Annotated in this window: 54 protein-coding genes and 4 tRNA genes (1 of these 58 running past the window's edge); 18 read left to right on the plus strand and 40 right to left on the minus strand. The window is 69.3% G+C overall.

The window, feature by feature from the left end:
• Positions 1-1223 (plus strand): YibE/F family protein (locus D0C15_RS22215; protein WP_245976117.1); only part of this gene is annotated, 1223 nt, incomplete at its 5' end.
• A 27-nt stretch (positions 1224-1250) separates the two neighbouring features.
• Here D0C15_RS22215 and D0C15_RS22220 read toward each other — a convergent pair.
• Both D0C15_RS22220 and D0C15_RS22225 read right to left on the minus strand, forming a co-directional pair.
• Positions 1251-1922, minus strand: a complete 672-nt coding sequence (locus D0C15_RS22220) for a hypothetical protein (protein ID WP_116048959.1) — start codon at positions 1920-1922, stop codon at positions 1251-1253.
• A gap of 88 nt (positions 1923-2010) precedes the next feature.
• Positions 2011-2679 carry an MBL fold metallo-hydrolase gene (locus D0C15_RS22225; protein WP_116048813.1) on the minus strand — a complete coding sequence of 223 codons (669 nt, stop codon included), beginning with the start codon at positions 2677-2679 and terminating at the stop codon, positions 2011-2013.
• 295 nt (positions 2680-2974) lie between these two features.
• Between D0C15_RS22225 and D0C15_RS22230 the strand changes: the two genes are divergently transcribed.
• Together D0C15_RS22230 and D0C15_RS22235 are read left to right on the plus strand one after the other, a co-directional pair.
• Entirely contained in the window at positions 2975-3835 is an 861-nt protein-coding gene (locus D0C15_RS22230) for a peptidylprolyl isomerase (RefSeq protein WP_116048816.1), read from the plus strand.
• 29 nt (positions 3836-3864) lie between these two features.
• The gene (locus D0C15_RS22235) at positions 3865-4656 is read left to right on the plus strand and encodes an aminotransferase class IV family protein (RefSeq protein ID WP_116048819.1); all 792 of its coding nucleotides are present in this window, start codon (positions 3865-3867) and stop codon (positions 4654-4656) included.
• A 30-nt stretch (positions 4657-4686) separates the two neighbouring features.
• On the opposite strand, the gene D0C15_RS22240 is transcribed toward D0C15_RS22235, so the two are convergent.
• From D0C15_RS22240 to D0C15_RS22300, 13 genes are all read right to left on the minus strand, one after another.
• Positions 4687-5466, minus strand: coding sequence for an enoyl-CoA hydratase/isomerase family protein (locus D0C15_RS22240; RefSeq protein WP_116048822.1), 780 nt, complete (start codon positions 5464-5466; stop codon positions 4687-4689).
• 30 nt (positions 5467-5496) lie between these two features.
• Entirely contained in the window at positions 5497-7854 is a 2358-nt protein-coding gene (locus D0C15_RS22245) for a RelA/SpoT family protein (RefSeq protein ID WP_116048824.1), read from the minus strand.
• Between the two features lie 189 nt (positions 7855-8043).
• A complete protein-coding gene (locus tag D0C15_RS22250; RefSeq protein ID WP_116048962.1) occupies positions 8044-8562 on the minus strand; it encodes an adenine phosphoribosyltransferase in 519 nt (172 codons plus the stop codon).
• A 45-nt stretch (positions 8563-8607) separates the two neighbouring features.
• Entirely contained in the window at positions 8608-9864 is a 1257-nt protein-coding gene (gene secF / locus D0C15_RS22255; RefSeq protein ID WP_245976119.1) for a protein translocase subunit SecF, read from the minus strand.
• 1 nt (position 9865) lies between these two features.
• Positions 9866-11611, minus strand: a complete 1746-nt coding sequence (secD, locus tag D0C15_RS22260; RefSeq protein ID WP_116048827.1) for a protein translocase subunit SecD — start codon at positions 11609-11611, stop codon at positions 9866-9868.
• A 168-nt stretch (positions 11612-11779) separates the two neighbouring features.
• Positions 11780-12205: a preprotein translocase subunit YajC gene (yajC, locus tag D0C15_RS22265; RefSeq protein ID WP_116048830.1), complete on the minus strand. Its 426-nt coding sequence runs from the start codon at positions 12203-12205 to the stop codon at positions 11780-11782.
• 164 nt (positions 12206-12369) lie between these two features.
• Positions 12370-13458 carry a Holliday junction branch migration DNA helicase RuvB gene (gene ruvB, locus D0C15_RS22270; protein WP_116048833.1) on the minus strand — a complete coding sequence of 363 codons (1089 nt, stop codon included), beginning with the start codon at positions 13456-13458 and terminating at the stop codon, positions 12370-12372.
• Between the two features lie 24 nt (positions 13459-13482).
• Complete coding sequence (gene ruvA / locus D0C15_RS22275) at positions 13483-14103, minus strand: Holliday junction branch migration protein RuvA (RefSeq protein WP_116048836.1); 621 nt, start codon at positions 14101-14103, stop codon at positions 13483-13485.
• Positions 14100-14726 carry a crossover junction endodeoxyribonuclease RuvC gene (gene ruvC / locus D0C15_RS22280; RefSeq protein WP_116048838.1) on the minus strand — a complete coding sequence of 209 codons (627 nt, stop codon included), beginning with the start codon at positions 14724-14726 and terminating at the stop codon, positions 14100-14102. The genes ruvA and ruvC overlap by 4 nt, the downstream gene beginning before the upstream one ends.
• Positions 14727-15001: 275 nt before the next feature.
• Positions 15002-15526: a DUF4262 domain-containing protein gene (locus tag D0C15_RS22285; RefSeq protein ID WP_116048841.1), complete on the minus strand. Its 525-nt coding sequence runs from the start codon at positions 15524-15526 to the stop codon at positions 15002-15004.
• A gap of 123 nt (positions 15527-15649) precedes the next feature.
• A complete protein-coding gene (locus tag D0C15_RS22290) occupies positions 15650-16399 on the minus strand; it encodes a YebC/PmpR family DNA-binding transcriptional regulator (protein WP_116048843.1) in 750 nt (249 codons plus the stop codon).
• Positions 16400-16458: 59 nt separating this feature from the next.
• Positions 16459-17079, minus strand: a complete 621-nt coding sequence (gene pdxT / locus D0C15_RS22295; protein WP_211323298.1) for a pyridoxal 5'-phosphate synthase glutaminase subunit PdxT — start codon at positions 17077-17079, stop codon at positions 16459-16461.
• 78 nt (positions 17080-17157) lie between these two features.
• Positions 17158-18315, minus strand: a complete 1158-nt coding sequence (locus D0C15_RS22300) for a trans-sulfuration enzyme family protein (RefSeq protein WP_116048970.1) — start codon at positions 18313-18315, stop codon at positions 17158-17160.
• Between the two features lie 115 nt (positions 18316-18430).
• Here D0C15_RS22300 and D0C15_RS22305 point away from each other — a divergent pair, with 115 nt between their 5' ends.
• Complete coding sequence (locus D0C15_RS22305) at positions 18431-18907, plus strand: Lrp/AsnC family transcriptional regulator (protein ID WP_116048845.1); 477 nt, start codon at positions 18431-18433, stop codon at positions 18905-18907.
• Between the two features lie 47 nt (positions 18908-18954).
• Here the strand turns inward: D0C15_RS22305 and D0C15_RS22310 are convergent, their stop codons facing one another.
• Positions 18955-19281 carry an AzlD domain-containing protein gene (locus tag D0C15_RS22310; protein WP_116048847.1) on the minus strand — a complete coding sequence of 109 codons (327 nt, stop codon included), beginning with the start codon at positions 19279-19281 and terminating at the stop codon, positions 18955-18957.
• Positions 19278-19982 (minus strand): AzlC family ABC transporter permease, encoded by a 705-nt coding sequence (locus D0C15_RS22315; RefSeq protein WP_116048850.1) that lies wholly within the window; start codon positions 19980-19982, stop codon positions 19278-19280. Before D0C15_RS22315 ends, D0C15_RS22310 begins: the two co-directional genes overlap by 4 nt.
• Positions 19983-20049: 67 nt before the next feature.
• On the opposite strand from D0C15_RS22315, the gene D0C15_RS22320 reads away from it, so the two are divergent.
• On the plus strand, positions 20050-20616 hold the full coding sequence (locus tag D0C15_RS22320; protein WP_116048853.1) for a helix-turn-helix domain-containing protein: 567 nt from the start codon (positions 20050-20052) through the stop codon (positions 20614-20616).
• Between the two features lie 65 nt (positions 20617-20681).
• On the opposite strand, the gene pdxS is transcribed toward D0C15_RS22320, so the two are convergent.
• Positions 20682-21596, minus strand: coding sequence for a pyridoxal 5'-phosphate synthase lyase subunit PdxS (gene pdxS / locus D0C15_RS22325; protein WP_116048858.1), 915 nt, complete (start codon positions 21594-21596; stop codon positions 20682-20684).
• 268 nt (positions 21597-21864) lie between these two features.
• Entirely contained in the window at positions 21865-22296 is a 432-nt protein-coding gene (locus D0C15_RS35140; protein ID WP_245976121.1) for a hypothetical protein, read from the minus strand.
• 337 nt (positions 22297-22633) lie between these two features.
• On the opposite strand from D0C15_RS35140, the gene D0C15_RS22335 reads away from it, so the two are divergent.
• Positions 22634-24754 (plus strand): elongation factor G-like protein EF-G2, encoded by a 2121-nt coding sequence (locus tag D0C15_RS22335; protein ID WP_116048861.1) that lies wholly within the window; start codon positions 22634-22636, stop codon positions 24752-24754.
• A gap of 185 nt (positions 24755-24939) precedes the next feature.
• On the opposite strand, the gene D0C15_RS22340 is transcribed toward D0C15_RS22335, so the two are convergent.
• The 5 genes from D0C15_RS22340 to D0C15_RS22360 form a co-directional block, all read right to left on the minus strand.
• On the minus strand, positions 24940-25455 hold the full coding sequence (locus tag D0C15_RS22340) for an NUDIX hydrolase (protein ID WP_116048864.1): 516 nt from the start codon (positions 25453-25455) through the stop codon (positions 24940-24942).
• Entirely contained in the window at positions 25452-26606 is a 1155-nt protein-coding gene (locus D0C15_RS22345; protein ID WP_116048973.1) for a glycosyltransferase family 4 protein, read from the minus strand. The genes D0C15_RS22340 and D0C15_RS22345 overlap by 4 nt, the downstream gene beginning before the upstream one ends.
• Before the next feature lie 77 nt (positions 26607-26683).
• Positions 26684-27601, minus strand: coding sequence for a phosphatidylinositol mannoside acyltransferase (locus D0C15_RS22350; RefSeq protein ID WP_116048867.1), 918 nt, complete (start codon positions 27599-27601; stop codon positions 26684-26686).
• The gene (gene pgsA / locus D0C15_RS22355; protein ID WP_116048870.1) at positions 27598-28209 is read right to left on the minus strand and encodes a phosphatidylinositol phosphate synthase; all 612 of its coding nucleotides are present in this window, start codon (positions 28207-28209) and stop codon (positions 27598-27600) included. The genes D0C15_RS22350 and pgsA overlap by 4 nt, the downstream gene beginning before the upstream one ends.
• Positions 28210-28325: 116 nt before the next feature.
• Positions 28326-28826, minus strand: a complete 501-nt coding sequence (locus tag D0C15_RS22360; RefSeq protein ID WP_116048873.1) for a MarR family winged helix-turn-helix transcriptional regulator — start codon at positions 28824-28826, stop codon at positions 28326-28328.
• Positions 28827-28936: 110 nt separating this feature from the next.
• On the opposite strand from D0C15_RS22360, the gene D0C15_RS22365 reads away from it, so the two are divergent.
• Entirely contained in the window at positions 28937-29485 is a 549-nt protein-coding gene (locus tag D0C15_RS22365; RefSeq protein WP_116048876.1) for a YceI family protein, read from the plus strand.
• 70 nt (positions 29486-29555) lie between these two features.
• On the opposite strand, the gene D0C15_RS22370 is transcribed toward D0C15_RS22365, so the two are convergent.
• The 4 genes from D0C15_RS22370 to D0C15_RS22385 all read right to left on the minus strand — a co-directional run bounded on the left by D0C15_RS22370 (position 29556) and on the right by D0C15_RS22385 (position 34547).
• Positions 29556-30107 carry an HIT family protein gene (locus D0C15_RS22370; protein WP_116048975.1) on the minus strand — a complete coding sequence of 184 codons (552 nt, stop codon included), beginning with the start codon at positions 30105-30107 and terminating at the stop codon, positions 29556-29558.
• Between the two features lie 150 nt (positions 30108-30257).
• Positions 30258-32291, minus strand: coding sequence for a threonine--tRNA ligase (gene thrS, locus D0C15_RS22375; protein ID WP_116048878.1), 2034 nt, complete (start codon positions 32289-32291; stop codon positions 30258-30260).
• Between the two features lie 103 nt (positions 32292-32394).
• Positions 32395-33978, minus strand: a complete 1584-nt coding sequence (locus tag D0C15_RS22380; RefSeq protein ID WP_245976123.1) for a sugar transferase — start codon at positions 33976-33978, stop codon at positions 32395-32397.
• A 497-nt stretch (positions 33979-34475) separates the two neighbouring features.
• Positions 34476-34547, minus strand: a tRNA-Val gene (locus D0C15_RS22385).
• A 417-nt stretch (positions 34548-34964) separates the two neighbouring features.
• Here D0C15_RS22385 and D0C15_RS22390 point away from each other — a divergent pair.
• The 9 genes from D0C15_RS22390 (at position 34965) to D0C15_RS22430 (ending at position 41636) form a co-directional block, all read left to right on the plus strand.
• The gene (locus tag D0C15_RS22390) at positions 34965-35390 is read left to right on the plus strand and encodes an SsgA family sporulation/cell division regulator (RefSeq protein ID WP_091673111.1); all 426 of its coding nucleotides are present in this window, start codon (positions 34965-34967) and stop codon (positions 35388-35390) included.
• Between the two features lie 113 nt (positions 35391-35503).
• Positions 35504-35576: transfer RNA gene (locus tag D0C15_RS22395), tRNA-Gly, on the plus strand.
• Positions 35577-35648: 72 nt separating this feature from the next.
• Positions 35649-35720: transfer RNA gene (locus D0C15_RS22400), tRNA-Cys, on the plus strand.
• Position 35721: 1 nt separating this feature from the next.
• Positions 35722-35796: transfer RNA gene (locus D0C15_RS22405), tRNA-Val, on the plus strand.
• A 233-nt stretch (positions 35797-36029) separates the two neighbouring features.
• Positions 36030-37541 (plus strand): flavin-containing monooxygenase, encoded by a 1512-nt coding sequence (locus tag D0C15_RS22410; RefSeq protein ID WP_116048881.1) that lies wholly within the window; start codon positions 36030-36032, stop codon positions 37539-37541.
• Positions 37538-38422, plus strand: a complete 885-nt coding sequence (locus D0C15_RS22415; protein WP_116048883.1) for a metal-dependent hydrolase — start codon at positions 37538-37540, stop codon at positions 38420-38422. The genes D0C15_RS22410 and D0C15_RS22415 overlap by 4 nt, the downstream gene beginning before the upstream one ends.
• Positions 38419-39495, plus strand: coding sequence for a PDR/VanB family oxidoreductase (locus D0C15_RS22420; protein WP_116048886.1), 1077 nt, complete (start codon positions 38419-38421; stop codon positions 39493-39495). The genes D0C15_RS22415 and D0C15_RS22420 overlap by 4 nt, the downstream gene beginning before the upstream one ends.
• A gap of 113 nt (positions 39496-39608) precedes the next feature.
• A complete protein-coding gene (locus D0C15_RS22425; protein WP_116048889.1) occupies positions 39609-40946 on the plus strand; it encodes an ROK family protein in 1338 nt (445 codons plus the stop codon).
• A gap of 51 nt (positions 40947-40997) precedes the next feature.
• Complete coding sequence (locus D0C15_RS22430) at positions 40998-41636, plus strand: TetR/AcrR family transcriptional regulator (protein WP_116048892.1); 639 nt, start codon at positions 40998-41000, stop codon at positions 41634-41636.
• Between the two features lie 12 nt (positions 41637-41648).
• On the opposite strand, the gene D0C15_RS22435 is transcribed toward D0C15_RS22430, so the two are convergent.
• The 12 genes from D0C15_RS22435 to mbhE all read right to left on the minus strand — a co-directional run bounded on the left by D0C15_RS22435 (position 41649) and on the right by mbhE (position 56277).
• On the minus strand, positions 41649-42986 hold the full coding sequence (locus D0C15_RS22435) for a M1 family metallopeptidase (protein ID WP_116048894.1): 1338 nt from the start codon (positions 42984-42986) through the stop codon (positions 41649-41651).
• Positions 42983-46897 (minus strand): Pls/PosA family non-ribosomal peptide synthetase, encoded by a 3915-nt coding sequence (locus D0C15_RS22440; protein WP_116048897.1) that lies wholly within the window; start codon positions 46895-46897, stop codon positions 42983-42985. Before D0C15_RS22440 ends, D0C15_RS22435 begins: the two co-directional genes overlap by 4 nt.
• 362 nt (positions 46898-47259) lie before the next feature.
• Positions 47260-48675: a ribosome biogenesis GTPase Der gene (gene der, locus D0C15_RS22445; RefSeq protein ID WP_116048899.1), complete on the minus strand. Its 1416-nt coding sequence runs from the start codon at positions 48673-48675 to the stop codon at positions 47260-47262.
• On the minus strand, positions 48662-49366 hold the full coding sequence (locus tag D0C15_RS22450) for a lysophospholipid acyltransferase family protein (RefSeq protein ID WP_425455412.1): 705 nt from the start codon (positions 49364-49366) through the stop codon (positions 48662-48664). The genes der and D0C15_RS22450 overlap by 14 nt, the downstream gene beginning before the upstream one ends.
• Before the next feature lie 2 nt (positions 49367-49368).
• Positions 49369-50070 (minus strand): (d)CMP kinase, encoded by a 702-nt coding sequence (gene cmk, locus D0C15_RS22455; protein ID WP_116048901.1) that lies wholly within the window; start codon positions 50068-50070, stop codon positions 49369-49371.
• 135 nt (positions 50071-50205) lie between these two features.
• Complete coding sequence (mnhG, locus tag D0C15_RS22460; RefSeq protein WP_211323299.1) at positions 50206-50562, minus strand: monovalent cation/H(+) antiporter subunit G; 357 nt, start codon at positions 50560-50562, stop codon at positions 50206-50208.
• Entirely contained in the window at positions 50559-50825 is a 267-nt protein-coding gene (locus D0C15_RS22465; RefSeq protein ID WP_116048904.1) for an MrpF/PhaF family protein, read from the minus strand. The genes mnhG and D0C15_RS22465 overlap by 4 nt, the downstream gene beginning before the upstream one ends.
• Positions 50822-51403, minus strand: coding sequence for a Na+/H+ antiporter subunit E (locus D0C15_RS22470; RefSeq protein WP_116048907.1), 582 nt, complete (start codon positions 51401-51403; stop codon positions 50822-50824). Before D0C15_RS22470 ends, D0C15_RS22465 begins: the two co-directional genes overlap by 4 nt.
• Positions 51400-52935 (minus strand): Na+/H+ antiporter subunit D, encoded by a 1536-nt coding sequence (locus tag D0C15_RS22475; RefSeq protein WP_116048909.1) that lies wholly within the window; start codon positions 52933-52935, stop codon positions 51400-51402. The genes D0C15_RS22470 and D0C15_RS22475 overlap by 4 nt, the downstream gene beginning before the upstream one ends.
• Positions 52932-53369 (minus strand): Na(+)/H(+) antiporter subunit C, encoded by a 438-nt coding sequence (locus D0C15_RS22480; RefSeq protein WP_116048912.1) that lies wholly within the window; start codon positions 53367-53369, stop codon positions 52932-52934. Before D0C15_RS22480 ends, D0C15_RS22475 begins: the two co-directional genes overlap by 4 nt.
• The gene (locus tag D0C15_RS22485; RefSeq protein ID WP_116048914.1) at positions 53366-53944 is read right to left on the minus strand and encodes an MnhB domain-containing protein; all 579 of its coding nucleotides are present in this window, start codon (positions 53942-53944) and stop codon (positions 53366-53368) included. The genes D0C15_RS22480 and D0C15_RS22485 overlap by 4 nt, the downstream gene beginning before the upstream one ends.
• Positions 53941-56277, minus strand: coding sequence for a hydrogen gas-evolving membrane-bound hydrogenase subunit E (gene mbhE, locus D0C15_RS22490; protein WP_116048916.1), 2337 nt, complete (start codon positions 56275-56277; stop codon positions 53941-53943). The genes D0C15_RS22485 and mbhE overlap by 4 nt, the downstream gene beginning before the upstream one ends.
• A 189-nt stretch (positions 56278-56466) precedes the next feature.
• Here mbhE and D0C15_RS22495 point away from each other — a divergent pair, with 189 nt between their 5' ends.
• Both D0C15_RS22495 and D0C15_RS22500 read left to right on the plus strand, forming a co-directional pair.
• Positions 56467-56949, plus strand: coding sequence for a cation:proton antiporter regulatory subunit (locus tag D0C15_RS22495; RefSeq protein ID WP_162830199.1), 483 nt, complete (start codon positions 56467-56469; stop codon positions 56947-56949).
• Between the two features lie 6 nt (positions 56950-56955).
• Positions 56956-57671, plus strand: the 5' portion of a protein-coding gene (locus tag D0C15_RS22500; protein ID WP_116048922.1) for a cation:proton antiporter. The gene runs 466 nt beyond the window's last position; only the first 716 of its 1182 coding nucleotides appear in the window; the start codon lies at positions 56956-56958; the stop codon falls past the right edge of the window.

Genomic DNA, 57671 nt, shown 5'->3' on the forward strand with positions numbered 1-57671 from the left:
CCCCCGAGACGGGCCACGGCCACGGGCACGGACACGGGCACGGGCCCGCCCATCCCGTCTCCCGGCGCGTGCGGAACCTGCTGATCGCACTGCTCGTCCCGGTCGCGATCGCGACCGTCGCGGGCGTGGCCCTGCTCTACCCATGGGGCGCTCCGGAGCCGGAAAGCGCGGTGACCTCCGGTGTGCCGGTCTCTGGCGAGGTCACCGCCACCGCGGGCGGCGGTTGTCTCGCGCCCGGTCAGGTGCAGGTCGGCGAGCCGCCCGCCGGAGAGGCCGACCAATGCCTCACCGTCGACGTCCGGATGACCGAGGGGGCCGCCGCCGGGCAGGTCATCCGCAAGGTCATGCCGATCGAGCCGAGCACGCCGCAGTTCGCGGTGGGCGACGAGGTGGTGTTGTCCTTCTTCGGCGAGGACCCCACCGACCCCGAGTCCTATCAGCTACGCGACTTCCAGCGCGGGCTTCCGCTCGCGCTGCTGGCAGCGCTGTTCGCCGCCGCGGTGATCGCACTCGGCCGGTGGCGTGGCCTCGCCGCGCTCGTCGCCCTCGGCCTCAGCTTCCTGGTGATCGTCTTCTTCATCCTGCCCGCCGTGCTCGCGGGCGAGAATCCCCTGCTTGTCGCGATCGCCGGCGCCGGCCTGATCATGTTCGTCGCGCTCTACCTGACCCACGGGCTCTCGGCGCGCACGTCGGTGGCCGTACTGGGCACGATGGTCAGCCTCGCGCTCATCGGCGCGATCTCGGCCATCTTCTCCGCGGCCGCGAAACTCACCGGCCTCGACGAGGACACCTCCGTGCTGATCGCCTCGCTCGGGCACGGAATCGACGCGCGCGGCCTGTTGCTGGCCGGGGTCGTCATCGGTGCGCTCGGTGTACTGGACGACGTCACCGTCACGCAGACCAGCGCCGTATGGGAACTGCGCAGGGCCAACCCGGCACTGACCGCGCGCGAACTCTACGGCGCGGGGCTGCGAATCGGGCGGGACCACGTGGGTTCCGCGGTCAACACGCTGGTGATGGCATACGCGGGGGCCGCACTGCCGGTGCTGCTTGTGTCCGCACTGTCCGGTGTCGGCCTGGCACCGGTGCTTGGCGCACAGGACATCGCCCAGGAGATCGTTCGTACCCTCGCCGGCAGCATCGGCATCATCGCCGCGGTACCGATCACCACGATGCTGGCCGCGCTGATCGCGACCAGGGAGAAGATGCCCGCGCCGAACTAGGCGGCGAACCGGCGGCCTCGACCCGGCCTACAGACTGGCCACGAACCGGCTGACGGCCTCCATGGTGAAGCGTTGCGCGAGTTTGCCCGAGGGAGCTGCCGAAGCCAGCCGGTAGAGGGGCCGATCGGGGGCGCCGTCCCCGCGCGCCTCCGAACGCAGTTGCGCGATCAGCAGTTCGGCGAACACCATCCCGTTGGCCTCCACGTTGTTGGCCAGCGCGTCGGCCAGCCTGCGCAGCACGAGCACACCGAGTTCCCGGCCACCCGTGCCGGAGTACACCGCGAGATCGATCTTCACGACCTTGCCCCGCTGCCCCGCGTTGACCAGCAGCGCCACCGTCCGGGTGCCTCGGACGTCGGTGACCAGCAGGTCGAGCCGCTGTGCCGCGACGAGATCGATCCGCCGGACACGCCAGGTCCGGACGAGCACGGATTTGCCCTCCAGCCAGACCTGCCTGCGAAGGTTGAACAGCACGACGTACAGCAGCGGGAGCGCGATCACGGTCGCGGCGACGAGCCCCGCCACCTGGCCACCGATCAGTCCCACGATGCCGCCCGAAGCCGCGGCGAAGATCACCACGCCGACCAGCCCCGAGTAGCCGCGGCGGCGCCGTGCCTGCGCGTTGTCGCCGTGCAGCGGGAGCCGCTCGGGTTCCGCGGGGGGCGTCGGCCCCGACGGCTCGCTCGTGGATTCGTTCATCTGTTGCTGGACCTGCCTCACTTCGCCCGGAAGTCCGGGTGAGTCGACCTTCACCTGTCGCGGGAACAACGGGATTCCTCGCGTTCGGTCACCCCGCCCGCGTTCCGGTGAGAAACGGGTTGCCTGCCCGTTCCCGGCCGATCGTGGTGCTCGGACCGTGTCCCGGCAGGACGACGGTCTCGTCGTCCAGCTGGAGAATCCGGTTGCGCAGCGAGGCCTCAAGCGCGGTCTGGTCCCCGCCGGGCAGATCCGTCCGCCCGACACCACTCGCGAACAGGGTGTCCCCCGTGAACGCCAGCTTGCCGCCCTCCGGTGTCACCAGCCGGAACAGGACTGATCCCCGCGTGTGCCCCGGGCAGTGGTCGACATCGATGTGCAGGCCGGCGAGTTCCACCTGCGCGGCACCGAGTTCGGCGACCCGCTCGGGCTCGGCCGACGGCACGGAGTCACCGAAAACCTGGGCCAGTTCCGGACCTATCCCGGCGAGCGGGTCGGCGAGCAGCCCCCGGTCTGCGGGGTGAATCCAGACCGCGACTTCATGGGCGTCAGCCACCTCCGCCGCGGACCAGACGTGATCGAGGTGCCCGTGTGTGGCCAGAACTCCGGCCGGCGTCAAACTGTGCTCCCGCAAGGCCTCCTGGATCGCCGGAACGGCCCCCTCGCCCGGATCCACGATCACGCACTGCCCACCCGCGCCGAGGGCGACCAGGTAGCAATTGGCCTGGAAGGCACCGGACGGGAATCCGATGACGAGCACCAGCAAGCCTCCTCGAGTAGTCGCCCAGCGTCGGCCGCTTCACCCTAGCGGGCATCCTGGCGCACCATGCGCACCCGTCGGACGCCGGTGAGCAGGACGACACCGCCCCTGTACCGAGTCCTAACAGGGGGTGCCAATAGACTGCCCGCACCCCAGCCGGGTGACACCGCGATCGGCTCGCCGGCCCAGTGGCCACGTGCGACGACGGACCGATGCGGTGCGGCCCGTCGGCGAGTGAGGCCATGGCGTCGAGGACGCCGAGGACGAGGACATCGAGGGAATCCGGGAGGGCACGGTGGCGACCAACCAGCAGCGCCGTGAGGCTGCGAAGCGCAAGCTCGACCGACAGCTGGCTCGGCGCGCGGAGCGAGCGAAGCGACGCAAGATCGTCGGTGTCGGCGTCACCGTCGGCGCCGTGGTGATCGTCGCCGGGCTCGTCTTCTACCTGGCGACCAGGAACAGCGACGACGCCGCCGCACAGCCACCCGAAAGCTCCGCCAACGAGGAACCGGCTGTCGAGATCCCGACAGAGCGGGCGCCGATGCCGGAGCGGCCGAAGCCGCTCGCCGACCCGGTGACCTGTGACTTCCCCAAGGACTCCCAGCCCGCCGCCAAGGACGCGAAGGTGCCCTCCGGCGAGGACGTCTCCGCCAGCGGCAAGGTCGAGGCCACGATCAAGACGACCGCGGGCGACATCCCGCTGACCCTGGACCGCGCGCTCGCGCCGTGCACCGTGCACAGCTTCGTCAGCCTGGCCGAGCAGGACTACTACGCGGGCACCTCGTGCCACCGGCTCGGGACGCAGGGCCTGCAGATGCTGCAGTGCGGCGACCCCAACGGCGACGGCTCCGGCGGTCCCGGCTACACCATCCCCGACGAGGCCTTCCCTGAGCTGAGCTACGGCCGGGGAGTGCTCGCCATGGCCAAGAAGCAGACACCGAACAGCGGCGGCAGCCAGTTCTTCATGGTCTACGGTGACGCGGCCGGCCTGCCGCCGGACTACACTGTGTTCGGCAGCATCTCCGACGCCGGTCTCGAAGTACTCGACAAGGTCGCCAGGGACGGAATCGACGACTCCCAGGGGTCGGCGCTCGGCGACGGTACGGGCCCGCCGAAGACCCCCGTGGAGTTCACCGACGTGACCATCGGTTCCTGACCGAGCCTGGCGGCGGCAGCAGGTAGCCCATGTATCGCACCGAGGTCAACGGCCGTCCCGCGAATGCGGAACAGCTCGCGATCCCGGCCGTGGTGAACTACGGCCACTTCACCTCGATGCAGGTACGCGATGGGGCGGTACGCGGACTGGCCGAGCACCTGCAGCGGCTCGCGGACAGCACACCGAAGCTGTTCGGCACCGAACTCGACACCACGCTGGTACGGGAGTATCTGCGCCACGCGGTAGCGGGCGAGGCTGCGGTGACGGCCAGGGTCAGTGTCGTCTCGCCCGCCCCGTGGCCCGATCCCACCGTGCCTGTCGAGCCGGACATCCTGATCACACTGCGGGCCCCGAGCGAGTACGGCGGCAACGCCCTGCGGCTGCGCTCGGCCCGGTACGAGCGGGACTCACCCGAGGTCAAGCACGTCGGCACATTCGGGCTGATCCACCACGCCCGGGCCGCCAAGCTAGCCGGTTTCGACGACGCCCTGTTCGTCAGCCACGAGGGGCTCGTCTCGGAAGCCTCGATCTGGAACGTGGGCTTCTTCGACGGCAGCGGGGTGCTCTGGCCACAGGCACCGATGCTGGACGGCATCACCCAGCAACTGCTGCGCCGCGGGCTGGACCGGCTCGGAGTGCCCTCGCGGACCCATCCGGTCCCGCTGGCCGACGCACTCGATCAGCGCTCGGCGTTTCTCTGCAACTCGGGCACCCCCGGCAGGCCGATCGCCGGGATCGACGACACCGTTCTGACGGTGGACCCCGGCCTCACCGGGCTACTGGTGCAGGCCTACGAGACGAACCCGTTGGACGTGATCTGAGCGGACGGCTGGGAACGGTGACCTCCGAGCTCAGCGATAGGTGAACCGCGGGGCGCGCCGCTCCAGGAACGCGGCGACCCCCTCCGCGTAGTCCTCACCGTGGATGGCGTCCAGCCGGATCTGCTCGATCTCCTCGTCGCTGTCGGACTGGCCGGCCTGGATCTTCTCGATGATCCGGTTCATGCCGCGGATGGAGGCCTGCGAGCGCGAGTTCAGGGTGGCCGCGAAGTTCATCGTCGACTCCTCCAGCGTCCCGCTGGCGACCACGTCGTTGACCAGGCCGATCTCCCTGGCCCTCGCCGAGTCGACCAGCTGCCCGGACAGCAGGAAGTACCGCGCGTGGGCAGGACCGACGAGCGAGACCAGCTGCCGGGTGGAGATGAAGTCATAGACGATCCCCAGCTTCGCCGGGGTGATGCCGAAACGGGACCCCTCCTCGGCGAACCGGAAGTCGCACGCCACCGCGACCTGGCAGCCGCCCCCGATGCAGTTGCCCTGGATCATCGCGATGCTGGGCTTGCGCATCCCGCTGAGCGCGGCGACGGCGGCATGCACGGCCTTGTCGTAGGTCGCGGCGCCCTCCGCGGAGGAACGCAGGTCCCGGAACTCGCTGATGTCCGCGCCTGCCGAGAAATTCGCTCCGGCACCGGTGATGATCAGCGCGGTGAGGCCGCTGTCGGCCTCTACCTCAGTGACGATCTCCTCGATCGCCGACCACATGCCGTGTGTGATCGCGTTCATCTTCTCCGGACGGGAGAAGGTCAGCCTGGCGATCTCGCCGTCCCGGACGAATTCGAGCCCATCGGTCATGGGTGGCACAGTACGGCCACCGTGGCGCCGTCAGGACGCGGACGTGACCCGGTACACGTCGTACACGCCCTCGACGTTGCGCACGACCTTGAGGACGTGCCCGAGATGCTTCGGATCGCCCATCTCGAAGGAGAAGCGGCTCACGGCCACGCGGTCCCGCGAGGTGGTGACCGAGGCGGACAGGATGTTCACCTTCTCGTCGGCGAGGACCTTCGTGACATCGGACAGCAGCCGGTGCCGGTCGAGCGCCTCCACCTGGATCGCCACCAGGAACACCGAGGACTCCGACGGGGCCCACTCCACCTCGACCAGCCGCTCCGGCTGGGTCTGCAGGTCGCCCGCGTTGGTGCAGTCGACTCGGTGCACGCTGACGCCACCGCCCCTGGTGACGAACCCCAGGATGTCGTCCCCAGGCACCGGTGTGCAACACCGCGCCAGCTTGGCCCACACATCGCCGGCACCCTTGACGACGACACCGACGTCGCCGGAGCCTCGGCGGCGGCTCACGGTGGACGGGGTGGAACGTTCGGCCAGCTCCTCCTCGGCCTCCTCGACCCCACCGATCAGGGCGACAAGGCGCTGCACCACGTGCTTCGCGCTGGTGTGGCCCTCCCCGACCGCAGCGTAGAGCGAGCTGATGTCGGTGTAGCGCAGTTCCGCGGCGAGCGCGCCCATCGAGTTCGCCGACACCAGGCGCTGCAGGGGCAGCCCGACCTTACGGACCTCCTTGGTGATGGCCTCCTTGCCGGCCTCGATCGCCTCGTCCCTGCGCTCCTTGGCGAACCACTGACGGATCTTCGCCCGCGCCTTGGGCGAGCCGGCGAAGGACAGCCAGTCCCTGGACGGGCCCGCGCCCTCGGCCTTCGACGTGAAGACCTCGACGACCTCGCCGTTCTCCAGCTTGCGCTCCAGCGCGACCAGTCTGCCGTTGACCCGCGCACCGATGCAGCGGTGACCGACCTCGGTGTGCACGGCGTAGGCGAAGTCGACGGGCGTGGAGTCCACCGGAAGCGTGATCACGTCGCCCTTCGGCGTGAAGACGAAGATCTCCCTGCTGGCCAGCTCGTAGCGCAGCGACTCGAGGAACTCGCCCGGATCGGCCGCCTCTCGCTGCCAGTCCAGCAGCTGGCGCATCCAGGCCATCTCGTCGACGTCGACGGCGTTGGCCGGGTTGTTGCCGTGGGTGCCCCTGCTCTCCTTGTACCGCCAGTGCGCGGCGATCCCGTACTCGGCCGTGCGGTGCATCTCGTGGGTGCGGATCTGCACCTCGAGGGGCTTACCGTCCGGGCCGATGACCGTGGTGTGCAGCGACTGGTAGACGCCGAAGCGCGGCTGGGCGATGTAGTCCTTGAACCGGCCCGGCATCGGCTGCCACAAGGCGTGCACGACGCCCATGGCGGCGTAGCAGTCGCGCAGGTCCTCGACGAGGATGCGGACGCCGACCAGGTCGTGGATGTCGTCGAGGTCGCGACCGCGGACGATCATCTTCTGGTGGATCGAGTAGTAGTGCTTGGGCCGTCCTTCGACCTTAGCGGTGATCCGGGAGCCGCCGAGGTGGCTGTTCAGTTCGCCGATGACCCAGCGCAGGTAGGTGTCGCGGGACGGGGCCCGGTCGGCGACGAGCCGGACGATCTCGTCGTACTTCTTCGGCTGCAGGATCGCGAAGGCCAGATCCTCCAGCTCCCACTTCACCGTGGCCATCCCCAGCCGGTGCGCCAGCGGGGCGAGCACCTCCAGGGTCTCCTTCGCCTTGCGCGCCTGCTTCTCCGGCGGCAGGAAACGCATGGTGCGCATGTTGTGCAGCCGGTCGGCGAGCTTGATCACCAGCACCCTGGGGTCCCTGGCCATCGCGATCACCATCTTGCGGATGGTCTCCGCCTCGGCCGCGGTGCCCAGTTTGACCTTGTCCAGCTTGGTGACGCCGTCGACGAGTTCGCCGACCTTGTCACCGAAGTCGGCCTTGAGCTTGTCCAGCGAGTACCCGGTGTCCTCGACGGTGTCGTGCAGCAGTGCCGCCACCAGGGTGGTGGTGTCCATACCGAGTTCGGCCAGGATCGTCGAGACGGCGAGCGGGTGGGTGATGTACGGGTCACCGGACTTGCGCCGCTGCTCGCGGTGCAGTTCCTCGGCCACGTCGTACGCCCGCTGCAGGAGGCCGAGGTCGGCGTTCGGGTGCAGCTCGCGGTGGACGGTGACCAGCGGCTCCAGCACCTGCTTCACCGACGCAGGACGCTGTGCGGTGATCCGCCGAGCCAGGCGGGCACGTACGCGCCGGGTGGCCGATGGTGCCCGGGTGGCGCTGCCGACCTGCGCGATACGCGCTGGAACGGCGGAGCGCCCGTCCGAATCGGGCTGGGCAGGCGCCCCGGGATCGAGCTCTTGGCTCACCCGCACCTCCAGCTGGTTACCTGGTGTCTGAAACACCCAGCCTAACCCCGGTGGAGTCGGGCCGTCGGCACGGGCGGTCAGGTGATCGCGACAGCCCGTCTCGAGGCACCGGTTCGGCGGGTCGGCTACCCGCTCACGGTGGCGTCGAGGGAGCCCCGCGCCCACCCCCGCACGGCGTGTCAGACCTCGTCAGAGGGTGCGCAGGGCGTGTACCGGCACGCCGGGCAGCCGGGCGCGGCCGCCGAGACCGTCGAGTTCGAGCACCACCGACACTCCGCTGACCACCGCTCCCACCTTGTCCAGCAGCGCACGGGCGGCGGCCGCCGTACCCCCGGTGGCCAGCACGTCGTCGATCACAGCGACCCGTTGTCCCTGACGAACCGTCGCCGAGGGCAGTTCGAGTGTCTCGGTGCCGTACTCCAGTTCGTAGTCGATCCGGCCGGCGACGGAGGGCAGTTTGCCCGGTTTGCGCACGAGCGCGACACCGAGCCCCCGCGCGTAACCGAGCGCGGCCGCCAGCAGGAACCCGCGGGCCTCCACAGCCGCCAGCAGATCCACGTCCGGATCGAGCGTGTCACCGAGCGCGTCGACCACCGCCGCGAAGGCAGGGGCGGAACCGAACAGTGGCGACAGGTCCCGGAACAGCACCCCTGGCTCGGGAAAGTCCGGGACCGCGGCGATCAGGTCGAGAGCATCGCCGAGCCGCATGGTTTTCTCCACCCCGGCGTCGTTCAGCTTCACCACGGGCCGCTGTCAGCGCTTCCGCTTGCCGGTCGGCTTGGCCCCGCTCCTGCGCTCGGTGGCCTTGGGCGTCCTATTTGGCACACTGGCCGCCGCGGCGTAGGCCTTCTCCTTACGCAGCTCGCTCGCGAGCGCCTCGTCGTCGCCCGCGTCGAAGTCGTCATCGGCGTCGGAGTCGGCTTCGGCGGAATCCGTGCCGCCCCGCTCCGCGGTCCTGCGCGCCGCGTTGGCGCGGCGGTCGCGCACCTTCGCCGCCTGCTGCTGGAAGGCCGGTTCCCGCATCTTCAGATCCACCAGCAGCGGCGTGGCCAGTAGCAGCGAGGAGAGCACACCGGCGAGCATGCCGGTCATCTGCACCAGCGCGAGGTCCTGCAGGGTGCCGACCCCGAGCAGCACGTAACCGACGACCATCAGCCCGAGCACCGGCAACAGCGCGATGATCGAGGTGTTGATGGACCGCATCAACGTCTGGTTCAGCGCGAGGTTCGCGGCCTCGGCGTAGGTGCGGCGGGTGAGGCCGAGCAGACCCCTGGTGTTCTCCTTGACCTTGTCGAAGACCACCACGGTGTCGTACAGGGAGAACCCGAGAATCGTCAGCAGGCCGATCACCGTCGCCGGAGTCACCTCGAAGCCGATCAGGGAGTACACACCGGCCGTCACCACGATGTCGTGGACGAGTGCGACGAGCGCCGCAACGGCCATCCATCGTTCGAAGTACAACGCCAGGAAGATCGACACCAGAACGAGGAAGACCAGCAGCGCGATCAGCGCCTTCTCCGAGATCTCCTCACCCCAGGACGAGCTGACCGCACTGTCGGAGATGACATCGCCACTCGGCTGACCGTTCGCTCCGAGCGGCTGGAACTGCTCGAACAACGCCTGCTTGACCTGCGCGACCTGGGCCGCGTCCAGGGTGTTCGAGCGGATCTGCACCGCCGCGGCGGCACCGACGCCGACGAGCTGCGCCTCCGAAGCCGGTTCACCCAGGGCGTCGCCGAATACTTCCTTCGCGTCGTCCTCGGAGATGGGTCCCTCCGCGCCCTGCGCGGGCATCTGGATCTGGGTCCCGCCCTCGAACTCGATGCCGAGGTTGAAGCCCTTGATCCCGATCGATCCGATGCACACCGCGATGAGCAGGGCGAACACGATGTACCACTTCTTGCGCGCGCCGACGATGTCGAAGGCGCCCGTGCCCGTGTACAGGCGGTGGCGAATGCTGGTCTTCTGCCCGGTCTTCACGTCACTCCCGGTGCCGTTCACGTCAGCCACGTCACGCCTCCTTCACGGCCGCGCCGACACGGCGGGTCGACCGCTTGCCCGCGCCGATCCGCTGCACCGCGCCGAGGCCGGACAGCTTCGGGCTGGACAGCTTCTTGGACTTCGACACAAGTACCACCAGCGGGTGGGTCACCAGGAAGACCACGATCAGGTCCAGCACGGTGGACATGCCCAGGGTGAACGCGAATCCCTGGACCTCGCCGACCGCGAGGGCGTAAAGCACGGCCGCGGCAAGGAACAGCACCGCGTCCGAGGCGAGGATGGTCCGTCTGGCGCGGATCCAGCCCCGCGAGACCGCGGACCGGAAGGTCCTGCCCTCCCGCATCTCGTCCTTGAGCCGTTCGAAGTAGACGACGAACGAGTCCGCGGTGATACCGATCGCGATGATGAATCCGGCGACCCCCGCGAGGTCGAGGGTGAACCCGATCCAGCGCCCCAGCAGGACCAGCACCGAGTACACGATGAGCCCCGACAGGGCCAGCGAGAGCACCGTCAGCACGCCGAGGATGCGGTAGTAGAAGAGGCAGTAGATGAAGACGAGGGCGATACCGACGGCGCCCGCGATCAGCCCGGCCTCGAGCGAGGCCAGGCCCAGTGTCGCCGACACCGTGGTGGCGTCGGAGGACACGAACGACAGCGGGAGCGAGCCGTACTTGAGCACGTCCGCGAGCTGCTTCGCCTCGGACTGGGTGAACTGCCCGCTGATCTGTGTGTTGCCGTCCAGGATCGCGACCTGGATGTTCGGCGCGGACACCACCTGGGTGTCCAGCACGAAGGCGGCCCTGTCGCCGACGTGCTGAGAGGTGAAATCGGCCCAGGTCTTGGTGCCCTGGTCCTTGAACGAGAGGTTGACGACCCAGCCGCCCCGCTGCTGGTCGTACCCCGACGAAGCGTCCTCGACCTGTTCACCAGGCAGGAAGCTGGGGGCGAGTACGTACTTCTCGGTGCCGTCCTCGTTGCACGCCACCAGCGGCAACTGCGGATCGTCGTTCCCGCGCAACGGGTCCTGGCTGGAACACTGCAGCGCGGCCAGCGCCTGCTGCTGAGCCTGCTGGGCGGCGGCCGCCGCGGCGGGGTCGTCGGGGTTCTCCGCGACCAGCGCCGGGTTCTGCCGGAGCTCCTTGGCCGCCTTGATCTCGTCGGCGGTCTGCTGGTCGACTGCCGGGCCGTCGTCCCCCCCCGGCTCGGGAGCGGGCTGGTCCTGTTGCGGCGCGGCACCCGGAGCACCACCACCGCCGGACTGTTCCGGCTGCTGCTCACCGCTGGGCTGTTGCTCCCCGCTCGGCGGCGCACCGGACTCCTGTCCTGCTCCCTCGCCCGCGTTCTCACCACCGGGCGGTACCGCCTGCGGAGGCGCGGCGGGCACGGCCTGGATCACCTCGCGGAAATGCAGCTTCGCGGTCCGGCCCAGGTTCTTCGCCTGCTCGCCCTCTTCACCGGGAACGGTGATGACGACGTTGCTGCCGTCGAGAACGACCTCCGCACCGCTCACGCCGATGCCGTTGACCCGGGTCTCGATGATCTGACGAGCCTGGTTCAGCGATTCCCGGGAAGGCTCGGCGCCGTCCGGGGTACGCGCGGTCAGGATGACCCTGGTGCCGCCCTGCAGGTCGATGCCCAGCTTGGGCGTCGGCTTACCACCGCCGGTGAAGAACACCAGTGCGTAAAGCACGATGACGATGAGGACGAAGAAGGCGAGATAGCGTCCCGGGCGGATCTGCCCGGCCGGAGGTGCCACGGTCGGTCGTTCTCCTCGAACTGGGTCTTCAGCTGATAGGGCGGTGCCGCTGGTGCCCGTCGCGCCCTCATGAGACCGCCGACACACACGCAGCACCGAGACAGTACTCGGTGCTGCGTGAACCCGGCGTTGGGCCCAGGATCTGCCCTGGGACGGACGCCCGCGGTGTTACTTCTTGCCGTGCTCCAACGGAGGCGCGACCTGTGCACCTTCCTTGGACCGCGCGTCCTCGGCCCGGTCATCGCTTTCGGCACCGTCGGCACTGTCCGAGTCGCTCGCCTCGGCGGCGGTCAGTTCGGCGTCCTCGCCGTCCTCGCCGTCGGTCTCGACGATCGGCTCGATCTTCTCGCGCACCGCCTGGCGCAGCCACGTGGTGATGACGCCGTCGGCGATCTCGAGGTCGATCGTGGTCTCGTCACTGGCGTCCGCGACCGTGGCGTACATACCCGATGTCGTCATCACCCGGTCGCCATCGGCCAAGCTGCTCTGCAGCTCCTGCTGCTGCTGGGCCGCCCTCTTCTGCTTCCGAGTACCCATGATGAGCGGTACTGCGACGACCAGCATCAGCAGCAGCGGGAGGAAAAGGCCTTCCATGATTCTCCATTCGACGGACGCCGCGTTGCCTCGCCTCACGCCCGGTTTGTGTGGATGTGCTTTATCGAGTGTGCCAGGTACCACTGAGAAAGCCAGCACCGGTGCCGCGGTGTGGCCCACGACGTGGTACTCGTGCCGTCCGGCCAAACCGCCTGGCCGGACCCTCAGTCGAAGAGGCTCGGTCCGAGTTGTTCGGCCCGCCCCAGGTCGGCCACCCCGCCCGCAGGCGGCGCGAGCCCTAGATGCTCCCACGCCGACGCGGTGGCGACCCGGCCGCGGGGAGTGCGGGCGAGCATACCGGCGCGAACCAGGTACGGCTCGCACACCTCCTCAACCGTGGTGGTCTCCTCCCCCACGGCCACGGCGAGAGTGGACACGCCGACGGGCCCACCGCCGAACGAGCGCACCAGCGCGGTGAGCACCGCGCGGTCCAGCCGGTCGAGGCCGAGCTCGTCGACGTCGTACACCTCCAGCGCGGCACGGACGACCGTTCTGGTCGCGACTCCGTCCGCCCGCACCTGCGCGTAGTCGCGCACCCGGCGCAGCAGACGGTTGGCGATCCGCGGGGTCCCTCGTGACCTGCGGGCGATCTCCACCGCACCCTCGTCCTCGATGCGAATGTCGAGCAGACCCGCCGCGCGGCGCACCACCAGTTCCAGTTCGTCTGCCGTGTAGAACTCCATCTGCCCGGTGAAGCCGAACCGGTCGCGCAGGGGCCCGGTCAGCGCGCCGGACCGGGTGGTCGCGCCGACCAGGGTGAACGGCGCGATCTCCAGCGGAATGCTGGTGGCACCCGGCCCCTTGCCGACGACGACGTCGACGCGGAAATCCTCCATCGCCAGGTACAGCATCTCCTCGGCGGGCCGGGCGATGCGATGGATCTCGTCGATGAAAAGCACGTCCCCCTCGACGAGGTTGGACAGCATCGCCGCGAGATCACCAGCGCGTTCCAGTGCCGGCCCCGAGGTGATCCGGATGGCGGCGTCGAGTTCCGCTGCGATGATCATCGCGAGACTGGTCTTGCCGAGGCCGGGTGGGCCGGACAGCAGTACGTGGTCCGGCGGTACCCCGCGCATCCTGGCACTTTCCAGCACCAGTTCGAGCTGTTCACGGACCCGGGGCTGGCCGACGAACTCACCCAGCTTGCGCGGCCGCAAGGTGGTCTCGACCTCGCGTTCACCGGTCTGCGGCAGCGCCGAGAGCGCCTCCTCGGACGGCGTTTCGTCGAACTCGGCGTGGTCGAACTCGGTCATCGGGTCATCGTGCACGCCGTGACCTCATCGCTTGCGCCCGAGGGTGGTGAGTGCGGCGCGAAGCACCGTGGAGGTCGTGCCGTCGGCGTGTTCGGCGAGTACCGCCTCCACCGCCTGTTCCGCCTGTTTAGCCGGAAAGCCGAGCCCGAGCAGTGCCTCGACCACCTCGGCCCGTATCGCGGCGACGCCGGTGGCCGCGCCAGCGATACCAGCCGCGGCCGTATCTGACGGTTCGCCACCACCCACGGCGGTGACCTTGTCCCTGAGCTCCAGGGTGAGCCGTTCGGCGCCCTTGCGGCCGATTCCCGGAACCTGGGTGAGCACGGTGATGTTGCCCTCGGCGAGCGCGGTACGGAGCTTGTCGGGCTCGAGTACCGCCAGCGCGGCGAGCGCGATGCGAGGACCGATACCGGACACGGTCTGCAGCAGGCCGAACAGCTCCCTGGCCTCGGCATCGGCGAACCCGAACAGCGTCAGCGAGTCCTCCCGGACCACGAGCGCGGTGTGCAGCCGGATCTGCTCACCACGGCGCAGGGTCGCCAGCGTCGCCGGGGTGGCCTGCACGGCCATTCCCACCCCGCCGACCTCGACCACCACGTGGTCCAGGCCGACGGAGAGCACCTCGCCTCGTACCGAGGAGATCATCGCGTCGTTCCCGTTCTCTTGGTTGCGGTATTCGCCCTGGCCGAGCCTGTGCCGCGAGGCGCGGCGGCACGCGCGGCCGCGGCCAGTCTTGCCTTGTGCTTACGCGCCAGCTCGGCGGCCCTCGCCTCCGCGTCGGCCACGCGGGCGCGCATCGGCTCGCGCCACAGGTGACAGATCGCCAGTGCCAGCGCGTCGGCAGCGTCGGCGGGAGTGGGCGCCTGCGCGAGTTTGAGCAGGCGGGTCACCATGATGGTGACCTGGGCCTTGTCCGCCCGCCCCGAGCCGGTGACGGCGGCCTTGACCTCGCTTGGGGTGTGGAAGACGACCGGCAGACCGCGACGTGCGGCGGCGAGCGCCACGACGCCCCCGGTCTGCGCCGTGCCCATCACCGTGCGCACGTTGTGCTGACTGAACACCCGCTCGACCGCGACGGCCTGTGGCTTGTAGGTGTCGAGCCATTCCTCGACGCCCTCCGCGATCCGGAGCAGCCGGACGGCCAGGTCAGCGTCCGCCGGGGTGCGGACGACGTCGACGGCTACGCAGCTGACCGAACGTCCCGTGCCGCCGTCGACAACGCCGAGCCCGCACCGCGTGAGCCCCGGATCGACGCCGAGTACTCGCACCTGACCACCTCTATCGCCGCGACCGCCGGATCGAACCGACCCCGAACACCAGTTCGAGGTGGGAGCCTACCGGCGGCGGGCCGTCACGCCGTTCAGGACTCGCCGGACGCGCGCTTTCCCGGGAAAGTGCGCTGGGTGGGGCCCAGGACCTGGGACGCGGGCGGCGCCGCCTCGCACTTTCCCGGGAAAGTGCGAGGACTCGGGTGAGGCCCCGCGAGGACTCGGGTGAGGACGGCCGGGACGGCCGGAACGCCGAGACAGTCCGTTGTGGATAGTCAGGGGCCGTCGTGCCCGGGAGTCCAGCTCTCCGGCTTGCCACTGACGGTGAGCACGGGCTGCCATTCGGCGAACCCGTCGGGAGCGTCGGCGGCCCACGGCCACTGCCCGTCCGGGGTGGCGACGATGATCTGCAACGCGGGAAAGTCCCCGTCGGGATACACGAGGAAGGCGCTGCCGAAGAACTCGGGATAGTGGCCCTTCGCGACCCGTTCGAACGTCAGTGGCACACCCTCGAAAAAGTTCTCGTAGAGTTTGCCGCACTCGAACCGCTCGCCCGCAGCCGCACGATCGACGTAGGCGTCGAGCAGTACCGAGGCGATCTCGCTGGGCAAGCCCACCACGACCGCCTCAGGCACTTCGTGCAACGCCCAGGCGCACACGGTGAAGCTGTACCCCGAGCCGGCGTCGTCAGCGGGAACCGAGATAACGGCATTACCCCGCTGTTCGCCCTGGGCGACGATCCACTCGCGGAGTTCTTCTTCACTGATGGCAGGAGCGGCTTCCGTCGTCACGGCGGACATTGTGCCGTATCGGGTCGCACACGCACAGTGCCCTGCACGAAGCCCTACTCGAAACGAGGGTGGTACGCGCCGGGAAATCCTCCCTTGCAAGGAAAATCTCCCGGCGCACGCACCAGTTCGTACTCAGCCGACCTCGGCCAGCACCTCGTCGGAAACGTCAAAATTCGCGTACACGTTCTGCACGTCGTCGCAGTCCTCGAGGGCGTCGATCAGCTTGAAGACCTTCTTGGCACCATCGGCGTCCAGCGGCACGTTGACCGAGGGCAGGAAGCTGGCGTCGGCCGACTCGTAGTCGTACCCCGCCTCCTGCAGCGCGCTACGGACGTCGACGAGGTCGGTAGCCTCGGAGACGATCTCGAAGCTCTCTCCGAGATCGTTCACCTCCTCCGCACCCGCGTCCAGCACCGCCAGCAGCACGTCGTCCTCGGCGAGATCGTTCTTCGGCATGATGACGACGCCCTTGCGGTTGAACAGATACGCCACCGAACCCGGATCGGCCAATGTGCCGTTGTTCCGTGTCAACGCGGTCCTGACCTCGCCTGCCGCACGGTTCTTGTTGTCGGTCAGGCACTCGATCAGCACGGCCACACCGTTCGGGCCGTAGCCCTCGTACATGATCGTCTGCCAGTCGGCGCCGCCGGCTTCCTCACCGGCGCCGCGCTTGCGCGCCCGCTCGATGTTGTCCTGCGGCACCGAGTTCCGCTTCGCCTTCTGGATCGCGTCGAAGAGCGTGGGATTGCCCTCCGGATCGCCACCGCCGGTTCGCGCGGCGACCTCGATGTTCTTGATCAGCCTCGCGAACAGCTTGCCCCGCTTGGCGTCGATGGCGGCCTTCTTGTGCTTCGTGGTGGCCCACTTGGAGTGGCCGCTCATCTCTCCTCCATCTCGTCGATGCGTCCGGCCGGAACATGATCGCCCCCGGCCCGACAGTGTTACGCGTCCCGCACCATGCGCACGAACAACCGGTGCACCCGCTCGTCGCCGGTGATCTCCGGATGGAAGGCGGTGGCGAGCACCGCCGCCTGCCGTACCGCGACGATCCTAGCGGCCGCGTCCCCGGCGTCCGCCGTATCCGGCACTCGGGCGAGCACCTCGACGCCGTCACCGGTCTTCTCCACCCAGGGAGCACGGATGAAAACCGCGTGCAACGGGTCGCCGTCGATACCGTCGAACTGCAGGTCACCCTCGAAGGAGTCCACCTGCCTGCCGAACGCGTTGCGACGCACGACGATGTCCAGGCCGTCGAGCTGGCGCTGGTCCGGACGACCGTCCAGGGCCTGTTTGGCGAGCAGGATCATCCCGGCGCAGGAGCCGAAGGTCGGCATCCCCTCGCCGATCCGCTCGCGCAGCGGCTCCAGCAGCTCGAACGACTCGAGCAGCCGCGACATGGTGGTCGACTCGCCGCCCGGCAGCACCAGCCCGTCCACTTCGGACAGTTCCGCGGGGCGACGGACCGGAAGCACCCTGGCTCCGGCGTGCTCCAGCATGGCGGCGTGCTCCCGCACGTCGCCCTGCAGTGCGAGCACGCCGACCAACGGCTGCGCCTGGGACACCCTGCCACCTGCCTTCTCAACGATTGCGCAGGTCAAGCATACCGAGGTGCTGTGTGGCGCGGCCGTGGGGCGGTGCCCTCATGCGGCCCGCAACGCCTGATCGAGGTCACTCCACAGGTCGTCCACGTCCTCGAGACCCGCCGAGAGCCGCAGCAGGGACTCCGGGACACCGCTCGCCTGCCTGGCCTCGGGACCGACCAGCCGGTGGGTGAGCGCGGCGGGATGCTCGATCAGCGTGTCCACCGAGCCCAGGCTGACCGCCGGCGTGATCAGCCCGAGCTTGCCCACCACGATGTTCGGGTCCCCCGCGGGCTCGAAGGCCAGCATCGCCCCGGTTCCGCGCAGCTGGGCGCCGAGCACACCTCGTACGTCCTCTTCGCGGTTCAGGCCGGGATAGCGGACCCGCAGGACCGCGGGATGCGCTTCGAGGCGAGCGGCCAGCTCGGCCGCCGTCCGCTGCGCCGCCTCGACCCGCAGCGGCAGGGTCGCGAGCCCACGATGCAGCAGGTAGCCGCCGAGCGGATGCAGAACGGCACCGGTGAGGATGCGCACCTGCCGCAACGGGGCCGCGAGCCGGGCAGCGCAGGCCACCACGCCGCCGAGCACGTCCCCGTGCCCGCCCAGGTACTTGGTACCGGAGTGCAGCACGTAGGCGGCGCCGTGCGCGGCCGGGTTCTGCAGCACCGGAGTCGCGAACGTGTTGTCGACCAGCACCGGCACATCACCCGCCTGCCGGACGACGCCGGCGATGTCGACGAGGTCCAGGTTCGGGTTCGCCGGTGTCTCCAGCACGACCAGGCCGGTGTCGGGGCGCACGGCCGAGGCGACCTCGTCGGCGCGGACGTAACTGGTCTCGGTGCCGAGCAGGCCGGTGACCAGCAGGTGGTCGGTGCCGCCGTAGAGCGGCCGGACGGCGACGACATGTCGCTTGTCCGCCATCAGGCAGGCGGCCTGCACGACCGCGGTGACCGCGGCCATTCCGCTGGCGAACGCGACAGAGTCGTCGGTGCCCTCGAGTTCGGCCAGGGCACGCTCGAAACGGGCGACCGTCGGGTTGTGCAGCCTGGCGTACACCGGGGAAGCGGCGTCGGCGGCACCCTCGGCCCATGCACCGAGCGCCTCGCCGCCGAGTGCGTGGTCCGGAATCGGGTACGTGGTGGAGAGATCGATCGGCGGGGCGTGCACACCCAGGTCCCCCAGGTCCTGCCTGCCACCGTGTACCGCTCGCGTCCGCATGCCGTCGAGACTGCTCACCGCTATCCTCCTTGTTCGCCGGAACAAGAAAATCCTGCACCGAAAACGGCAGCGGTCCATAGATGCCGCATTATCTTCGGAGATTGGGGAAACAACCATGTTCGATGCGGTGGACGTCGAGATTGTGACCGCCCTGCAGAATGACGCTCGGCTGCCGAACAAGGACCTGGCCGCCCAGGTGAACGTCGCCCCTTCGACCTGCCTGGTTCGCCACCGTGCGCTACGGGACCGAGGCGTGATCACCGGCTATCGGGCCGAGGTGGACCTGCGGGCGCTGGGCAGGCCGCTGCAGGCGGTGATCGCGGTACGGGTGCGGCCGCACACCAGGGCGATGGTGCTGCCGTTCATGGACTACGTACTCGAACTGCCGGAGACCGTCTCGGTATCCCACGTCGCCGGTCCCGACGACTTCCTCGTGCACGTCGCGGTCAGCGACGCGGCCCACCTCCAGCGGCTCGTGCTGGATGCCTTCACCAGCAGGCCGGAGGTCGCCCAGTTGCACACGAACCTGATCTTCGAGCATCGCAGGAAGGCGCAGGTCCCACCGACTCCCGAGTTCACCGCAAAGCACTGACCCGCCTGACGCCCTGCCGCCTCGACAGCGGGACCTCGTCGGCCGGATCAGGGAACGCCGAGCAGGCGCAGGCCGGCCGCCGTCCCGGCCGCGGCGATCACGATCAGCACGAACGGCGCCTTTCGCCAGGCCAGCAATCCACCGACGGCGACGCCTGCCGGCCGGGCGACACCGGCGAACTCGGCGCCCTCCATCAGCGCCGATGTGGCCACCAGGGCCGCCAGCAGCACCACCGCGGACGTCGCGACCAGTCGCTGAGTCCTGTCCGAGATCCGCACCCTTGCGCGCAACACGGGGCCCGCGACCCGGAACGCGAACGTGCCCACGGCGAGCACCAGGGTCGAGGCCACCAGGACGATCGGATCGGTGATCATGCGGGGACCTCCTGTTTCGGGCCGGTGTCCGCGTCCTTCCTGCCGAGACCGGCCAGCATCCCGGCGAGAGCGAGCAGCACCGGCAGGCCGGCGGGAAGAAACGGCGCCGTCGCCAGCGCGATCGCCACTCCGGCCAGGGCGGCCCGCAGGGCGGCCGGGTCACGCAGCGAGGGCAGCAGCAACGCCAGGAGCACGGCGGGGAAGGCGGCGTCCAGGCCGAAGACACCGGGATCGGTCACCGCGGCACCGCCTACGCCGCCGATCGCGACGCCGATGTTCCAGCACACGAACAATCCGATTCCGCACGCCCAGTACGCGGCCCTGCGACGGTCCGCCTCCTGCTGGGCGAGCGCGAACGCGACGGTCTCGTCGATCATCAGATGTGAGCCGGCCATCCGCCGCGCCCAGCCACGCCCGAGGACGTCACCGACCGCGAAGCCGAACGGCACGTGCCGTGCGTTGACCAGCAGGCCCGCCAGTACCGCGGCGATCGGATTGCCGCCGGAGGCCACGATGCCGACGAACATGAACTGGGACGCCCCCGCGAAGACGAGCAGCGACAGGAGCATGGGCAGCCACATCGGGAAGCCGGAGCTCACCGCGATGGCACCGAACGAGACGCCGACGAGGCCGTCGGCGAGACACACCAGGCCTATGTCGCGGGCCAGCTCGCGGTCTAAGGTTCTCCATAACGAACGCATCGACTTCTATAATGAACAATCTGACCCGTGTTCGTCAAGCCGAACAGAACGACTTATGGAGCGAACGATGACCGATTCGGCGCGAGGCGGGGCTCCGCTGGCCGTGATCGCGGAGTCACTGCGCCGTGAGCGCAACCGCGCGCACCTCTCACTCACCGAGGTGGCACGCAGAGCGGGAATCGCGAAGTCCACGCTCTCGCAGCTGGAGTCCGCGACGGGCAACCCCAGTGTGGAAACCCTGTGGGCGCTCAGCGTGGCGCTGGACGTCCCGTTCGCCCGGCTGGTGGATCCGCCGCGCCCGCGCGTACAGGTGATCCGCAGGGGCGAAGGGCCGACCTTCGCCGCGGAACGGTCCGACTACATCGCGACGCTGCTCGCCTCGTGCCCGCCGAACGCGCGACGGGACCTGTACCTGATCTCCGCCGAACCCGGCTCGCCCCGGGAGTCGGATCCGCATATGCCGGGGGTCGTCGAGCACGTCATCCTCACCAGTGGTAGCGCACGGGTGGGCGTGACCGACGATCCGGTCGAGCTGGCACCGGGCGACTACATCGCCTATCCGGGCGACGTGGCCCACGTATTCGACGCGCTCGAACCAGGCACCGTCGCGGTGCTGGTGTCCGAACACGTGTGAACGGCGCCGGCCGGTGCGCCGAACTCGTCGTGGAGTTCGGCGCACCGGCCGGTCGGACGCGGTGACTACCAGCCGCGCTCGGCGAGCCGGTGCGGCTCGGGCACGTCGTCGACGTTGATGCCGACCATGGCCTCACCGAGACCACGGGAGACCTTGGCGAGCACGTCCGGGTCGTCGTGGAAGGTCGTGGCCTTCACGATCGCCTCGGCACGCTGGGCTGGGTTGCCGGACTTGAAGATGCCGGAGCCGACGAACACGCCCTCGGCGCCGAGCTGCATCATCATCGCGGCGTCGGCCGGGGTGGCGATGCCACCCGCGGTGAACAGCACGACCGGGAGCTTGCCCTTCGCGGCGACCTCCTTGACCAGCTCATAGGGCGCCTGCAGCTCCTTCGCGGCGACGTAGAGCTCGTCCTCCGGCAGCGAGGACAGCCTGCGCAGCTCCGCGCGGATCTTGCGCATATGCGTGGTCGCGTTGGAGACGTCGCCAGTGCCGGCCTCGCCCTTCGACCGGATCATCGCGGCACCTTCGTTGATCCGCCGCAGCGCCTCGCCGAGGTTTGTCGCGCCGCAGACGAACGGCACGGTGAAAGCCCACTTGTCGATGTGGTTGGCGAAGTCGGCTGGGGTCAGCACCTCGGACTCGTCTACGTAGTCGACCCCGAGGGACTGCAGCACCTGGGCCTCGACGAAGTGCCCGATCCGGGCCTTGGCCATCACCGGGATGGAGACCGAGGAGATGATCCCGTCGATCAGGTCGGGGTCACTCATCCGGGCCACGCCGCCCTGGGCGCGAATGTCGGCGGGCACTCGCTCGAGCGCCATCACCGCGACCGCGCCGGCGTCCTCGGCGATCTTCGCCTGCTCGGCGTCGACCACGTCCATGATCACGCCACCCTTGAGCATCTCGGCCATACCGCGCTTGACCCGTGCGGTACCGGTCTCGGCCGGGGCGGAACTGGTGAACTGGGCGTCAGACACTGAGGGACCTTTCAACGTGAACGGGTTACTCCACCAGCGTAGGCTCACGTGGACCGCTCATCCAGGCCAGTAAGCGGCAATCTCAGCAGTCCACTCGGGGTGCCACTCAGTGGTTCTCCGGACCTGACCCCAGCAGTCCGTCGGCGATCGCGGTGCGCGAGTAGAGCACACTGCGACCAAGGCGATAGCCGCTGACCAGGCCCGATGCCCGAAGTACCGCAAAGTGCTGGGAGACCCCTCCCGGGTCAGGCCGGTACGGGCGGCGAGTTCAGTGGTGGAGGCCGGGACGTCCAGTTGAGTGAGCAGGATCGCTCTCCCCGGCCCCCCGGCCGACGAGAGCGGCCAGCGCCCCCGGCACCCGCGGCCCGCCCGTCTCCCACAGCGCTCGAATACGGGGCCAGTGCGGCGCGATTGCCAGCTCCCAGTAGTCCCGCACGAGGTGAGCCAGCAGGTCGAGCCCGCCCTCGGGATCCCGGTGCAACGAGTCCGCCTCCGCCCAACGACGAGGAGCGGGCACGACCGAATCCAGTTCGGCCCGGACGTACTCCGGTGCGGCCGTACGCAGGAGTTCGAGTTCGTCGGCCAGTTCCGCGACCGGGGTGTGCGGGGTAGGCCGCGGCCCGGCGCACCCACCAGTTCGGCGAGCAGTCCGATGTCGAGCCCGGACTCCGCGAGCGCGGACCGGGTGCGTTTGACCCACGGCAGGTGCAGCGCGTGGTCGCCGGGTGCGAGGAGGACACGGACGCTGGCCACCACCTCCCAGAATCCTCGCCTCACTCGCCGGCATGCTGCACCGCGCTCGTTGCCGTACCCGAGTTGGTCTCGGTGCCGGTCGCGCGAACCGGGTAAGCGCGACGTCCTGTGCCGAGAACCGAAGTTCGAGCATCGCCCCTCACCCCACCTGACGTTTCCGGCCGCGGAACCTAGCGTTGTGCGCAACCGTCTGTCGCGCCGCCGGGTGGACGCACTTGCCCACTGCCCCCGATGAGGTGTGTGATCGAGGGCACAGCATCCAACACGGTGCGAGGAGGCCAGCGATGGCGGACAGACAACCGAGGAACGCCGGCACTCCCGCCGCGATCGCCGTGACGGAGCCGGGCAAGGTTCGCAATGTCGTGCTGGTCGGGCCTTCCGGGGCGGGCAAGACCACCCTCACCGAGGCCCTGCTCGCCGCATCGGGGGCGGTGAACAGAGTGGGGTCGGTCGTGGACGGGACGACCGTCTGCGACCACGACCCCGCCGCGGTGCGCCAGCAGCGTTCGGTGGGCCTTTCGGTCGCCCCGCTCGTCCGAGGTGACATCAAGATAAACCTCATCGATACCCCCGGATACGCCGATTTCGTCGGTGAACTGCGCGCCGGACTGCGGGCCGCCGACGCCGCACTGTTCGTGGTGAGCGCGGGTGAGGGCGTGGACGCCGCGACGGTCGCGCTGTGGCAGGAGTGCGCCACCGTCAGGATGCCGCGTGCCGTTGTCGTATCCCGGCTCGATCATCCGAGGGCGGACCCCGAGGCCGAGGTCGCCGCCTGCCGGTCGGCCTTCGGAACCGGCGTCCTCCCGCTGTATCTGCCCGCGGGGGGTGGCCGCACTGGCCTGATCGGGTTGATCACGCAGCGCTTCTTCGACTACTCCGACGGGCACCCGCCGCAGGTACGGGAACCCGTGCCGGAGGACCTGGAGCGGCTGACCGGCGCCCGCGACGAGTTGATCGAGGGCATCATCGCCGAGAGCGAGGACGAAACCCTCATGGAGCGCTACCTGGGGGGCGAGGACATTTCCGAGAGCACCCTCATCGCCGATCTGGAGACCGCGGTGGCGCGGGGATCTTTCCATCCGGTGATCCCGGTGTGCGCGGTGACCGGTGTCGGGCTCGCGGAGGTGCTCGACGGGATCGTCAGGGCCTTTCCCTCGCCGCTGGAGCACGCGCTACCCGAGGTCACCTCGCCCGATGGTGAGCCACAGGGCACGCTGCGCCCCGACCCGGACGGCCCACTCGCGGCCGAGGTCGTGCGCACGGCGGTGGACTCCTACGTCGGGCGCGTTTCGCTGGTCAGGGTGTTCTCCGGAACCCTGCGCCCGGAACGGCCGGTGCACGTCTCCGGGCACGGGCTGGCCGAACGCGGACACGAGGACCACGACGCCGACGAGCGTGTGGCGCATCTGTACTCCCCGCTCGGCGCGATCCTGCGCGAGGTACCGCATTGCGTGGCAGGCGATCTCTGCGCGCTGACCAAGATCGGTTCGGCGGAGACGGGGGACACCGTGTCCGCCCCGGAACGGCCGCTACTCATGCGCCCGTGGCCGATGCCGGAGCCGCTGCTGCCGGTGGCGGTCGCGGCACGGACCCGCAGCGACGAGGACGCCCTCGCGCGCAACCTGGCCCGCCTCGTCGCAGGCGATCCCACCCTGCGCCTGGAACGCAACGCCGAGACGAATCAGCTCGTGTTGTGGTGCATGGGTGAGGCACATTCCGACGTGGTGCTCTCCCGGCTGCGGGCGGGCGGGGCCGAGGTGGAGACCGAACCCGTCCGGACGAGCCTGCGCACGACGTTCGCCCGCGGCGCCCACGGGCATGGCAGGCACGTCAAGCAGTCCGGCGGACACGGCCAGTACGCGGTGTGCGACATCGAGGTCGAGCCGCTGCCACGCGGAACGGGGATAGAGTTCGCCGACCGTGTGGTGGGAGGCGCGGTACCGCACCAGTTCATCCCGAGCGTCGAGAAGGGAGTCCGGGCCCAGCTCGCGAAGGGGTTGGACGAGGAAGGGCATCCGGTGATCGACGTCCGGGTGACTCTGCTGGACGGCAAGGCACACAGCGTCGACTCCTCCGACGCCGCGTTCCAGACCGCGGCCTCGCTCGCGCTGAAGGACGCGGCCGCGGATGGCGCCGTCCAGGTGCTGGAGCCCGTGGACGAGGTGTCGGTGTGGCTTCCCGACGAGTACCTCGGCTCCGTGCTCGGTGACCTCTCGGCCCGCAGGGGCAGGGTGCTCGGCACCGAGGCCGACGAAGGTGGCCGGTCTGTGGTGCGGGCAGAGGTGCCCAGTACCGAACTCCTGCGCTACGCCGTCGATCTGCGTTCGCTCACGTCCGGTACGGCGACGTTCACCAGGCGGCACGCCCGCTACGACCCGGCGCCGCAGAACGCGCACGCCGGCTGACCCCCCGCCCTCCACGCCCCCAACTCGCACTTTCCCGGGAAAGCGCGAGAGCCCAAGCCACCGACCTGGGATCGGGAGTTTCCGGCCGCGCACTTTCCCGGGAAAGTGCGAGAGCTCGAGCCACCGACCTGCGATCGGCAGTTCTGGGCCCGCACTTTCCCGGGAAAGTGCGAGAGCTTGGGTGGTCAGCCGGGGGGTTCGGGGCCGTCGAACTCGGGCTCGGCGATTTCGAAGTAGTCCGGTTGGGCCGCGGTGCCCGCCAGCTTGAAGTAGCGCACCTTGCGCCTGCGACGCAGCGCGAGGGTGTCCCTGATGGCGTCGTTGTGCACCCGCCGCGCGATGACCACGCGCTGTTCGGCGTCGACCAGCTCTTCGGCCAGCGCCGTGGGCAGCGCGCGTCTGTTCACCCGCGCCAACAAAGCCGTCAACCGGTTCTCTTCCACCTCGCGCTCGGGCCGAGGTGCGGACTCGGCGCCGCCCGCCGCGGCTCGCAACTCGTCCGCCTCCGGCCCGGGCAGCGCCGCGGCGGCGACGGCTCGCGCCACCACCGCCCTGCGGGCCAGCGCCGCGTCCAGCGCGGCCCAGGCCGCGTCGGTGCGCACATGTAACCGGTCGAGCCGGTTGGCGGTGGCCACCAGCCACAACCCGCCGACAACCACCAGCGCCGCCGCGATGGCGACAATCAGCAGCACGGTGCTCATCGGCCGGTCACCGGCTGGTCGGCGGGCAACGCGACGACCCTGCGGGGGTCGGCGGCTATCGCGGTCTCGTAGACGCGCAGCACCTGCACGACCAACCCGCCCCAGTCGAACATCGCCACGCGCTCGCGACCGGCAGCCGACAGCGCGGTGCGCCGCTCGGCATCGTCCAGGACAGCACCGAGCCGGTCCGCCAGCCCCTCGGCGTCCCCGGTCGGGAACAGCACACCCGCCCTGCCGTCGTCGAGCACCCGGCGGAAGGAGTCGAGGTCACTGGCCACGACCGGAGCCTGCGCCGCCATGGCCTCGGTCAGGATCATCCCGAAGCTCTCGCCACCGGTGTTGGGCGCGCAGTACACGTCCACACTGCGCAGCGCCCTGGCCTTGGTCTCGTCGTCGACCTGCCCGAGCAGGTCGATCCGCCCCGCCAGTTCCGGTCCCGCCTGCCGCAGCAGGGACTCGGTCTCACCCCCGCCGACCACCAGCAGGCGCACTTCAGGGCGCTCGGGCAGCAGTCTGCGCATCGCGTCGAGCAGGATCGGCATTCCCTTGCGTGGCTCGGTGAACCGGCCGATGAATCCGACGGTGCCCCCGGTGCGGGGGTAGCCCTCGAGGGGTTCGGCACGCGCGAAGAACTCCGTGTTCACCCCGTTCGGGATCTCCACTGCATCGCCGCCGAGATGCTCGACCTGGACCCGCCTCGCGAGGACGGACACCGCGATCCGAGCGGTCACCTTCTCCAGCAGGGGGCGCAGGACCGGCTGGAACGCCGACAGCGTGCGCGAACGCGGCGTCGAGGTGTGGAAGGTCGCGACTATCGGCCCGTCGGCGATCTTCAGCGCGAGCAGTGACAGGCTCGGGGCCGCGGGCTCGTGCAGATGCAGCACGTCGAAGGCGTTGTCGCGCAGCCAGCGCCGGACGCGCGCATAGGACAGCGGACCGAACTGCAGGCGGGCCACCGAGCCGTTGTAGGGGATGCCCAGCGCCCGCCCCGCCGGATGCACGAAATCCGGCAGCCCGGACTCGTCGTCGGCGGGGGCCAGCACGGAGACTATGTGTCCCCTGGCCAGCAACGCCTTGGCGAGGTCGACCACATGCCCCTGCACGCCACCCGGAACGTCGAACGAGTACGGACAGACGATGCCGATGCGCAGGGCTCGTTCCGGCCGCTGCGCTCGTATCGATTCGTCCGATACGGGCGCGGAAACCGGCAGTTCCTGATCCGGCACCATTACCCCGATTCGCCGAGGGTCGCGCACTGCTCGGCAGGCAGGTCGGCCAGCCAGAGTCGTTGGACCATATGCCAGTCGGCCGGGTGCGCGGCGATATCGCCGGCGAGGACGTCGGCGAGGGCCTGTGTGGCCGCGGGCACCTCCTCCCGGGCGTTCACCCGGATGCGTGGATGGATGCGGATACCCCAGCCGTCGTCGGTGAACCAGCTACCCACCGGAAGCAGGGCCGCCCCGGTACTCGCCGCGAGCCTGGCGGGTCCGGCGGGCATCCTGGTTGGCTCACCGAAGAACGTCACCGGCAGACCTGCGCCCGAAAGGTCCCGGTCACTGACCAGGCAGACGACCCGGTTCTCCCGCAGCCTGCGCAACAGCGTGCGAAACGACGCCGCTCCCCCGCTGGCGGGCAGTATCTCGAACCCCAGTGACTCTCGGAATGCCACGAACCGCTGATACAGCGATTCCGGTTCGAGCCGCTCGACGACCGTGGTGAAGGTCCCCGAGTGATCGACCAGCCACATTCCCGCCGCGTCCCAGTTCCCGGAGTGGGGCAGTGCGACCACCGCCCCGTTTCCCTCCGCGAGTGCCGCGTCGAGGTTCTCCACGCCACTGATGCCCTGTTGTACGCCGGCCACGATCCCGGCGGGATCCATCGCGGGCAGCCGGAACGCCTCCTGCCAGTACCTGGCGTAGGAGCGCAGCGCCCTGCGCGTGAGCTCGTCCAGTTCGGCCCGGTCCGCCTGCGGCACCACCCGCGCCAGGTTGCGCCGCAGCTGGCGCACACCCGCCCCGTCCCGCCGGGCCGCCAGATCGGCCCCGAGGGAAAACGCAGCCGTCGCCACCGGTGCGGGCAGCATCCGGACCAGCCGCCAGCCCGCCGCGTAGCCCGCGTCGCCGATGCGGTGACCCAGCCCGCTCACGTGCCCACCTTCCTGGCCGACCTGGTGACCGTGACGGCGCGCTGCAGCAGCGTGACGGCGGAGAGCACGGCGAGCAGCCAGAGCGTGGCCTCAACGGCGAAGGGCACCCCGAAGCTCTGCAGGCCGGTACCGGTGAGCGCGATGATCAACCGCTCCGCCCGCTCGATCAGCCCACCGTCCGCTTCGAGGCCGGATGCCTCCGCCCGCGCCTTGACGTAGGAGATGACCTGGGCCAGCACCAGACAGACCAGCGCGGCCGCCGCCGCCCGCTCGTTGTCCGCGACGACGAAGCACCACCAGGCGATACCCGCGAACACCGCGCCGTCCACGAGCCGGTCGCAGGTCGCGTCGAGCACGGCCCCGAGCGGGGTGCCGTATCCCCTGGCCCTGGCCATCGCGCCGTCCAGCAGGTCGAGCATCGTGAAGCCCGACACGACCAACGTGCCGGTGAGCAGCATGCCGGTGGGAAAGAACACAAGGGCGCCGATCATCGCCCCGACCGTGCCGATCACCGTCATCACGTTCGGCGTCAGCCCGGCGCGAAGCAGCGCCCGGCCGATCGGATCAGTGACCCGGGAGACGGAGGTGCGCGCGAAGATGTTGAGCATCAGTTCTGTCCGGCGCTCCTGGCTACGGCGGATGGATGGGCGAACAGCAGCCTATCTACCCACCTCGATGCGGCCGCCACGCGCCGTCGCCTGCAGCACGCGCGCGACCGGGACGATCAGTCCTGCTCGGCCTCGCACTCGGCCTGCCTGGCCAACTCGCATTCCGGCGCGAGGCCGTTGCGGATGGCGGCGCTGATCTCCCCGAGGACGGCGACCTGGTCCGGGGTCAGTACATCGAACAGACTCGAGCGCACGGCCTCCACGTGCCCTGGCGCCGCCTCCCGCAGTGCGGTGAACCCGCGTGGCGTGAGCGAGGCCAGCGCACCACGTTTGTCGGTGGGGCAGGACTTGCGGTGCACCCAGCCGTTGGCCTCGAGCCTGGACACGGCGTGCGACAGCCTGCTGCGCGAGGACTGGCACGCCTCCGCGAGCTCACTCATCCGCAGTGTCTGCTCCGGCGCCTCCGACAGCGCGACCAGGACTTCGTAGTAGGTCTGGGGCATGCCCGAGTCGTGCTGCAGCTGACTCTCGAGGTGCGCCCTGAGCATGCTGACCGCGGCGTTGAACGAACGCCACACGTGCTGCTCCTCATCGGAGAGCCATCGAGTTTCGGACATACCAGCATCCTACCCCTGGTTGAGCGCTCAACCAACATGAGGTACGGTCTGATTGAGGGCTCAACCACTAGGGTCACAGCATTCCACACGACAGCCAAGGAGAAATTCCCATGAGCGCACCCACCACCGAGATCCCCGGCTACATCGCAGGCACCTGGGCGATCGACCCGTCGCACTCCGACGTCACGTTCACCGTTCGCCACCTGGGCGTCTCCAAGGTGCGCGGCCGGTTCAGCACGTTCGAGGGCGAGATCGTCACCGGGGACGCGGTGACGGACTCATCGGTGACGGCGACCATCCAGGCCACCGCTGTGGACACCAACAGCGCGCAGCGGGACGAGCATGTCCGTGGCGCCGACTTCCTCGACGTCGAGCAGTTCCCGACTCTGTCGTTCCGCTCGACCGGCATCCGCGTGGATGACGGCGACTACCTGATCGACGGCGAGCTGACCCTGCACGGCGTCACCAAGCCGGTCACCCTGCAGGCAGAACTGGGCGGCTTCGGCGACGGTATGACCCCGGACAGCAAGGTCGTCGGCGTCGAGGCGAGCACCGAGATCAGCCGTTCCGACTTCGCCGTCGGCGCGGGCATCCCGACCGCCGTGGTCAGCGACAAGATCAAGATCGAGCTGAACATCGAGGCCGGCCTCCAGCAGTGACACTCCCGGCGGGAACTCGCCGACGAGTTCCCGCCGTCGAAGTCACCTCCCTGGCCGGGCGAGCACGCGCTCAGTCCGCCTGCCAGGCCTGCGCGAGCAGGGAGCGAGTCTGCCCAAGCAGTTGTGGCAGCACCTTCGTGTGCCCCACGACCGGCATGAAGTTGGCGTCGCCGCCCCACCTCGGCACCACGTGCTGGTGCAGGTGGGCGGCGATGCCGGCACCGGCGATGACGCCCTGGTTCATGCCGATGTTGAAGCCGTGCGCCCCGGACACCGACCGCACCACCGACATCGCCCGCTGGGTGAACCGCGCCAGCTCCGTCGTCTCCTCCACGGTCAGTTCGGTGTAGTCCGCGACGTGCCGGTACGGAACCACCATCAGATGCCCGGGGTTGTACGGGTACAGGTTCAGCACGGCGTACACCGACCGCCCTCTGGCGAGGATCAACGCCTCCTCATCGGCCATCTCCACCAGCCTGCAGAACGGACAGCCCTGCGGCTGGTCGCCATCGGGCTTGTTCTCCCCCTGGACGTACGCCAGCCGGTGTGGCGTCCACAACCGTTGCAGCGCGTCCGGTATCCCGACGCCGTCCTGCTGTTCGATGTCAGTGTCTGTTGACAAACGCGCGTCACGATCGACTCGGCGGGGCTCGGACTTACCCACGATACTCACCACCTCGAGACATGCGCCCCGCCTCGCCGCTCGTGGGCGTCGCCACGCGCGTTCTCTGAAGGCACCATCGCCACGTAACTCCAGTTCACCAACCGGCCCTCAGACCCGCCCAACGAGTGCCTCCAGCGCGTCGGCCGCGGGAGAGGCGTTCTCCCTCCGGTGCACCCAGTCGGCGATGACCTCGACCGCGGTCCCGACCGGCACCCCGTTGATCTGCCCGCCGTCACGGAAGCGGAACGACACGGCTCCCGCCTCCACGTCCTTGCCGCCCGCCAGCAGCAGGAACGGCACCTTCTGCGTGGTGTGGGTACGGATCTTCTTCTGCATCCGGTCGTCGCTCTCGTCGATCTCGACCCGGATCCCCTTCGCCCGCAACGACTTCTCCACGCCGCGCAGATGTTCCACGTGCTCATCCGCGATCGGGATACCCACCACCTGCACGGGCGCGAGCCAAGCCGGGAAGGCGCCCGCGTAGTGCTCGGTGAGCACGCCGAAGAACCGCTCGATCGAGCCGAACAGCGCGCGGTGGATCATCACCGGCTGCTGCCGCGAACCGTCGGCGGACTGGTACTCCAGGCCGAACCGCTTCGGCTGCTGGAAGTCCACCTGAATGGTCGACATCTGCCAGGTACGGCCGATCGCGTCCTTCGCCTGTACCGAGATCTTCGGCCCGTAGTAGGCCGCGCCGCCGGGATCGGGCACCAGATCCAGCCCCGAGGCCCCCGCCGCCTCCCGCAGGGCCGCGGTGGCCTCCTCCCACTCCTCCGGCTCGCCGATGAACTTCGGCGAATCGTCCCGAGTGGACAGTTCGAGGTAGAAGTCGTTGAGCCCGTAGTCGCGCAACAGGTCCAGCACGAAGTCGAGCAGGGACCGCAACTCGCCCTGCATCTGCTCCTTCGTGCAGTAGATGTGCGAGTCGTCCTGGGTCATGCCGCGTACGCGGGTCAGCCCGTGCACCACACCCGACTTCTCGTACCGGTAGACAGAGCCGAACTCGAACAACCGCAGCGGCAGTTCGCGGTAGGACCGTCCACGCGAGCGGAAGATCAGGTTGTGCATCGGGCAGTTCATCGCCTTGATGTAGTAGTCCGTCCCCTCCAGACTCATCGGCGGGAACATGCCCTCGGCGTAGTGCGGCAGATGTCCGGAGGTCTCGAACAGCGCGCCCTTGCTGATGTGCGGGGTGTTGACGAACTCGTACCCGGCCTGCTCGTGCTTTTGCCTGGAGTAGGTCTCGAGTTCCCGCCGGATGATGCCGCCCCTCGGGTGGAACACCGGCAGCCCGGAGCCCAGTTCCTCGGGGAAGGAGAAGAGATCCAGCTCCGCGCCGAGCCTGCGGTGGTCACGGCGCTCGGCCTCGGCCAGCATCTCCAGGTGCGCGTCCTGCGCCTCCCCGGATTCCCATGCGGTGCCGTAGATGCGCTGCAGTTGCGGGTTCTTCTCGTCGCCGCGCCAGTACGCCGCGGCCACCCGCATGAGCTTGAACGCGGGAATGTGCTTTGTGGTCGGCACGTGCGGCCCCCGGCAGAGATCGCCCCACACCCGGTCCCCGCTGCGCGGATCGACATTGTCGTAGACCGTCAGCTCACCACCGCCGACCTCCATCACCTCGGAGGTGTCCACCTCCGACTTGAGATCGACGAGTTCGAGCTTGAAGGGCTCGCCTGCGAGTTCCTCCCTGGCCGCGTCCACGGAGTCCAGGACCCTGCGGGAGAACCGCTGCGATCCCTTGATGATCTGCTTCATCCGCTTCTCCAGGGCCTGCAGGTCCTCCGGAGTGAACGGGGTGTCGACGGCGAAGTCGTAGTAGAAGCCATCGCGCACCGGCGGGCCGATCCCGAGTTTCGCTTCGGGGAACTGCTGCTGCACGGCCTGGGCCAGTACGTGCGCCGCGGAATGCCGGATGACGCTGCGCCCGTCCTCGGTGTTCGCCGCGATGGTCTCGACCTCGGTGTCGGACTCGGGGACCCAGGCCAGGTCCCGCAGTTGCCCCTCCGCGTCACGCACGACGACGACCGCGTCGGGACCCTTGCCCGGCAGACCTGCCTCGCGAACAGCGGTGCCCGCCGTGGTCCCGGCCGGCACCACCACACGGGGCGCGGGTTCGGACACGACTGCGGACGGCTGGGACACGGTGGGCTCCTTCGGGCGGTGCGGTGCATGGACGACGTGTCCGATGCTAGCCGCCGCCCATGGGCACGTTCGGTCAGCGGGTACACCCGCGCGACCGGCACCGTCAGTACGCGCCGTACCCGCCGACGACCGCCCGCATCGTCTTCCAGAGGATCACCATGTCCAGCGCGAGCGACCAGTCCTCGACGTAGCGCAGATCCAGCCGGACGCTTTCCGCCCACGTAAGGTCGCTGCGCCCGCTGACCTGCCACAGCCCGGTGAGTCCGGGCTTGACCAGCAACCGCCTGCGCACGTCCGGTGCGTATCCCGCGGTTTCCTCCGGAAGTGGCGGGCGCGGACCGACCAGCGACATCCGGCCGGACAGGACGTTGAACAACTGTGGCAGCTCGTCGAGTGAGTAGCGGCGCAGGAGCACACCGATCCTGGTCACCCTGGGATCCTTGCGCAGCTTGAACAACGGCCCCGATGCCTCGTTGTTCTCCATCAGGCCGTGCCGGACCCGGTCGGCGTCGACGATCATCGTGCGGAACTTGTACATCGTGAACTCGCGCCCGCCCCTGCCAACCCGCTGCTGCCGGTAGATCACCGGCCCCCGCTCGGAAAGGGCGATCCCGGCCGCGATCAGGAGTAACAGCGGCGTGCACAGGGTAAGCAGGACCAGCGCGCCCAGCCGGTCCACCAGTTCCTTGATCAACCTTTTGCCGCCGGTGAACTGCGGCGCCGAGACTCGCAGCAGTGGCATGCCGAGTACCCCGGAGACGTTGAGCCGCGGGCCCGCGACCTCCATCAGCACCGGCGCCACCACCATCTCGGCCGAGGTGCCTTCCAGATCCCAAGCCAGTTGCTGCAGCCTGCGCGGAGTCCAGTACGGGTCAGCGGTGATCGCCACCACGCGGTATCCGCCGCGGCGGATGTGCGCCGCGAGGTCGTTCAGCTCCCCGACGACAGGAACACCGGCGATCTCCCCCGGACTGCGGGACCCGTTCGCACCGGCGGCCTGTTCATTCGCGATCGACGTTCCGGGGGTGCACACCGCCGCCACCCGCCAGCCCACATGGGACTCGGTCCGGGTGCGCTCGATCAGTTCGCGAAGGGTGTCCGGGGCACCTGCCGCCATCACCGGCAACAGGCACTCACCACGACGGCGCGCCCCGTGCAGGAGCCTGCGCAGGACATAGCGCAGCGGGAAAGCGACGACCGCGATCACGGGCACGACGACGAAGACCCACGGCTGCACGGCGAGCGACCCGGAGATGAGCCCCACGAGCGCGATGAGGACGGCGGCGAGAAACAGTCCCCTGCCGAGTCTGCTGAACTCCTCGGAACCCGCGCCGAGTACCCGCAGACTCCAGGCCCTGTTCGCAGGCAGCGCGGAGAGCACGGCAACGGCCGTGCCGAACGCGATCATCTGGTGGATCGCCACCGGCCCGCCGAGTTCGTCGATCGCGACGACCGCCAGCGCGACCACCAGCAGGGTCACCAGTACGTCACAGGCGATCACGCAGGCGAGATAGCGGCGTTCCCACTCCATGAGTGGTGCGTTGTTGTCGCCCACGAGATCCGGGACGAGCCGAAAACGGGCTCGCGGCGAGAGCACATCGGATCGCCGCGTCCGGGACGACTGCCGGAGACCACTCCCCCGCATGTCACCGTTCGCGGCGAAGAGCGACTGTGCCGACTCGTCCATGGAGGATCCTCCCGCTCATCGGTCGCGATTCCAGAGCCGCACCCCTAGTTACGGACTGTGTTCTCGCTTGATTACGGTGTGTATCCAACCCAGTGCTAGCCGTTCGAGTGACACACGCCGTGGTATCGGTCACTCAAGAACCCGCGTTACAGCGTCAACTGCATATTTCCCCTCACCACTACGGAGGAAGGGGCACCACGTAGATAACAAGATGGTGACAACGGGTGATAACGAAACTCGGCAACCCACTACGGAAGGTAGTTGGTTGCCGGATGGCGGTCATGCCCGGTTCGCGGCCCGTTCCGACAAGCTGGCGAACAGCGCGGGGACGGAGCAGGCCGGCGCTGGTCAGTTCCTAAGTGGACGAACTGGCGCGCCGTCGTGATCAGCGGCACATCGGGTAACGAATCCGGTCGCCCGTGGGTTGAGACTGGGAGCGGACAACAGAAAAAGGCCCGGCTGTGCCGGGCCTCTCCGCGAACAACTGCACTTGTGGGTGGGCGATACTGGGATCGAACCAGTGACCCCTTCGGTGTGAACGAAGTGCTCTCCCGCTGAGCTAATCGCCCCTTGCTGGTGCGAAAGAGACTCTACCGGACGACCTTCGGCGGCCTGCAAACGGGTGGTTCATTGCCCGGACACGGTCCGCACATCACTGAGCACGCTGCGAACAACCGCGTGCTAGTCGGGGCCCTTGACGGCGCAGAACGCGGCGTTCGGCCCCCGGAGGGACCTAGCTCACGTCCGGCATTCGCGGGACGGCGCTATCGCCACAGCGTCAAACCGAGCAGTATGTACGCGTGGACGATCACCACTGATCGCGCGCGAGGCCGGTGCGGCCGAGAGCGGCGGTGACACGAAAAGGGTGCCCGGGATGACCCCGTACGGGTGATCTCGGGCAAAACGGCGAGCGAGTCGGCCCCCCTGAACGTCTCACCACCGGAACTCGGTCAGACTGGCCGGGAAGGGAGCAGAAGGGTAGGACGATGCGAAACGATCACGTGACGCTCCGCTCGACGGCGGTCTTCGACCTGCTGGCGCCGCGGACGCCCGCGGTGCCGGTGAAGGTGGAACTGCGCTACGACACCCGCGACCCCTACGCGGTGGTCGCCGCGTTCCGTACCGGCCGCGCAGGATGGGTGGAGTGGGTGTACGCACGTGACCTGCTCGCCGACGGCCTGCTGGCCGACGCGGGCGACGGCGACGTGCGGATCCGCCCCTCGGTCGAGGACCCCGAATCCGTGCTCATCGAACTCAACTCCCCGTCGGGGCACGCGATGTTCGAGGCATCGGCGCAGGAACTGGCCGACTTCCTCGACCGCACCTATGACGTGGTGCTGCCGGGCAATGAGCACCTCTGGGTCGACGTCGACGACGCGCTGACCCATCTCATTCCGAATGATCGGACCTGATCAACCATGGTGCGGCCCATTGGCGGGACCCCCCTGTCAGGACCGTGTTCTGGGTCCGATACAGTTCTTTTCAACACCACGGCGACGGGTCAGCGGACACGGAGCCATGGAATGCGGACGTAGCGCAGCTGGTAGCGCATCACCTTGCCAAGGTGAGGGTCGCGGGTTCGAGTCCCGTCGTCCGCTCGACTGCGGCGGCACCCCGCAGTGGGATCATGGTCGGAGGGAAACCCCCGAGGGCTGGATTCCCTGGAACACGGCGGAGTGGCCGAGTGGTTCAGGCAAGGGCCTGCAAAGCCCTGTACGCGGGTTCGATTCCCGCCTCCGCCTCGCGCGATTAGCTCAGCGGGAGAGCACTACCTTGACACGGTAGGGGTCACTGGTTCAATCCCAGTATCGCGCACCATTCTTTCTTGGCAGAACCCTGCTCCTCATCATGGGGAGCAGGGTTCTTTCTGTTCGATCTGATCGCATCGGGACTTCGAACCGTATCCGCCGCACCTCCGGCGACCCGAATACCGCGAGCGCCCCACCGCTTGACAGCGTGGGCGCGCCTCCCGCATTCTTACTCTCGAGTAGCTGTTACCGACGGTAACAGGCAATGGAGCGAATCGGGTGCACTCAGCGCGGAGGAGCAGGATGACCACAGCGTCCAAGACCAGAGCGTTCAAGGTCGTGATCGTGGGTACTGGATTCGCCGGGCTGGGACAGGCGATCCAGCTCGAGAAGGCCGGTATCCGGGATTACGTCATCCTGGAGAAGGCCGATGAGGTGGGTGGCACCTGGCGCGACAACTCCTACCCCGGCTGCGCGTGTGACATTCAGTCGCATATGTACTCGTTCTCCTATGAGCAGAACCCGCACTGGTCCCGGTCTTTCTCCGCCCAGCCGGAGATCTTCGACTACCTCAAGGGCGTCGCGGACAAGTACCGGCTGCGGGAGAGGATCCGCTTCGGCGTGGAGATCACCGGCGCCCGGTGGGACCCAGACGAGTCGCGCTGGTCGATCAGCACCGCGGGCGGCGAGGAATACAGTGGCCGGTTCCTCGTCTCCGGGGTCGGCGGCCTGCACATCCCACAGGTCCCGCACCTGCCCGGCATCGAGAACTTCCGTGGCCAGACCTGGCACTCGGCACAGTGGAACCACGAGTACGACCTGACCGGCAAGCGAGTCGCCGTCGTGGGCACGGGGGCCAGTGCCATCCAGTTCGTCCCCCGGATCGCCCCACAGGTCGAACAGCTGCACCTGTTCCAGCGAACTCCACCGTGGATCATGCCGAAGCCCGATCATGCGATGCCCGGCTGGGCGAAGACGTTGTTCGCCAGGGTGCCTGCGATCCAGCGCGGATACCGCAACCTCCTGTACTGGTTCCTCGAGTCGCGGGCGATCGGCTTCAACGGCCATCCAGGACTGATGAAGGCGGGCGAAGTCATCGCCCGGCGGCATATCGCCAAGCAAGTCAAGGACCCGGCACTACGCGACACCGTGACCCCGGACTACACCATGGGTTGCAAGCGGGTGCTGATCTCCAACGACTACTACCCGGCGCTCAACCGGGACAACGTCGAGGTGCGTACCGAAGGCATCGCCGAGGTGCGAGATAATTCCATTGTGGACAACTCGGGTACCGAGCACGAGGTGGATGCCATCATCTACGGCACCGGCTTCCGCGTCACCGACGCACTGGAGTACCTGGACATCATCGGGACCGACGGCCGGAACCTGGCCAAGGAATGGGCCACCGACGGGATGCAGACCCACCTCGGCATCACCGTTTCGGGCTATCCGAACCTGTTCTTCCTGCTCGGGCCGAACACCGCGCTCGGACACAACTCCGTGGTGTTCATGATCGAGGCCCAGTCCCGCTACGTCGTGGAGGCGATCGAACTCGCCGACCGCCACCGGGCCACGGCGCTGGACGTACGCCCGCGGGTACAGCACCGCTTCCAGCGCGGGATCCAGGACCGCCTGGTGAAGGGGGTCTGGACACAGGGCGGCTGCACGAGTTGGTACCTCGACGCGAAGGGTGTGAACCGAACGATCTGGCCGGGCTTCACCTGGCGTTACTGGCTGCAGACCCGCACGGTGAACCCGGGCGACTACGAACTCACCGGGCAGGTCCAGCGGCAATCGAGGGAGCCGGTCGGATGAGTGCGCGGGGCAGCACCGGCGAGCAGCTCGTCCTGCGGGCGCGCGAGGTCAGGTTCGACTGGTCGGCGCTACCGATGCACTGGATTCCCGGTGAGCCGCAGGCCACGCACACGGTGAACGCCCTGCAACTGCTGCTGCCCGAGGGCGAGCGCTGGTTCGTCCAGGTTTTCAAGCAGGCCCTGCCACTGATCAGGGACGACCGATTGCGCGAGGACGTGCTCGGCTTCATCGGCCAGGAGGCAGTGCACGCGGAGGCACACGCGGGCGTGCTCGACCACTACAAGGCCCACGGGCTCGATCCGGGACCGTACACCCGGCAGACGGAGTGGATTTTCCGCACGCTGCTCGGCGATCGGGACCTCACCGGACGGGCCAAGGAGGAATGGCTGATCGAGCGGTTGTCCCTGATCGCCGCGATCGAGCATTACACGGCGTTTCTCGGCCAGTGGATGCTGGACGCCCGCGCATTCGATCGCGTCGGCGCGGACCCGGTCATGCTCGACCTGCTGCGCTGGCACGGCGCGGAGGAGGTCGAGCACCGCTCCGTCGCATTCGACCTTTTCCAGCATCTCGACGGCCGTTACCTGCGTCGTACCAGGGCGATGGCGGTGGTGACACCGGTGCTGCTGTGGCTGCTCGTACGCGGAACGCGGTTCCTGATGTCGAACGATCCCGTCCTCGGTGGACGGACTACCGCCAACTGGCGGACCGCGTTCGCGGCAGGCAGGCGCGGCGTACTCCCCACACCGCGTGGAGCGATCGGGGAGATCCGCCCCTACTTCGCCAGGAACTACCACCCCAGCCAGACCGGTTCCACCGAACAGGCGGTGGCCTACCTCGCGACCTCGCCTGCCGCGCGGGCGGCCGAAGATCCACGATGATCGGACGCCGCATACCGCTGCCACCGGATCTGCGCGGCCGGGGCAGAGGGGACCGCGCACTCGCGCCCCTGCCGCTGGTCGTGCGAGTTTACGAGCAACTCTCCAGGATCAGCGGGCGGCGCAGACCACCGATCACCGCTGTGGACAGGGACCTGCGGCTGCTGGTCACCCACGTCGCCGCGGAGGCCGAGGACGTGGTCAGCCTGCGGCTGGCGAGGCCGGACGCGTCGGCGTTGCCGTTGTGGCGGCCCGGCGCCCATATCGACGTCGCGCTGCCCTCGGGCAGGGTGCGGCAGTACTCGCTGTGCGGTGACACTGGCGAGCGCGGCGTCTACCGAATCGCCGTACGGCGGATCGAGGGCGGGGACGGTGGCTCCCGTGAGGTGCACGAGGCACTGCGACCGGGCGATGCGGTGACGGTACGGGGCCCGCGCAACGCCTTCCCCTTCGTACCGGCACGGTCCTACCTGTTCGTCGCCGGCGGGATCGGTATCACCCCGATTCTGCCCATGGTGCGCGCGGCGCAGGCCGCCGGTGCGGACTGGCGGCTCGTCTACACCGGCCGCTCCCCCGGCTCCATGCCGTTCAGCGCCGAACTCGCCGAGTTCGGTGACCGGGTGTGGCTGCGGCCGGACACCGAGTACGGCGTGCCCGCTTCGGGAGCCGAACTGCTGGAGCACGCACCCTCGGATGCCGCGGTGTACTGCTGCGGGCCGCCAGCCATGATCGCCGGTGTCCGGATGGATCTCGCGCGGGGCGCCGCGCGGCCCGTGCACTTCGAACGGTTCTCCGCCGCGCCGGTTGTCGGTGGAAAGCCGTTCCGGCTGCGCCTTGCCCGCTCCGGTCGCGAACTGGCCGTACCCGCCGAACGCACCGCCCTGGAGGTCGTGCGGGAGGTGTTGCCCGGCATCGCCTACTCCTGCAGGCAGGGTTTCTGCCGGACCTGTGTGGTACGCGTGCTCGACGGGGAGGTCGAGCACCGCGACAGGGCGCTCACCGACACCGAACGCGCGGACAGCATGCTGATCTGCGTGTCCAGGGCCAGCGGCGGCAGCCTCACGCTCGACCTCTGACGGGGTCGGCACGGCGGGCCGTCCTGGCGTGGGCTTTTCTCGAACCAACATCGGGGCAACTCGTGCATAACCCGTCCGGGCGGGCGTGTCACGCTGGTAACAAGTGCCTGGTGATGGTGGAAGATGTCCTGGTGCACCCGCCCCAGACAGCACCAGCCTCAGCAGCTCCGACCCCCGACCATGTCGACAGCCTCGCCGCGGTGCTCGACCTCGTCCGCTCTGGGACCGCTACGACGCGCCCGGAGATCGGCCGGAAATCGGGTCTCGGCCGCACGGTCGTGACCCAGCGGGTCAACCAGCTCACCGAGTGCGGCCTGCTCGAGGAAGGGCCGCTGGGCCCGTCCAGCGGCGGCAGGGCGCCACGCGAGCTGCGCTTCCGCGCACACGCAGGGGTGGTCCTCGCCGCCGAACTGGGCGCGACCAGCGTGACCGTCGGTGTGGCCGACCTCGCCGGGCAGATTCTCACCCAGCTCGAGGAACCGACCGACATCGCGCTGGGGCCGGATGAGGTACTCGGTCACGTGGAGGAGCTGTTCGACCGGCTGCTGTCGCAGGTCACCGCGAGCACGGGCGGTACCGCGGCGTCGACCTGGGGTATCGGCATCGGACTACCGGGGCCCGTCGAGTTCGCCACCGGCCGGCCCAGTGCACCACCGATCATGCCGGGCTGGGACGGCTACCCGGTCCGGGATCGCCTCGCCCGCCGGTTCAAAGCGCCGGTTTGGGTGGACAACGAGGTGAACACGATGGCCCTCGGCGAGCTTCGGGCGGGTTCGGCCAAGGGGCAGCGCGACATCCTCTACGTCAAGATCGGCACCGGAATCGGGGCGGGGCTCGTTTCCGGTGGCCAGTTGCATCGCGGCAGTCAGGGCTGCGCGGGCGACATCGGCCACGCAGCCGTCACCGAGGACACCAGCGTGGTCTGCCGCTGCGGCAACACCGGCTGCCTCGAGGCCTTCGCCGGGGGTGCGGCACTCGCACGGGAGGGTCTCGCGGCGGCGGAGGAAGGCCGCAGCGACTTCCTCGCCGGAGTACTCGCCGAGACCGGCACCGTCCGGGCGGCAGACGTCTCCCGTGCGGCACAGAGCGGGGACCGCACGTCCGTCGCACTGCTCACCCAGGCGGGCAGACTGGTCGGCAGCCTGCTGGCGACGCTGGTCAGCTTCTACAATCCCGCGCTGGTGATCATCGGCGGTGGCGTGGCGGGAGCGGGCGACCTGCTGCTGGCCGCCGTGCGGGAGTCGGTCTACCGCAGGTCGTTGCCGCTGGCCACACGTGAACTCCGCATCGCCCGCTCGACCCTGAGCGACCAGGCCGGCCTGGTCGGAGCTGCGTTCATGGTGATCGACGAGCTGTTCACCCCGGAACGGCTCGGGCGGTGGGTGGAGATCGGCTCCCCTGCCGGCTTTCCGGAACTCGTCGACATTCCGCTGCGCACGCCCGTCCTCTGAGGGTTGCGCACGAAAAGTCACTTCGCGAGTTCCTTCACCTAATCTGGAGCAATGCCACCACGCGAACAACCGGCGACCCGCGTCTACGGCGGCCGCACCGCCGCCGACCGCAGGGCCGAACGCAGGCAGCGCCTGCTCGACGCGGGACTCGAACTCTTCGGCACGGAGGGCTACGCGGCGACGTCCATCGAGAAGCTCTGCGCAGCGGCGGGGGTGTCGACGCGCAACTTCTACGAGGAGTTCTCGGGTCGCGAAGCCCTGTTGATGGCCCTGCACGACGACGTGATCGAGCGGGCCGTCGAAGCGGTGGGCGCCGCGTTCACCGAAGCCGGCGAAGGTGGGGTCCCGGTGCGGGTCAACCTGGCGGTACGCGCCTACCTCACCACGACCGCGGCCGATCCACGCTGGGCCCGCCTGTCCTATGTAGAGATCGTCGGAGTCAGTCCCGCGGTGGAGCAACACCGGCTCGCGTGGCGGGAACAGTGGGTCGAGCTACTCGTCGCGGAGGCGGAAGGTGCGGTCGTACGCGGAGAGGCCGCGCCCCGTGACTTCCGCCTGGGGGCGGTCGCCCTGATCGGCGCCGTGAACGAGCTGGTCTATCACTGGTCCCGGGGCGGGCACCGGATACCGATGGACGATGTGGTCGCCGCGGTGGTGCGGCTGGCGACCGCGGTGATCACCGCCCCCTGATCGAGCGTCCCGTCACTGGCGTGGCAGCTCCGGCAACCGGGTCTCGTCCAGCCAGGCGGTGAAGAAGCCGGTCAGCGGCTCCCCTGCCGCCTGCTCGGCGAGTGCGGTGAACTGTCGCGTGGTGACCGTGCTGTGCCGGTACCGGGAGGTCCAGTCCCGCAGCAGCGCGAAGAACGCCTCGTCGCCCAGCCTGCCCCGAAGGGCGTGCAGGGTCAGCGCACCGCGCTTGTACACCCGTTCGTCGAACATCTTGTCCACCCCTGGGTCGGCGATGCGCAGGTCGGCGGGTCCCCGCGCGAGCGTGGAATGCCAGTGGCGCGCGTGCGCCTGAGCGGATTCACCCCCCGACTCCTCCGACCACAACCACTCGGCGTACGTCGCGAAACCCTCGTTGAGCCAGATGTGGCGCCAGTCCGCGACGGTCAGGCTGTTGCCGAACCACTGGTGGGCGAGCTCGTGCACGGCAAGACGCTCGTGCGTGCGCCGCCCGTCCACGTGATTCGCGCCGAAAACGGACATTCCCTGCGCCTCGATCGGATCGTCCAGTTCGTCGTCGGTCACCACGACCACGTACTCGTCGAACGGGTAAGGACCGAAGAACCGCCGCAACGTCCGCATCACGGCGGCCTGCCTGCCGAAATCGGTACTGAACGGTCGCCGCAGGCGCCCCGGTACCGCGGCGCGCTGGGGAACCTCTCCCCCGTCGAGCTCCACGTCGTCGTACTGTCCGATCTGGACACTCATCAGATAGGTGGAGGTCGGCTCGGCGCGTTCGTAGACCCACGTCGTCGTGCTGGCCGCGCGGCTGCGTGAGCGCGGTGTCCCGGTCACGAGGACCGTGTACGGCGAGGAGGTCGTGACCGTGACCCGGTAGGCCGCCTTGTCCGCGGGGTGGTCGTTGCACGGGAACCAGGACGGTGCCCCCACGGGCTGGCTGGCGACCAGCGACCCATCGGTCAGTTCGTCCCAGCCGATGTCGTCCCACCGTCCGCCGACCGGCCGGGGGTTGCCCACGTAGCGAACATCCACGACGAACTCGGCACCGGCCGGAATGGAGCGTGCGGGAGTGATTCGCAGCTTGAGGCCGGCCCTGCCGAACTTCGCGGGCCTGCCGTCGACCAGTACCTTGCGCACGGCGAAGCCGGACAGGTCGAGACTCAGGCGGGACAGCGTCTGAGTCGCGACCGCGGTGATCCTGGCCCTGCCGGAGAGGCGGTTCGGCCCGACCCGGTAGTCCAGTTCGAGGTCGTAGTGGTGAACCCGGTAACCGCCGTTGCCGTGCTCCGGCAGGTAGGAGTCGCCCGAGGTTTCCGCGCCCGGCCCGGGCCGATCGTTCTTCGCCGTGCTCACGCGCGGCGACCTCCTGCCTCCGGCCACGCCGAAATCGCGTTACCGAGCCAACGCGAGTCCGCTGGAACCGCGTCACCCCTCGTCACCAAAGAGCCCGGTCCGACCGTCGTCCGCGCGCCGATACTCGCGCCGGGCAGCACGATCCCGTGCGGTCCGAGCGTCGCCCCTTCGTCCAGCGTCACCCGGTCCATACTCATGATTCGGTCGTGGAACAGGTGTGTCTGCACCACGCAGCCCCGGTTGACGGTCGCACCGGCACCCAGTCGCACGAGGTCCGATTCCGGCAGCCAGTAGGTCTCGAGCCACACCCCGCGCCCGATACGCGCGCCCATGGTGCGCAACCAGGCGGGCAGAAGCGGCGTCCCGCCGACGGAGCCGACCAGCCAGGGCACGGCGAGCACCTCGACGAACGTGTCGGCGAGCTCGCCCCGCCAGACGAACGAGCTCCACAGTGGATGCTCGATCGGGCGGAACCGGCCGACCAGCAGCCACTTCGCCGCCGTTGTCACCGCACAGGCCAGCACCCCGGCCGCGAGCAGCACGACCCCCGAGGCCAGCGCGGCCACACCCATACCGAACTCCAGGCGCAGCGCCTGCAACGCGGCGGCCGTCAGGACGGCCAGCGCGATCGCGCAGCAGACGGGAACGAACCGGCACAACTCGACCGCGGCCCTGGCCAGCCTGAGCCGCCTTGGCGGCCGGAAGGTACGGCCCGCGTCGGCAGCCTCGACCGACCTGCGCAGCGGCATCGGTGGCATACCCAGGTACGAGGAACCCTTCTTCGCCTTCACCGGCGTCGAGGACAGCACCCCGACGAGTCCGCGTTTGGGCACGGAGCGCCCTGGTGCGGTCATACCCGAGTTGCCGAGGAACGCGCGTTTGCCGATCCGGGCGGGAGCGACATGCAGCCAGCCGCCACCGAGTTCGTACGTGGCGACCATGGTGTCGTCCGCGAGGAAGGCTCCGTCGTCCACAGTGGTCATGGTGGGCAGGGCGAGGAGCGTGGAGATCTCCACGTCGCGGCCGACCCGCGCGCCGAGCAGACGTAGCCACACCGGGGTGAACAGGCTGGCGTACAACGGGAAGAGCCCGACCCGGGCCATGGCCATCAGCCGTTCGGTGGCCCACACCTGCCACGCCGTCCTGCCGTGCACCGGATGGTAGCCCTCGGCCATACCAAGGCCGAGCGCGCGCACACCGGCGAGCACCAGCAGCGCGTAGCCGAGCAGGTAGCCGAGCGCCGCGAGGGGCACGACGGTCAACGCGGCCACGAGCGCGCCGCCGAGATCCGGTGTGGCGGCCACCGCGAGCGCCACCGCGGCCACCGCGGGCACAGCGGCCACGACCGGCACCAGGCCGAGCAGCAGCGAGGTACAGCCGTAGATCCACGCCCAGCGCCGCGACCTCGCCGGGCGGGCGGACGGCCAGGCCAGCGCGTTCTTGTGTTCCCGCCGGGCGGGCGCACCGGCCCAGCGCTGGCCTGCCGGAACGGCACCGAGAACCGTGGAGCCCGCGGCGATCTCGGCGCCCTTGCCGATCCTGGCTCCAGGGAAAAGCGTGCTGCGGGCACCGATCCTGGCACCCGCGCCGATCCTGATCTTGCCGATGTGCACGACGTCGCCGTCGACCCAGTGGCCGGACAGGTCGGCCTCCGGCTCGATCGCGGCACCCCGCCCGATCTTCAGCATTCCCGTCACCGGGGGCGGCGAGTGCAGGTCCACATCCTTGCCCACCTTCGCGCCGAGCGCCCTGGCGTAGTGGGTCATCCAGGAAGCGCCGGACACCCCGCTGGCGCCACTGAGGTCGGCCACCTGCTGTGCGGCCCAGAGGCGAAGGTGCACGCGGCCACCTCGCGGGTAGCTGCCGGGGCGCAGCCCGCGCAGCAGCAGCCGGGCACCCGCTGCCGAGATCGCGATCCGGCCCGCCGGGCTGAACAGCACCGCCCACGCGGCGACGAGCGTCCACCACGGGACGGCAGGCGCCCACACCACCCCGGTGAATCCGGCGAGCACCGTGGACACGGCCGCGACCGCGGTGGTCCAGCGCAGCCCGACCAGTGTCAGCATCGGCAGCAGGAGCAGGCACTGCAGCACACCGGTACGCCGCGGTACGGGCGAGATCCCGCGCTGCGCGGTCGTCGCCGCGTCCTGCGCGTCGAGAATCCGTGCCAGCGCGGCCAGCCGGGGGTTCTGGTAGATGTCGGTGACCGAAACCTGCGGGTACCGCGTCCGGATCCGCGCGACGAGCTGCGCCGCGGTCAGACTGCCGCCGCCATGGGTGAAGAAGTCGGCCTTCCGGTCGGTCACGGTGACGCCGAGAATCTCGGCCCACCCCTCGGCCAGCCAGGCTTCGGTACGGGAAAGACGTGCGGCAGCGTCCGGTAACGCGTCCGGCAGCGGCCACGGCAGCGCGGCCCTGTCCACTTTGCCCGAAGTCCGCGTCGGCAACTCCGTGACCACGGCGATCAGCGGCACGAGTGCCGCGGGCAGCCGGTCCCGCAGGAGGGCGGTGGCCGACCGCCGATCGAACCCGGACTCGTGGCCCTCGGCGGGGGCGACGTAGCCGACCAGGATCTGGTTGCCGGCCGCCGTCGTGCGTACCGCGGCGGCCGCGCCCGCGACACCGGGCAGTGCCTGCAGGGCCGCGTCCACCTCGCCGAGTTCGATTCGTCGTCCACCGAGTTTGACCTGCTCGTCGGCCCTGCCGACGAAGACGAGCCCCGCGGGTTCGGCCCGCACGACGTCCCCGCTGCGGTAGGCGCGCCGCCAGCCGAGCGCGGGCAGCGGCGCGAACTTCTCGGCGTCCTTGACCGGATCCAGGTAACGGGCCAGCCCGGCCCCGCCGATGACCAGCTCCCCCGTGTGTCCCATGGGAACGGGCTCACCGAGTTCGTCGACGACGGCCAGCTGCCAGCCGAGCAGGGGCAGGCCGATCCGCACCGGCTCGTCGCCGGTCAGCTGTGCCGCGCAGGCCACCACCGTGGCCTCGGTGGGCCCGTAGGTGTTCCACACCTCGCGCCCCTCGACGGCCATCCGCTCGGCGAGTTCGGGCGGGCAAGCCTCACCACCGAAGATCAGCAGTCGCACGTCGTCGAGCGCGTCGACGGGCCACAACGCGGCCAGCGTCGGCACGGTGGAGACCACCGAGACTCGCTGCGCCACCAGCCAGGGACCGAGGTCGACGCCGGTACGCACCAGCGAACGGGGCGCGGGTACGAGGCAGGCGCCGTGCCGCCAGGCGAGCCACATCTCCTCGCAGGAGGCGTCGAAGGCCACGGAAAGCCCGGCGAGCACCCGGTCGCCGGGGCCGATCGGCTCATCGGCCAGGAACAGCTCTGCCTCGGCGTCGACGAAGGCGGCAGCCGCGCCGTGGCTGACGGCGACGCCCTTGGGCTTTCCGGTGGACCCGGAGGTGAAGATGATCCAGGCGTCGTCACCAGGGCCGGGCCTGTCCAGCCGGCCGCCTGCCGTTCCCGGGTACGTGGTCAGGCTGCCGCCGTCGCCGAGCACCGCGCAGACTCCGGCCTCGTCGAACACGAGGTCGGCTCGCTCCTGCGGATCGTCCGCGTCCACCGGGACGTAGGCGGCACCCGCCGCGAGTACCGCGAGAATCGCGACGTAGAGCTCGGCTGTTCCGGACGCGACGCGCACGCCCACCCGGTCACCGGTACCGATTCCGGCCTTCGCCAGTCTTGCCCTGACGGTATCGATCTGGTCGGCCAGATCGCGATAGGTGAGTACGGCGGAGCCGTCGTCGATGGCGGGTGCCCCGGGATGGCGCGCCGCGGTGTCGCCGAGGATGTCCAGCAGGGTGCGCTGGGCGGGAGCGACACCGGACCAGTAGAGCGCGCGTTCGGTGGTCGGGGTGATCGTGCTGTCCGAGGCATAATCCGGTTCGACGACCAGGGTCATCGAGTCGCCGCCTTCGTGTTCGAGCGGACAGTCTGGTAGCCCATCACTCACCCTCACGGAGTAGGTCGTAGTTACCCGGGCCGGTCCGCAGGCGATGAGGCGTCCCGTAACGGTGATCCACAATACGCCAGGTGAACGAACGGTTTCGCCCGGATCTCGAATGAGTGTCGGACCTCACCCCCAGAGATGGGGCGTCTGCAAGTACCACCAAGCAAGATCAACTCCGTCGCTAACCGCTACCAAGCCGCCCTTCACGCACCTGGCTTGGTAGCGGTTATGGACGTTGTCGATCTTGCTTGGGCGTACTTGCAGACGTACCAACGTGGTGCGGGAGGGCTGGTCCCGCAGGAGAGCGCCGGACGTCAGCGGGTCTTCTTGGGCTTCTTTTCGCGGACGCGGACGTTGATACGGACCGGGCTGCCATCGAAGCCGAAGCGCTCGCGGAACTTGCGCTCGATGAATCGACGGTAGCCCGACTCGAGGAAGCCGGTCGCGAACAGCACCAGCGTCGGTGGGCGGATACCCGCCTGCGTCGCGAAGAGGACCTTCGGCTGCTTGCCGCCGCGCACCGGGGGTGGAGTAGCGGCGATCAGATCGGCGAGCCAGCCGTTCAGCTGCCCGGTCGGCACCCGCTGGTCCCAAGACGACAGCGCGGTCCGCAGAGCGGGCGCGAGCTTGCGCACCGACCGTCCCGTCAGCGCGGAGATGTTCACCCGCTCCGCCCACGGCACACGGACCAGACCGCGCTCGAGTTCGCGCACCATCTGGTACCTGCGTTCCTCGTCCACGAGGTCCCACTTGTTGAAGGCCAGCACGCAAGCGCGTCCCGCCTCCACCACCATGGTCAACACGCGCAAGTCCTGTTCGGACAGTGGTTCGCTCGAATCGAGCAGGACGATGACCACCTCGGCCGCGTCGATGGCGGTCTTGGTCCGCAACGAGGCGTAGTACTCGGCGCCACTGGCGGTCTGCACCCGCTTGCGCAGGCCCGCGGTATCGACGAAACGCCAGGTCTCCCCATCCAGGTCGACCAGCGAGTCCACCGGGTCCACCGTGGTGCCCGCGACCTCGTCGACCACGGAGCGCTGCTCCCCGGCCAGCTTGTTCAGCAGGCTGGACTTGCCGACGTTGGGCTTGCCGACCAGCGCGACGCGGCGCGGGCCCGCGGCCCGATCGCCGTCGCGCGGCGCCTCGGGCAGTGCGGAGACGATCGCGTCGAGCAGGTCCCCGGAGCTGCGGCCGTGCAACGCGCTGACCGCATGCGGCTCCCCGAGCCCGAGCGACCACAGCGATGCCGTGTCGGCGAGCAGCCGATCGTCGTCGACCTTGTTCGCCGCCAGCAGCACGGGCCGCTTCGAGCGCCGCAGCACCCGGGCGACGGCCTCGTCCGTCGTCGTCGCTCCGACCGTGGCGTCGACGACGACCAGCACGGCGTCGGCGGTGTTCATGGCCATCTCCGCCTGTGCGGCGACCGCTCCCTGCAACCCGGTCGCGCCTGGTTCCCAGCCACCGGTGTCCACGACGGTGAACCGCCTGCCGCTCCACAACGCGTCGTAGGCCACCCGGTCCCTGGTCACCCCCGGGACGTCCTGGACGACCGCTTCCCTGCGCCCCAGGATGCGATTGACCAGTGTGGACTTACCGACGTTCGGCCTGCCGACGACGGCGAGCACCGGCTGCGCCAGCTGGGTCTCCTCGGCGTCGGTGTCCGCGTCGATCTGCTTGTCGAGTTCGGTGAACTCGGACTCGTCGGACCACGAGCCATCAACCTCGGTCATGCTTTCTCTTTCCCATCGCGCGCGATTCACGCTCGCGCTCGTCGTCAAGCGTGTGCACGAGGCAGGCCAGTTCCGTGCGCAACCGCTCGGTGGCCTCCTCGAGGCCTGCCCTTCCGCGTCCCACCCGCACGGTGAACGGCTCTCCCACCAGCAGGTCCACCACCGGACGGAACCGGCGTCGCGTCCCCTCCGGGCGCAGTGTGCCCCGTGTCGCCACCGGCAACACGACCGCCCCCGACGTGCGTACCAGCCAGGCGGCGCCGCGTTCGGCGCTGGCCACGTCACCCGCGCCGCGGCTGCCCTCGGGAAACACCCCGACGACACCGCCACCGCGCAGTACCGCGACCGCGGTCAGCAGTGGCGCGCGGTCCGCGACACCGCGCCGGATCGGCACCTGGCCGATCCGGTGCAGGAACCAGCCGAGGCCACCACGAAAAAGTTCCTCCTTGACCAGGAACACTGAACGGCGCGGCAACATTCCAAAGATCAGCTGCGGTTCGATCATCGTGCTGTGATTCGCGATCAGCACAAGCGGCCCGCTTCGCGGCACCCGCTCCAGGCCCCGCGCGCGCAGGCGGAAGGCCGGCCGGACCACATGACGCGCGATCCGCCTGCCCAGGTCGTGCAGCCGGCGCGAGGAGCCCTCCGGCAACTCGGCGACGACGCCGGCGGGCACGGGTGCCGGGTCGATCGTCACGAGGTGCTCTCCGCGGCACCTCGCAGCAGGCCACGCCTGCTGGCCAACTCGCTCAGCGCCACGATCACCTGATCGATACTCAGCTCGGAGGTGTCCACCTCCACGGCGTCCCCCGCCGCGCGCAGCGGTGACGCCGCACGGGTGGAGTCGAGGCGGTCCCGGCGATCCACCGAGGCGCGGGCCGCGGCCACGGTGACCTCCCGGCCCGCCGCGGAGTCCTGCGCACTGCGCCGGGCGGCACGGATCTCCGCGGAGGCGGTCAGGTAGACCTTGAGTTCGGCGTCCGGAACCACGACCGTGCCGATGTCCCTGCCCTCCACCACGATGCCGCCGACCTCGGCGACGACGTCGGCGATGATCCGGCGCTGCTCGGCGACGAGCAGTTCACGCACTCGCGGCACCGAGGACACTGCCGACACCGCGCCGGTGACGTCGGCGAGACGGATGCCGGTGCCGACGTCCTCCCCGTCGAGCAGCGCGGACGGCCGCTCCGGGGAAGTTCCCACACCCAGCCGGGCGGTGTCCGCCACCGCGGCGACCGCGGCCGGGTCGGCAGGATCCACTCCGGCCCGAAGCACGGCGAGGGTGACGATCCGGTACATGGACCCGGTGTCCAGATAGCCTGAGTTCAGGCGCGTGGCGAGGGTGCGTGCCACCGTGGTCTTTCCGGTTCCCGAAGGCCCGTCCAGTGCGACCACTCCGCGTAGGGCTCCCGCCACCGACCGCTCTCCTTGCCGTGTCACCTGTGTCTGTCCGCAGGCCTGGGACCTGCTCGCCTGCTCGCGGCACATCGTCCGCGGCAGTCCATTCTGCCTGGCGGTGACGGCCGGGCGTCAGTCGGTGCCCGATCGACGCTGTTCGGCACGCAGCCGTTCGTCGAGTTCGTCGAAGCGCAGCACGGACCGGTCGATCGCTCCCGTGCGGTACGCGGCCCGGCCGAACAACTGTGCCAGAACCGGCGCCGTCATCACCTGGAAGATCGCCACGAGTGCGATTCCCGCCGCATACTCCGGTTTCACCCGCACCGCGGCGCCGGCCAGGATCAGCAGCAGTCCGACGGTCTGCGGTTTCGTCGCGGCCTGCAGCCGGGTGGGCACGTCAGGGAAGCGCAGCACCCCGAGCGCGCCGATGAGGCAGAACAGCGCTCCCGCCAGTAGGAAGACCGCGGCGAGTACATCTCGGACGATCATTGGTACTCCTCCCAGCGCTCGACCAGCCGGATCGCGGCGATCGAGCCGACGAAGGCCAGCAGGGCCACCGTGATCAGCAACGCTGTGTTGAACCCGCGCTGTGAACTGGCGATACCGACGGCGACCCCGGCGATGATGAGCACGAGCAGCACGTCCAGCGCGAGAATCCGGTCCAGGGTGCGCGGCCCGCGCGCCAGTCGCAGCACGACGAGCACCCCCGCAGCCGAGAGCAGTCCGAACGTGATCGCGAAGACGACGGTCATGGTGCCTCCTCCGAGGTCGGTGCCGCGGACCTCCGGTCCCGCGCGCGGTGCGCCCGGTCGGCGCGCGTCCGCAGGTCACGTATCTCGGACGCGTCGCCGAGCGCCTTGAGCACCCGCACCTGCAGGTCGACCACCTGGTGGTAGGCACGGTCCAGGGCGTCCTCCGAGCGCGCTCCCAGCAGGTACACGTAGAAAATTCCGCCCTGCCGGTCGATCTGCAGCACGAACGTGTCCGGTGTGAGGGACACGAGGTTGGCCGAAGCGACGATCACGTGGTCGGCCTCGGCGAGGATCGGTACCGCGAACACCGCCGAGCACGTCTTCCTGCCGAACCGCAGGACCTCCCAGCTCCCGCGCACCGCCGAGGTCAGCAGATCCCACGCCATGTAGCCCACGAGCGCGAGCAACCGCAGCGGCCGGGCGAAGACCCCGGAACGGGTGGGTAGCGGGAACAGCAGCAGGGTGGTGACCGCGACGATCGCGCCGAACAGCACGACGACCGGACTCGTGGAACCCCACAGCAGCACCCAGACGACGAACAACCAGACCAGCAGTGCCGGCGAGAACCGCTGCTTCACCGCACACCTCCCGCGCCGAGCACCGCCACGCGGTACGGACCGCCGTCGAGCAGGTCCACCGCGGCCCGCTCCCCCACTCCCGACAGCGGCCCGGCCAGAACCGCGATCGCCACCCCGGCAGCCACGAGACCGCCGGCGGACAGCAACATCGGCCAGGACGTCGCGGCGGTGCCGACGGTCACCTGGTCGCTCGGGTCCGGGTCGGGAAACGGCTCGCGTGTCCTGCCCCAGAACGCGCCCACCCAGACCTTGCCCATGGCGTACAGCGTCAGCAGGCTGGTCAGGACCGCACAGGCCGTGACGACATAGGCCATCGGCGTCGCGACCTGCGCTCCGGCCTGCAGCAACGTCACCTTTGCCACGAACCCGGAGAACGGCGGGATCCCGGCCAGGCTCAGCGCCGGCACCGCGAACAACGCCGCGACCAGTGGATAGGCCGTGGCGACACCGGACATGTCACGAATGGACACCGTGCCCGTCCGTCTCGTCACCACACCACTGATCAGGAACAAGGTGGTCTGCACGATGATGTGGTGCACCACGTACAGGATCAGTCCCGTCAGGCCGGCCACGGTGAACAGCGCAAGCCCGAAGAGCATGTAGCCGATGTGGCTGACCAGCAGGAACGACAGCAGGCGGTTGATGTCGTTCTGCGCGATCGCGCCCAGTGCTCCCACCAGCATGGTGAGCAGCGCCAGAGCCAGCAGCGGCGTCCAGCTCGAGGCACTGTCGAATACGAGCGTCTGGGTGCGGACCAGCGCGTACACGCCCACCTTCGTCAGCAGGCCGGCGAACACGGCGGTGATCGGCGCGGGCGCGGTCGGATAGCTGTCCGGAAGCCAGAAGTGCAGCGGCACGAGCGCGGACTTGATACCGAAGACCACCACGGCGAGCAGCCCGAGGCTGGTCCGCACCCCGGACGGGAGTTCCTGCATCTTGACCGAGAGATCGGCGAGATTCACCGTCCCCGTCGCGGCGTAGACCAGGGCGATCAGCGTGACGAACAACATGGACGACGTGAGGCTGACGATCACGTACGTCATACCCGCCTGGACCCGTTTGGCGTTGGTCCGCTGGGTGATCAGCACGTATGAGGCGGTCAGCATCATCTCGAAGGCGACGAACAGGTTGAACAGGTCGCCGGTGAGGTAGGCGAGAGCGACACCCGAGCACAGCACCAGATACATCGGATGGAACGGCAGCGACCGGATCTGCGGCCTGCCCTCGGTGATTCCCTGCCCGATGGCGAAGATCAGCACCGCCAGCATGACCACTGTGGACACGAGCAGCAGCAGCGCCGCGAGCCGGTCCGCGACCAGCACGATGCCGAACGGCGGCGCGTGCCCGCCGACCTGCAGCACGAGTGGGCCATCACCGTCGGCGAGGACCAGCAGCACGGCGGCGACGGTCGCGACCGCGGCCAGTACCGAAACACCGAGCACCCGCTGCACCACCTGGGAGCGTCCCGCGACAATGGACAGCCCCGCGGCCAGCAACGGCAGCAGGACCGGCAGGGCGACGAGCATCGTCATGAATGCCCCCCGCGCGTCGCCGGTCCGCTCGCGGTCTCGCCGGCTCCCTCGGGTTCGTCCGGTTCGTTGCCCCAGTCCTCCACCATGTTCCCGATCCGGCGGTCCTCGAGGTCGTCCTGGACCTGGTCGTGCCCACGCAGCACCCAGGACCGGTAGGCGAGCGCGAGCAGGAACGTGGTGGTGCCGAAGGTGATGACGATGGCCGTCAGTGCGAGCGCCTGGGGTAACGGATCGGCCATGTCCGCAGGGGCGGCGGAGCCGACGAACGCCGGTGCACCGGACGGACCGCCCGCGACCTGGAGGAACAGGTTCGTGCCGTGCCCGAGGATCACGAGACCGAGCACCACCCGCATCAGCGAGCGCTGCATGATCAGGTAGAAGCCCACCGAGTACAGCACGGCGATCACGGCGGCCATGATGATGTTGATCGTCACTGTGTCCCCTCCTCGCCGTGCCGGGTCTCGCGTACCTGCTCCTCGAGTTCCCGGGTCTCGATGCCCGCGCCGAGGGTGCGCAGCAGTTCCAGGACCGCGCCCGTGACCAGCAGGTAGATCCCGAGGTCGAAGATCACACTGCTGGGGAGTTCGATCTCGCCGAGCACGGGAGGGTGCGCGACCCAGATGGCACTGGACAGGACGGGTTCACCGAACATCGCCGGCACCAGCGCCGTGAGGACCGCGAGGGTCAGGCCACCGCCCATCACCACGGGCGGGCTGATCCGGATCGCGGCGGCCAGCTCCTCGCTACCTCCGGCGACGTACCGGAGCACGAAGGCGAGGCCGGCCACGAGACCGCCGGAGAACCCGCCTCCCGCGTCGTGATGCCCCGCGAACAGCAGGTAGACCGAGACGACCAGCACCGTGGGGAACAGGATGCGGACACTCACCTCGAGCAGCAGCGATCGGCGCCAGCCGCGGTGGGTCTGGCAGGCCAGCAGCCACCGTTGTTCCGGCTGGTCCCAATCTCCCCACAGCCCGCGTTGCCCCGGGGTGCCCGCGTCCTGATTCATGCCCGTATGTCCTCCTCCTGCTGGGACTCGCCCTCGGCCTCGGGGACGTGCCTCCTGCGCCTCGTATGCGCGGCGAGACCGAGGCTCGCGACGCCGGTCGCGGTCACCAGCAGGACGGTGATCTCCCCGACGGTGTCCAGCGCCCGGAAGTCGACGAGGATCGCGTTGACGACGTTGTGCGCACCCGCCTCGGGCATAGCCCTCGCGATGTACTCACGGCTCGCCTCCAGCGGGCGCTCACGGACCGTGGAGAACAGCACCGCGACGAGTGCGACGAACAATCCGCCGCATACGGCCACAGCCCCCTTCAGCCAGCGCCTGCTCGGGTCGGGCTTGCGGCCGTGGGTGAACGAAGGCGGGAGCCTGCGCAACACCAGCACGAAGATCACCAGGCTGAGCGACTCCACCAGGAACTGGGCCAATGCGAGGTCCACGCCCCCGTACACGACGAACAGCCCGCCGATCCCGTAGCCGACCATGCCGGTGAGCAACACCGCGGTCAGCCTGCGGCGGGCCAGCGGCACGGTCACCGCCGCGGCGAGTACCGCCGCGGCGAGTGGCAGCTGCAGCCAGGAGTCCCACCAGCCCATACCCGCGGGCCAGACCACACCGGCGAACAGCCCCGCGCTCGGCAGGACGATCACCGTGACGAGGATGATCCCCAGGTAGGCGGGCAGCGAACCGGTTTGCACCCGGCCGGTCACGCCGTGCGCGGTCCGGTCGAGCGCGGAGACCACGGCCCGGTAACCGAGCTGGGCGTCCAGTGTCGTTGGCAGCAGCTGCCGATCCCAGCCGGGGAAGCGCGCGTAGATCAGGTACCCACCGCCGAGCACGAGTGCCGAGAGCAGCAGCGGCAGGGATACGCCGTGCCACAGCGCGAGGTGATACGGCTCTGGACCCGCTGGATATGCCTCGGCGTAGCCGGAGGCCACCTTTCCCACCCAGCCCACGGCGAGACCGAAACCGAGCGAGGCCGCGACCGGCAGCAGTACCGGCGTCGTGAAACCCCACTCCGGTCTGCGGGCCTCCACGGGATCGACTCCGCGCTTCGTACCGAAGGCACCGAGGACGAACCGCAGGCTGTAGGCGACGGTGAACAGCGAGCCGAGCACTAGGCCGATGAGGATCAGCACGTCCCGGACGCTGCCGTGGGCGAACGCCTCGAGGGCGGCCTCCTTGCCGACGTATCCCAGCAGGGGCGGGACTCCGGCCATCGAGGCCGCGGCGAGTGTCACCAGCACGGCGAGCAAGGGCCATCGCCTGCCGAGGCCCGACAGTTGCCTGATGTCCCTTGTCCCCGCCCGTTTGTCGATCACTCCCGCGCTGAGGAACAGCGCCGACTTGAACAGTCCGTGTGCCAGCACCATCGCCGCGCCGGCGACCGCCGCGGTGTGAGTGCCCACGCCGACCAGCACGATCAGGAAGCCGAGCTGGCTGATCGTGCCGAAGGCGAGCAGCTCCTTGAGGTCGTGCTGGCGCATCGCCTGGACACCGCCGAGCACCATGCTGCACAGCCCGACCACCACGACCGGCACCCACCAGGCCGGCAGTGCGGCGAAGGCGGGCGCGAACCGGGCCACCAGGTAGACGCCTGCCTTGACCATCGCCGCCGCGTGCAGATAGGCGCTCACCGGTGTGGGTGCGACCATCGCCGCGGGCAACCACGGATGGAACGGCACCTGGGCGGACTTGGTGAACGCCCCGAGCAGGATCAGCAGCACGGCCACGTTCACCACGGCACCACTTGGCGGGTCCGCGACGATCTCGGAGATGCGGAAGGTTCCGGCTGCGTCGCCCAGCAGGATCAGTCCGAGCAGCATCGCCAGTCCGCCGAACGTCGTGACGAGCAGTGCCTGTGTCGCCGATCGCCGCAGCGCTCTCGTCGCCCCGTCCCCACCGACGAGCAGGAACGAGCAGACCGTGGTCAGCTCCCAGAACACGTAGAACGACAGCACGTCGTCGGCGACGACCAGCCCGAGCATCGCCCCGGCGAACACCAGCAACACGGTGGCCTCACGACCGGCTCCGTGCTCCCCCTTCGCGTAGGTCACGTAGTAGGCCAGCACCAGCGCGCCGACACCGGAGACCAGCACGATCATCAGCAGGGACAGGGCATCGAGCCGCACGGTGAACTCAAGGCCGATGGCCGGGGCCCAGGCCAGCGACTCGGTCACCGGCCGGCCGTCGAGCACTCCCCCGGCACGGGTCAGGACGAGCACCAGCGTCGCGGCCGGGACCAGCGCGGCGACGGCGAACACCGCCCTGCCCCGGTAGCGAGCCACGACCGGCAACACCGCGGCCACCACGAGGTGTGCCGCGATGGCGATCAACATGCGGGCTCACCACCGTTTCCGCTCAGCCAGTGCCGGTATCACGGGCAACCGGGCCCGACGGTGCGCGCGGTTCGCCCACCAGCCAGGGCCCGGTTCGAACCGGAGGAGTACCCACCTACCCGGAAAGTGACACAAGCGACGCGGCGGGAGCGAGCAGGAGCGGCTCGGCTGATGAGCTACCGTGGAAAAGTGAACGTCGAAGTAACGCCGTTGCCTGGGATCGGTGTTCGTAAGGATTTCGCTATCCGAAACGGTCGCCGAGTCGGCGTCGTCACCCACAGGGACGGCCAGATCGAGCTGATCGTGTCCAAGTCGGACGACCCGGACGCCTGCCTTGCCTCGCTGCCGCTCGAGGCCGAAGAGGCAGGCGCACTGGCCAACCTCCTCGGGGCTCCGCAGCTCGTGGCACAGCTGACCGAGGAGCACCGCGAGATCGCCGGTATCCACACCAAGCAGTTGCCGATCCGCTCCGGATCCCCGTTCGACGGCCGGACCCTCGCCGACACCACCATGCGGACCCGCACGGGAGTGTCGGTCGTCGCGGTGATGCGCGCGGGACAGGTCAGCCCGTCGCCCGCACCCGACTTCACCTTCACCTCCGGCGACGTACTCGTCGCCGTTGGGACGTCGGAGGGCCTCGCTTCCGCGCTCAAGATCCTCAACCAGGGCTGAGGGCCGGTGCCCCACACAGCACTGGAGCTGATCGAGCTCGGCGCGGTCTTTTTCGTGCTCGGTGTGCTCGGCCGTCTCGCGGGCAAGATAGGCATGTCCCCGATTCCGCTGTATCTGATCGGCGGACTCTGCTTCGGTCAGGGCGGGCTGATCCCGCTCACCGGCATCGACGGCTTCACCTCCCTCGCCAGCGAGATCGGTGTCGTGCTGCTCCTGCTGCTGCTCGGCCTGGAGTACTCCGCGGCCGAACTGGTCACCGGGATGAAGCGGTCCTGGACGGCCGGGCTGGTCGACATCGTGCTCAACGCCGCGCCCGGCGCCGCGGTGGCCCTCCTGCTCGGCTGGGGCGCGGTCGGCGCGCTGGTGATGGGCGGCATCACCTACATCTCGTCCTCGGGAATCATCGCGAAGGTCCTCGGCGACCTCGGCAGGCTCGGGAACCGGGAAACACCCGTCGTACTTTCCATCCTCGTCTTCGAGGACCTGGTGATGGCGCTCTACCTGCCGATCCTGACCGCGGTCCTCGGTGGGATCAGTTTCCTCGGCGGGCTGCAGGCCGTCGGCATCTCCCTCGCCGTCATCACCGTGGTGCTGGTGATCGCGCTCAAGTACGGGCGCTACGTCTCGGCCGTGGTGGACAGCGAGGACCGCGAGGTGTTCCTGCTCAAGCTGCTCGGCACCGCACTGCTGGTCGCGGGCGTGGCCTCGGCCATGCAGGTGTC

The sequence above is a fragment of the Amycolatopsis palatopharyngis genome (genome assembly GCF_003385185.1).
Taxonomy (GTDB): Bacteria; Actinomycetota; Actinomycetes; order Mycobacteriales; family Pseudonocardiaceae; genus Amycolatopsis; species Amycolatopsis palatopharyngis.

What these genes read in the sequence shown, in the direction of transcription:
- ruvB (WP_116048833.1), bottom strand. Translation starts at nt 13,458, where the DNA reads ATGACCGAGTTCGACCACGCCGAGTTCGACGAAACGCCGTCCGAGGAG.
- D0C15_RS22340 (WP_116048864.1), bottom strand. Translation starts at nt 25,455, where the DNA reads ATGAGCACCGTGCTGCTGATTGTCGCCATCGCGGCGGCGCTGGTGGTT.
- yajC (WP_116048830.1), bottom strand. Translation starts at nt 12,205, where the DNA reads ATGGAAGGCCTTTTCCTCCCGCTGCTGCTGATGCTGGTCGTCGCAGTA.
- D0C15_RS22285 (WP_116048841.1), bottom strand. Translation starts at nt 15,526, where the DNA reads ATGTCCGCCGTGACGACGGAAGCCGCTCCTGCCATCAGTGAAGAAGAA.
- der (WP_116048899.1), bottom strand. Translation starts at nt 48,675, where the DNA reads ATGACCGAGGTTGATGGCTCGTGGTCCGACGAGTCCGAGTTCACCGAA.
- D0C15_RS22420 (WP_116048886.1), top strand. Translation starts at nt 38,419, where the DNA reads ATGATCGGACGCCGCATACCGCTGCCACCGGATCTGCGCGGCCGGGGC.
- D0C15_RS22220 (WP_116048959.1), bottom strand. Translation starts at nt 1,922, where the DNA reads ATGAACGAATCCACGAGCGAGCCGTCGGGGCCGACGCCCCCCGCGGAA.
- D0C15_RS22465 (WP_116048904.1), bottom strand. Translation starts at nt 50,825, where the DNA reads ATGACCGTCGTCTTCGCGATCACGTTCGGACTGCTCTCGGCTGCGGGG.
- D0C15_RS22235 (WP_116048819.1), top strand. Translation starts at nt 3,865, where the DNA reads ATGTATCGCACCGAGGTCAACGGCCGTCCCGCGAATGCGGAACAGCTC.
- D0C15_RS22440 (WP_116048897.1), bottom strand. Translation starts at nt 46,897, where the DNA reads ATGACCCTGGTCGTCGAACCGGATTATGCCTCGGACAGCACGATCACC.
- D0C15_RS22240 (WP_116048822.1), bottom strand. Translation starts at nt 5,466, where the DNA reads ATGACCGATGGGCTCGAATTCGTCCGGGACGGCGAGATCGCCAGGCTG.
- D0C15_RS22485 (WP_116048914.1), bottom strand. Translation starts at nt 53,944, where the DNA reads ATGAATCAGGACGCGGGCACCCCGGGGCAACGCGGGCTGTGGGGAGAT.
- mnhG (WP_211323299.1), bottom strand. Translation starts at nt 50,562, where the DNA reads ATGATCGTCCGAGATGTACTCGCCGCGGTCTTCCTACTGGCGGGAGCG.
- D0C15_RS22305 (WP_116048845.1), top strand. Translation starts at nt 18,431, where the DNA reads ATGTTCGATGCGGTGGACGTCGAGATTGTGACCGCCCTGCAGAATGAC.
- D0C15_RS22310 (WP_116048847.1), bottom strand. Translation starts at nt 19,281, where the DNA reads ATGATCACCGATCCGATCGTCCTGGTGGCCTCGACCCTGGTGCTCGCC.
- D0C15_RS22335 (WP_116048861.1), top strand. Translation starts at nt 22,634, where the DNA reads ATGGCGGACAGACAACCGAGGAACGCCGGCACTCCCGCCGCGATCGCC.
- D0C15_RS22380 (WP_245976123.1), bottom strand. Translation starts at nt 33,978, where the DNA reads ATGGACGAGTCGGCACAGTCGCTCTTCGCCGCGAACGGTGACATGCGG.
- D0C15_RS22300 (WP_116048970.1), bottom strand. Translation starts at nt 18,315, where the DNA reads ATGCGGACGCGAGCGGTACACGGTGGCAGGCAGGACCTGGGGGACCTG.
- D0C15_RS22410 (WP_116048881.1), top strand. Translation starts at nt 36,030, where the DNA reads ATGACCACAGCGTCCAAGACCAGAGCGTTCAAGGTCGTGATCGTGGGT.
- D0C15_RS22475 (WP_116048909.1), bottom strand. Translation starts at nt 52,935, where the DNA reads ATGACGATGCTCGTCGCCCTGCCGGTCCTGCTGCCGTTGCTGGCCGCG.
- D0C15_RS22415 (WP_116048883.1), top strand. Translation starts at nt 37,538, where the DNA reads ATGAGTGCGCGGGGCAGCACCGGCGAGCAGCTCGTCCTGCGGGCGCGC.
- D0C15_RS22290 (WP_116048843.1), bottom strand. Translation starts at nt 16,399, where the DNA reads ATGAGCGGCCACTCCAAGTGGGCCACCACGAAGCACAAGAAGGCCGCC.
- D0C15_RS22365 (WP_116048876.1), top strand. Translation starts at nt 28,937, where the DNA reads ATGAGCGCACCCACCACCGAGATCCCCGGCTACATCGCAGGCACCTGG.
- D0C15_RS22360 (WP_116048873.1), bottom strand. Translation starts at nt 28,826, where the DNA reads ATGTCCGAAACTCGATGGCTCTCCGATGAGGAGCAGCACGTGTGGCGT.
- D0C15_RS22425 (WP_116048889.1), top strand. Translation starts at nt 39,609, where the DNA reads ATGGTGGAAGATGTCCTGGTGCACCCGCCCCAGACAGCACCAGCCTCA.
- D0C15_RS22250 (WP_116048962.1), bottom strand. Translation starts at nt 8,562, where the DNA reads ATGCGGCTCGGCGATGCTCTCGACCTGATCGCCGCGGTCCCGGACTTT.
- mbhE (WP_116048916.1), bottom strand. Translation starts at nt 56,277, where the DNA reads ATGTTGATCGCCATCGCGGCACACCTCGTGGTGGCCGCGGTGTTGCCG.
- D0C15_RS22320 (WP_116048853.1), top strand. Translation starts at nt 20,050, where the DNA reads ATGACCGATTCGGCGCGAGGCGGGGCTCCGCTGGCCGTGATCGCGGAG.
- D0C15_RS22315 (WP_116048850.1), bottom strand. Translation starts at nt 19,982, where the DNA reads ATGCGTTCGTTATGGAGAACCTTAGACCGCGAGCTGGCCCGCGACATA.
- pgsA (WP_116048870.1), bottom strand. Translation starts at nt 28,209, where the DNA reads ATGCTCAACATCTTCGCGCGCACCTCCGTCTCCCGGGTCACTGATCCG.
- D0C15_RS22430 (WP_116048892.1), top strand. Translation starts at nt 40,998, where the DNA reads ATGCCACCACGCGAACAACCGGCGACCCGCGTCTACGGCGGCCGCACC.
- ruvA (WP_116048836.1), bottom strand. Translation starts at nt 14,103, where the DNA reads ATGATCTCCTCGGTACGAGGCGAGGTGCTCTCCGTCGGCCTGGACCAC.
- D0C15_RS22390 (WP_091673111.1), top strand. Translation starts at nt 34,965, where the DNA reads ATGCGAAACGATCACGTGACGCTCCGCTCGACGGCGGTCTTCGACCTG.